Source organism: Dyella soli, from assembly GCF_054482295.1.
Genome location: NZ_JBTFFU010000001.1, coordinates 732839 through 789841, shown reverse-complemented (window position 1 = coordinate 789841; position 57003 = coordinate 732839). Strand labels below are relative to the sequence as shown.

The 57003-nt window shown below is 61.2% G+C and carries 53 protein-coding genes and 1 pseudogene (1 of these 54 running past the window's edge); 34 read left to right on the top strand and 20 right to left on the bottom strand.

Annotated elements, in window-relative coordinates; all coding sequences use genetic code 11:
- Positions 1-59: 59 nt before the first annotated feature.
- The 4 genes and pseudogenes from ACXU4B_RS03740 to ACXU4B_RS03725 form a co-directional block, all read left to right on the top strand.
- Positions 60-329: a hypothetical protein gene (locus ACXU4B_RS03740; protein WP_131407889.1), complete on the top strand. Its 270-nt coding sequence runs from the start codon at positions 60-62 to the stop codon at positions 327-329.
- Positions 330-749: 420 nt separating this feature from the next.
- Positions 750-1061, top strand: coding sequence for a hypothetical protein (locus ACXU4B_RS03735; protein WP_131407887.1), 312 nt, complete (start codon positions 750-752; stop codon positions 1059-1061).
- A gap of 512 nt (positions 1062-1573) precedes the next feature.
- A complete protein-coding gene (locus tag ACXU4B_RS03730; protein ID WP_131407885.1) occupies positions 1574-2569 on the top strand; it encodes a sigma 54-interacting transcriptional regulator in 996 nt (331 codons plus the stop codon).
- A gap of 1091 nt (positions 2570-3660) precedes the next feature.
- Positions 3661-4544 (top strand): annotated as a pseudogene (locus tag ACXU4B_RS03725) (IS3 family transposase); the annotation flags it as partial.
- A gap of 276 nt (positions 4545-4820) precedes the next feature.
- Here ACXU4B_RS03725 and ACXU4B_RS03720 read toward each other — a convergent pair.
- A complete protein-coding gene (locus tag ACXU4B_RS03720) occupies positions 4821-5771 on the bottom strand; it encodes a hypothetical protein (RefSeq protein ID WP_131407883.1) in 951 nt (316 codons plus the stop codon).
- A gap of 9 nt (positions 5772-5780) precedes the next feature.
- Positions 5781-7565, bottom strand: a complete 1785-nt coding sequence (locus ACXU4B_RS03715) for a proline-rich domain-containing protein (protein WP_131407881.1) — start codon at positions 7563-7565, stop codon at positions 5781-5783.
- A gap of 721 nt (positions 7566-8286) precedes the next feature.
- Between ACXU4B_RS03715 and ACXU4B_RS03710 the strand changes: the two genes are divergently transcribed.
- The 4 genes from ACXU4B_RS03710 to ACXU4B_RS03695 all read left to right on the top strand — a co-directional run bounded on the left by ACXU4B_RS03710 (position 8287) and on the right by ACXU4B_RS03695 (position 12770).
- Entirely contained in the window at positions 8287-8781 is a 495-nt protein-coding gene (locus tag ACXU4B_RS03710) for a hypothetical protein (RefSeq protein WP_131407879.1), read from the top strand.
- Complete coding sequence (locus tag ACXU4B_RS03705; protein ID WP_131407877.1) at positions 8751-10070, top strand: DNA recombination protein RmuC; 1320 nt, start codon at positions 8751-8753, stop codon at positions 10068-10070. Before ACXU4B_RS03710 ends, ACXU4B_RS03705 begins: the two co-directional genes overlap by 31 nt.
- Positions 10071-10245: 175 nt before the next feature.
- A complete protein-coding gene (locus tag ACXU4B_RS03700) occupies positions 10246-12018 on the top strand; it encodes an ATP-dependent nuclease (protein ID WP_131407876.1) in 1773 nt (590 codons plus the stop codon).
- A gap of 8 nt (positions 12019-12026) precedes the next feature.
- Positions 12027-12770, top strand: coding sequence for a hypothetical protein (locus ACXU4B_RS03695; protein ID WP_458910837.1), 744 nt, complete (start codon positions 12027-12029; stop codon positions 12768-12770).
- Positions 12771-12834: 64 nt separating this feature from the next.
- Here ACXU4B_RS03695 and ACXU4B_RS03690 read toward each other — a convergent pair whose 3' ends face one another.
- Entirely contained in the window at positions 12835-13863 is a 1029-nt protein-coding gene (locus ACXU4B_RS03690; RefSeq protein ID WP_131410313.1) for a site-specific integrase, read from the bottom strand.
- 157 nt (positions 13864-14020) lie between these two features.
- Here ACXU4B_RS03690 and ACXU4B_RS03685 point away from each other — a divergent pair, with 157 nt between their 5' ends.
- The gene (locus ACXU4B_RS03685; protein WP_131407872.1) at positions 14021-14947 is read left to right on the top strand and encodes a DNA-binding protein; all 927 of its coding nucleotides are present in this window, start codon (positions 14021-14023) and stop codon (positions 14945-14947) included.
- An 87-nt stretch (positions 14948-15034) separates the two neighbouring features.
- Here ACXU4B_RS03685 and ACXU4B_RS03680 read toward each other — a convergent pair whose 3' ends face one another.
- Complete coding sequence (locus tag ACXU4B_RS03680; protein WP_131407870.1) at positions 15035-15475, bottom strand: helix-turn-helix domain-containing protein; 441 nt, start codon at positions 15473-15475, stop codon at positions 15035-15037.
- Positions 15476-15850: 375 nt separating this feature from the next.
- On the opposite strand from ACXU4B_RS03680, the gene ACXU4B_RS03675 reads away from it, so the two are divergent.
- The 9 genes from ACXU4B_RS03675 (at position 15851) to ACXU4B_RS03635 (ending at position 20933) form a co-directional block, all read left to right on the top strand.
- On the top strand, positions 15851-16144 hold the full coding sequence (locus tag ACXU4B_RS03675) for a hypothetical protein (RefSeq protein WP_131407868.1): 294 nt from the start codon (positions 15851-15853) through the stop codon (positions 16142-16144).
- Positions 16134-16325, top strand: a complete 192-nt coding sequence (locus tag ACXU4B_RS03670) for a hypothetical protein (RefSeq protein ID WP_131407866.1) — start codon at positions 16134-16136, stop codon at positions 16323-16325. Before ACXU4B_RS03675 ends, ACXU4B_RS03670 begins: the two co-directional genes overlap by 11 nt.
- Positions 16312-17268, top strand: coding sequence for a rolling circle replication-associated protein (locus ACXU4B_RS03665; RefSeq protein WP_131407864.1), 957 nt, complete (start codon positions 16312-16314; stop codon positions 17266-17268). The genes ACXU4B_RS03670 and ACXU4B_RS03665 overlap by 14 nt, the downstream gene beginning before the upstream one ends.
- Positions 17265-17543, top strand: coding sequence for a single-stranded DNA-binding protein (locus ACXU4B_RS03660; protein WP_131407862.1), 279 nt, complete (start codon positions 17265-17267; stop codon positions 17541-17543). Before ACXU4B_RS03665 ends, ACXU4B_RS03660 begins: the two co-directional genes overlap by 4 nt.
- 15 nt (positions 17544-17558) lie before the next feature.
- Positions 17559-17744, top strand: coding sequence for a hypothetical protein (locus tag ACXU4B_RS03655; protein WP_131407860.1), 186 nt, complete (start codon positions 17559-17561; stop codon positions 17742-17744).
- A gap of 38 nt (positions 17745-17782) precedes the next feature.
- On the top strand, positions 17783-18004 hold the full coding sequence (locus ACXU4B_RS03650) for a major capsid protein (protein WP_131407858.1): 222 nt from the start codon (positions 17783-17785) through the stop codon (positions 18002-18004).
- 147 nt (positions 18005-18151) lie between these two features.
- The gene (locus ACXU4B_RS03645; RefSeq protein WP_131407856.1) at positions 18152-19480 is read left to right on the top strand and encodes a virulence factor TspB C-terminal domain-related protein; all 1329 of its coding nucleotides are present in this window, start codon (positions 18152-18154) and stop codon (positions 19478-19480) included.
- A 2-nt stretch (positions 19481-19482) separates the two neighbouring features.
- Entirely contained in the window at positions 19483-19770 is a 288-nt protein-coding gene (locus tag ACXU4B_RS03640) for a DUF2523 family protein (RefSeq protein ID WP_131407854.1), read from the top strand.
- Positions 19770-20933 carry a zonular occludens toxin domain-containing protein gene (locus tag ACXU4B_RS03635; protein WP_131407852.1) on the top strand — a complete coding sequence of 388 codons (1164 nt, stop codon included), beginning with the start codon at positions 19770-19772 and terminating at the stop codon, positions 20931-20933. Before ACXU4B_RS03640 ends, ACXU4B_RS03635 begins: the two co-directional genes overlap by 1 nt.
- Before the next feature lie 4 nt (positions 20934-20937).
- Here ACXU4B_RS03635 and ACXU4B_RS03630 read toward each other — a convergent pair whose 3' ends face one another.
- Together ACXU4B_RS03630 and ACXU4B_RS03625 are read right to left on the bottom strand one after the other, a co-directional pair.
- A complete protein-coding gene (locus tag ACXU4B_RS03630) occupies positions 20938-21387 on the bottom strand; it encodes a hypothetical protein (RefSeq protein WP_131407850.1) in 450 nt (149 codons plus the stop codon).
- Positions 21388-21583: 196 nt separating this feature from the next.
- Positions 21584-22303 (bottom strand): hypothetical protein, encoded by a 720-nt coding sequence (locus ACXU4B_RS03625; RefSeq protein ID WP_131407848.1) that lies wholly within the window; start codon positions 22301-22303, stop codon positions 21584-21586.
- 872 nt (positions 22304-23175) lie between these two features.
- Here ACXU4B_RS03625 and ACXU4B_RS03620 point away from each other — a divergent pair.
- Positions 23176-23502, top strand: coding sequence for a hypothetical protein (locus ACXU4B_RS03620; RefSeq protein ID WP_458910836.1), 327 nt, complete (start codon positions 23176-23178; stop codon positions 23500-23502).
- 34 nt (positions 23503-23536) lie between these two features.
- Here ACXU4B_RS03620 and ACXU4B_RS03615 read toward each other — a convergent pair whose 3' ends face one another.
- The 10 genes from ACXU4B_RS03615 to ACXU4B_RS03570 all read right to left on the bottom strand — a co-directional run bounded on the left by ACXU4B_RS03615 (position 23537) and on the right by ACXU4B_RS03570 (position 31491).
- On the bottom strand, positions 23537-23977 hold the full coding sequence (locus ACXU4B_RS03615; RefSeq protein WP_131407844.1) for a hypothetical protein: 441 nt from the start codon (positions 23975-23977) through the stop codon (positions 23537-23539).
- A 482-nt stretch (positions 23978-24459) separates the two neighbouring features.
- Positions 24460-24855, bottom strand: a complete 396-nt coding sequence (locus tag ACXU4B_RS03610) for a hypothetical protein (RefSeq protein WP_131407842.1) — start codon at positions 24853-24855, stop codon at positions 24460-24462.
- A 113-nt stretch (positions 24856-24968) separates the two neighbouring features.
- Positions 24969-25394, bottom strand: coding sequence for a hypothetical protein (locus ACXU4B_RS03605; RefSeq protein WP_131407840.1), 426 nt, complete (start codon positions 25392-25394; stop codon positions 24969-24971).
- A gap of 618 nt (positions 25395-26012) precedes the next feature.
- A complete protein-coding gene (locus ACXU4B_RS03600) occupies positions 26013-26336 on the bottom strand; it encodes a hypothetical protein (protein WP_131407838.1) in 324 nt (107 codons plus the stop codon).
- 327 nt (positions 26337-26663) lie between these two features.
- Entirely contained in the window at positions 26664-27827 is a 1164-nt protein-coding gene (locus ACXU4B_RS03595; protein WP_131407836.1) for a zonular occludens toxin domain-containing protein, read from the bottom strand.
- Position 27828: 1 nt separating this feature from the next.
- A complete protein-coding gene (locus ACXU4B_RS03590) occupies positions 27829-28080 on the bottom strand; it encodes a DUF2523 family protein (RefSeq protein WP_165583132.1) in 252 nt (83 codons plus the stop codon).
- Between the two features lie 29 nt (positions 28081-28109).
- A complete protein-coding gene (locus ACXU4B_RS03585) occupies positions 28110-29594 on the bottom strand; it encodes a virulence factor TspB C-terminal domain-related protein (protein WP_131407832.1) in 1485 nt (494 codons plus the stop codon).
- Between the two features lie 110 nt (positions 29595-29704).
- Complete coding sequence (locus ACXU4B_RS03580) at positions 29705-29911, bottom strand: major capsid protein (protein WP_165583131.1); 207 nt, start codon at positions 29909-29911, stop codon at positions 29705-29707.
- A gap of 208 nt (positions 29912-30119) precedes the next feature.
- Complete coding sequence (locus tag ACXU4B_RS03575) at positions 30120-30410, bottom strand: hypothetical protein (RefSeq protein ID WP_131407826.1); 291 nt, start codon at positions 30408-30410, stop codon at positions 30120-30122.
- 19 nt (positions 30411-30429) lie between these two features.
- Positions 30430-31491 (bottom strand): replication initiation factor domain-containing protein, encoded by a 1062-nt coding sequence (locus ACXU4B_RS03570; protein WP_131407824.1) that lies wholly within the window; start codon positions 31489-31491, stop codon positions 30430-30432.
- 202 nt (positions 31492-31693) lie between these two features.
- Between ACXU4B_RS03570 and ACXU4B_RS03565 the strand changes: the two genes are divergently transcribed.
- The 5 genes from ACXU4B_RS03565 to ACXU4B_RS03545 all read left to right on the top strand — a co-directional run bounded on the left by ACXU4B_RS03565 (position 31694) and on the right by ACXU4B_RS03545 (position 38193).
- Complete coding sequence (locus ACXU4B_RS03565; protein ID WP_131407822.1) at positions 31694-32047, top strand: helix-turn-helix domain-containing protein; 354 nt, start codon at positions 31694-31696, stop codon at positions 32045-32047.
- 775 nt (positions 32048-32822) lie between these two features.
- Positions 32823-34355, top strand: a complete 1533-nt coding sequence (locus ACXU4B_RS03560; protein WP_205746503.1) for an efflux transporter outer membrane subunit — start codon at positions 32823-32825, stop codon at positions 34353-34355.
- Positions 34352-35953: an MFS transporter gene (locus ACXU4B_RS03555; RefSeq protein ID WP_131407820.1), complete on the top strand. Its 1602-nt coding sequence runs from the start codon at positions 34352-34354 to the stop codon at positions 35951-35953. The genes ACXU4B_RS03560 and ACXU4B_RS03555 overlap by 4 nt, the downstream gene beginning before the upstream one ends.
- Before the next feature lie 28 nt (positions 35954-35981).
- The gene (locus tag ACXU4B_RS03550; RefSeq protein ID WP_131407818.1) at positions 35982-36977 is read left to right on the top strand and encodes an HlyD family secretion protein; all 996 of its coding nucleotides are present in this window, start codon (positions 35982-35984) and stop codon (positions 36975-36977) included.
- Positions 36978-37659: 682 nt separating this feature from the next.
- On the top strand, positions 37660-38193 hold the full coding sequence (locus tag ACXU4B_RS03545; protein WP_458910835.1) for a lipid A 3-O-deacylase: 534 nt from the start codon (positions 37660-37662) through the stop codon (positions 38191-38193).
- A 151-nt stretch (positions 38194-38344) separates the two neighbouring features.
- Here ACXU4B_RS03545 and ACXU4B_RS03540 read toward each other — a convergent pair whose 3' ends face one another.
- Entirely contained in the window at positions 38345-39715 is a 1371-nt protein-coding gene (locus ACXU4B_RS03540; protein ID WP_131407816.1) for a hypothetical protein, read from the bottom strand.
- A 162-nt stretch (positions 39716-39877) separates the two neighbouring features.
- Here ACXU4B_RS03540 and ACXU4B_RS03535 point away from each other — a divergent pair, with 162 nt between their 5' ends.
- On the top strand, positions 39878-40396 hold the full coding sequence (locus ACXU4B_RS03535) for an ECF-type sigma factor (protein WP_131410307.1): 519 nt from the start codon (positions 39878-39880) through the stop codon (positions 40394-40396).
- Between the two features lie 34 nt (positions 40397-40430).
- On the opposite strand, the gene ACXU4B_RS03530 is transcribed toward ACXU4B_RS03535, so the two are convergent.
- Positions 40431-43271 (bottom strand): serine/threonine-protein kinase, encoded by a 2841-nt coding sequence (locus tag ACXU4B_RS03530; RefSeq protein WP_165583130.1) that lies wholly within the window; start codon positions 43269-43271, stop codon positions 40431-40433.
- 180 nt (positions 43272-43451) lie between these two features.
- On the bottom strand, positions 43452-44327 hold the full coding sequence (locus tag ACXU4B_RS03525) for a LysR family transcriptional regulator (RefSeq protein WP_240734002.1): 876 nt from the start codon (positions 44325-44327) through the stop codon (positions 43452-43454).
- Between ACXU4B_RS03525 and ACXU4B_RS03520 the strand changes: the two genes are divergently transcribed.
- Positions 44308-45651 carry an alkene reductase gene (locus ACXU4B_RS03520; protein ID WP_240734001.1) on the top strand — a complete coding sequence of 448 codons (1344 nt, stop codon included), beginning with the start codon at positions 44308-44310 and terminating at the stop codon, positions 45649-45651. The genes ACXU4B_RS03525 and ACXU4B_RS03520 overlap by 20 nt on opposite strands.
- 270 nt (positions 45652-45921) lie before the next feature.
- On the opposite strand, the gene ACXU4B_RS03515 is transcribed toward ACXU4B_RS03520, so the two are convergent.
- Positions 45922-46212 (bottom strand): hypothetical protein, encoded by a 291-nt coding sequence (locus ACXU4B_RS03515; RefSeq protein WP_131407812.1) that lies wholly within the window; start codon positions 46210-46212, stop codon positions 45922-45924.
- A 369-nt stretch (positions 46213-46581) separates the two neighbouring features.
- Between ACXU4B_RS03515 and ACXU4B_RS03510 the strand changes: the two genes are divergently transcribed.
- From ACXU4B_RS03510 to ACXU4B_RS03475, 8 genes are all read left to right on the top strand, one after another.
- Complete coding sequence (locus ACXU4B_RS03510) at positions 46582-47490, top strand: LysR family transcriptional regulator (RefSeq protein ID WP_205746502.1); 909 nt, start codon at positions 46582-46584, stop codon at positions 47488-47490.
- 440 nt (positions 47491-47930) lie between these two features.
- Entirely contained in the window at positions 47931-51098 is a 3168-nt protein-coding gene (locus ACXU4B_RS03505; protein ID WP_131407810.1) for an efflux RND transporter permease subunit, read from the top strand.
- A 23-nt stretch (positions 51099-51121) separates the two neighbouring features.
- On the top strand, positions 51122-52336 hold the full coding sequence (locus tag ACXU4B_RS03500; protein WP_131407808.1) for an efflux RND transporter periplasmic adaptor subunit: 1215 nt from the start codon (positions 51122-51124) through the stop codon (positions 52334-52336).
- A complete protein-coding gene (locus ACXU4B_RS03495; RefSeq protein WP_131407806.1) occupies positions 52333-53775 on the top strand; it encodes an efflux transporter outer membrane subunit in 1443 nt (480 codons plus the stop codon). The genes ACXU4B_RS03500 and ACXU4B_RS03495 overlap by 4 nt, the downstream gene beginning before the upstream one ends.
- A gap of 166 nt (positions 53776-53941) precedes the next feature.
- A complete protein-coding gene (locus tag ACXU4B_RS03490) occupies positions 53942-54415 on the top strand; it encodes a MarR family winged helix-turn-helix transcriptional regulator (RefSeq protein WP_131407804.1) in 474 nt (157 codons plus the stop codon).
- Positions 54416-54468: 53 nt separating this feature from the next.
- Positions 54469-55443, top strand: a complete 975-nt coding sequence (locus ACXU4B_RS03485; RefSeq protein ID WP_131407802.1) for a carbon-nitrogen hydrolase family protein — start codon at positions 54469-54471, stop codon at positions 55441-55443.
- A gap of 18 nt (positions 55444-55461) precedes the next feature.
- The gene (locus tag ACXU4B_RS03480; protein WP_131407800.1) at positions 55462-56379 is read left to right on the top strand and encodes an NmrA family NAD(P)-binding protein; all 918 of its coding nucleotides are present in this window, start codon (positions 55462-55464) and stop codon (positions 56377-56379) included.
- A protein-coding gene (locus tag ACXU4B_RS03475; protein WP_458910834.1) for an alpha/beta fold hydrolase crosses the window boundary here: on the top strand, positions 56354-57003 show its 5' portion. 532 nt of this gene lie beyond the right edge of the window; the window shows 650 of its 1182 coding nt (coding positions 1-650); its start codon is at positions 56354-56356; its stop codon lies off the right edge, out of view. Before ACXU4B_RS03480 ends, ACXU4B_RS03475 begins: the two co-directional genes overlap by 26 nt.

Genomic DNA, 57003 nt, shown 5'->3' with positions numbered 1-57003 from the left:
GGCCATGACGGACCGAACATAAGCAGTGAAAGTCAATGTTGGTGCTGCGTGGAGGGGTTATGACGCACCAGAATTTCTGGGCTGTCCACGGCTGGCTATTCATCCTGGCCATGTGCTTCTTTCCACGGCTCACTTTGATTTTCAGCTCGGTTACGACTGGCGGCCTCCTTTGGTGGCTGGGTTGGCTCCTGACGCCGCGCCTTTTGGTTGCAATTCTGGCATCGAGTGCCTACTGGCACACCAATACCATCCTCGTCGTGTTCACATGGCTCTGGATGCTCGGAGGCGAAGGAGCCGAAAAGTCGGCGGCGAAGAGGTACCGGCGATAGCCGAGGATCTCGGTCAGGCTGAACGCCGACTCCCAGATAGGCTGGCCAATGCTCTGTGATTGACGGCTCCCCGGAGACTGTCTACGGCTAGCTGATCACCGGGCGTTTCCGGCACCATGACGAGGTCCGCTTCCGACCCATAGCGGACATTGTTCGATGGCGCCGCATGGAGGTTGCAGGTAGGGCCGGCTTTATGCGGTTAGCTAAGGAAGACAAAGTACTTCGCCCGACTATCTATGGCGGCAAGGCCCTCCTTTGCGCACTCTACGGCTTCGGCTTGGTGGCCCTGGCTCGATCCGTCGCAGCCTGTCGGAGCATTGCTGGTGATCTGCGGCATCGCGGGCGGCTGGGTGGCGCTGATCTGGGGATAGCTGTGGGCTTTTCGGCGGAAGCGAGCATAGTTGGGCCTACAATCACCCAATGGAATATCAGCTCGTCATCAAGTTCTGGCGCAAGTCTCTGGCCGACGAAGCCTTTCTCGCAGCGATTGAGGGAAAGTTGAAGGAAGCATTGGGCAATGCCGTCGAATTGGAGGGCTACGATGTCAGTTCAAAAGAGATCAATCTTTTCATGCTCGCGTCTGACCCGCGACATTCCTTTCGGCGTGCAAAAGACGTTCTGGAAAGCCTAGGCGTTCTGAATGGCGTTTCAGCCGCCTTCCGTGTGGCAGGCGGCACTCAGTTCACGTCTATCTGGCCGCTGCGCGCTACTCGCAAGTTCAGGCTGCCGTAGTGCTCGCGAAAAGGCCGGGTCTTGAAGTCTGCTTTCGACCCAAAGCGGACATTTCGCCTCAATGGTCAGGCACGCAGTCAGCTCCCCCAAGGAGTGAGATGGCATGGCCGGGTTGACTTAAGTTTCCTGTTATCTGGAATGAAGGCCCTTTCCTTCCTCTCATCCATAGTTCGGACGGGCCGCGATTAGGGCAAGTTATCGGGGGTAGGCGGGAGTTAACTTCGCCGAGTGCCGCGCGGAGGTCCAAGCAGCCCCTGCTTGCGGAAAGGAGATATTCAAACACGGCAGAGATCGGTAGGCTTGCCGGGTTTGGTCGCAGTTACCGTGGGGTGTAACGCACCCTCAAAGCGTGATGACGGTCACACTCGTATTGCCAACGGCAGATGGGATCACTCGGCCGTCGCATCTAGATTTGAGACGTTTGCCGCCGCTCATCCGTGATTTTCAGGACTTCAATTGCGTTGGATAGCGCTGGCCTGGGCATCCCCTAAAAGACCACAGGGAAAGGGAAGATGAGCGCCATGCTCGGTCAATCCGCCGTGCTCTTGTCGGTGCGCGAAGAACTGCGCCGCTTTTCTGCGTGCGATGTGCCGGTGCTTATTGAAGGCGAAACCGGCACCGGCAAAGAGTTGGCGGCGCGCGAGATCCATTACTCAAGTTCTCGCCGCGACCGCCCCTTTGTGCCGGTGAATTGCGGCGCCTTGCCGGACCACCTGATCGAGAACGAACTGTTCGGCCACGAACGAGGCGCCTATACCGATGCCACGAGTGCCCGGCCCGGTTTGGTCGATCATGCGAGAGGCGGCACCTTGTTTCTCGATGAGGTCGATACCCTCTCGGCCAAGGCGCAAGTAACGTTGCTGCGCTTTCTGGAGAGCAACGAGTTTCGCCCCATCGGTGGAGGCTTGGCACGAGTCTCCGATGCGCGAGTTATCGCTGCCACCAACAGCAGCCTCCGTCAGCGGGTGGCCGACGGTCTGTTTCGGCGCGATCTGGAGTACCGCCTAAACGCGCTCTACGTCAGGCTGCCGCCGTTGCGTGAGCGAGCGGGTGACGTCCCGCTGCTCGCCGCGCACTTCCTCGACCTGGCGGCGCGACGGTTGGATGGCCTCAGCAAGGCGTGGACGAACGAAGCCACGCAGATACTGTGCGCCCACCACTGGCCGGGCAATGTGCGGGAGCTCGAAAACCTGGCGCTACGGGCGTATATGCGCACCAATGAGCCTGTCGTGGATGTGTCCGCGATTACCGAACTAGTCGATATTGCATGCGAGGAGGTCGTCGAAGCATTCCGCGCGCATTCGACCGATCCGATGGATCTGCCTTATCTGGCGGCGAAGAGCCACGCCATGCACGCCTTCGAGCATCGCTACCTCACGCACCTGATGGCGCGGACCGGCGGAAATGTCAGCTCGGCGGCGCGCCTTTCCGGCACCGAGCGGCGGCAACTAGGCAAGCTGCTGAAGAAGCATGGCATAGACATTCGGCGGTTCCGATCTCCGCCTTAGTTGACGCGCCGCGCACCTCGCTCAATCACACCTCATGCATCGCCCGTCTGGCCCGCGCATTCTCTAGCATTCTCTGGCATTCAGTGGGCAGGGCTTGCTCATTCTTATGGGTGCGACAAGACCCACTTGCACTTGACGCCGGATCAAGGAAGACCCGGTTTCAGCGAGCCTACTGGAACACGGTCGCCTTGCGCGCATTCATCTCGCAGGACGATAACTTACAGCGCGCTCTGAACGTGATAAATGCAGCGCCGTAAAGGCGGTGCCTTGGATTCAAGATTTCGAAGGCGCGATGCACCTTGCCTGGTGCCACGGCAAAAACGACATGCACTCGCCATCGATCCAACTAAGTGTCGACATCGGAGCGATGTCTGATGCCAATCAACATTGCAGAGCATCTCTCGTGATATCGACGAGGTGGTTCATCATGCTCCTGGGTTCTGCGTGACCCACCCAGTCACAATTCCGGGTCAACTGTGACCCGGGGTCGTGGAGCCGTTTCTCAGCAAAAGCGCATTCCCATCACATTCGTGGATACTTTGAATTTGGCATGCGAATTGCCTCGTACTTTGCCGAGTGCTGATGGCCGCCCCGAGCTGACTCGGCGGAAGTGAGTGGGCGGGACACTAACCTCTCAACCCATATGATCAGCCGTTCCAACTTGGTCATATCCAACAAGTCGAGGAAGTTGCCATGAACGGCTTTCCGCACATCTGTATTTGTTTCAGAGGACCTGGCATCCAATCGGTAGAACGTTGCTTCTGCTTCTACATCCCAGAGCCATCGCCTCACTGGCATTGGCACTGGCCTTGGCCTGGCCCGGGTCCCGTCGAGATTGGCGGGCGGCCGATTGGTGATGAATTGGTGGCTCTCTCAGTGGTGACGCAATTGCTTGGACTAAAGTCCCTCACGACAGAGGCGCTATCACAGTTGAAATCGACGCAAGACCACATGCTTCGCGCACTCCAGGCAAAACTGCCTGATGATTTTGAAGTGCGACTGCATGACGCACCACACGGGTAGCCACCTGGACCGGTTAGCCTATCCCAGACATCTTCAAGCCATAATTTCTGGCAATAGAGGAGGTCGGTATGAGTGGCAGGGCATACACGGGTGATTTCAAGATCGAGGCGGTCAAGCAGGTGACCACGCGTGGCCATTCGGTGGTCGAGGCGAACGATCGGCTCGACATCACGACGCACAGCCTGTATGCGCGGAAGGCCAAGTTCGGCCAGCCGGATTGGGTTGCGTAGGACCAAGCTGGATCAGAGCGCGGAAGCGCGACGCCTGAAGGTCGAGTTCAAGCGCGTGACCGAGGAGCGCGACATCCTAAAAAGAGCCGCGGCGTACTTCGCCAGGGGGTAAAAGCGAAGTACGTGTTTTTGCAGGCACATGCCCGCGAGTTTCGCCTGCGCGCGATGTGCCGGGTACTGGGCGAGCATCGTAGCGGGTACCACGAGTGGTTGCGCCAACGGGCCAGTGCACGAGAGCGCGAAGACACGCGCCTGCCGGGACGGCTCAAGCACTTCTGGCTCGCCAGCGGCGGCGTGTACGGGCATCGCAAGATCACCTGCGATTTGCGCGCGGCTGGCGAGCGGCGCAGCCGCCATCGCGTGCGACATCTGATGAAGCGCGAAGGTCTTCGGGCACAAATCGGTTACGGCAGTAGGCCGCGCCACCGGTGTGGCCCGGTCGGCGTGGTGGCCAACGTGGTGATAGCCAACGTGCTGGATCGGGAGTTCGCGCCCGATGCCCCCGAACAAGGTCTGGGTGACGGACATCAGTTATATCCGTGCTTATAGGGGCGGTTGTTCCTGGCAGCCGTGATGGTTTTTTTTCGCGCCAGATCATTGGTTGGGCGACGCGGCACGACATGACGGCGGACCTCGTGTTCCAGGCGTTGTTGGCGGCAGTGTGGAAGCACAAGCCCAGCCCTGGCGTGCTGGTTCAATTGGACCAGGGTAGTCAGTTCACATGCCCCACGCCTCACTTAACCGCCTCCGTCCCGTTTGACGACCCTGTGACCATCGGGCCACCAGAACGATAGAGACGGCAGGATCAGTCGACTTAACTGCTCCCGCCCCCTATACCACGCCGGCTGACCATCCGATCGAAGTGCTCCCACCGACCCCAATTCGACATTCGCGCATCTTGCTGACCGGGCCAAGCGAACCCGTCGCCGACATCTTTGCCGAGCGAGAGTTACAGAAAAGCGTGGGGTCGTTCGCAGGCGGACGTCATCCCGCTGCGGTTAGTTGAACGGATCGGCTTTCCCTGTCACCACGATCCCCAAGGAGCCGACGATGCGGTCACGATCACCACCGGTAACCAGAGTCACCTCTATGGCGACCATGCGGTCTTCAATCAAAGGTGTTTCTGGTTCGAACACCAGGGAGTACCGACGTTGCTTTCCAGCACCCAGGGCAAGGTTGGTCCTCACCAAATTGCGCTCGGCCTCTGTTGCCGCCTTACCCAATCCGTCGGCTATGCGCATGCGCAGCGCAGTCTCCGTGGGTTCTAACTTCATGCGGTACGAGAGGAGTTCCAGCTCCCTTCGTTCGTACACGCGGGCCTTGAGCTCGAAGACACCTTCTGTCTGTAGCGGATTGGCCACGACGAAAGGCACTAGGACCGGCCCTTTGGCTGTGCTCACGGCGATCAAGTTCCGTTGCGCCCAGTGGCGGTCATTGATGGGGTCCATCACCAGTGTTGCTGGATCAAGCGAATGCGTGACGTAAGCGAGAAGACAAACGTGGTTCGGAGCCCAGGCCGGAATCGTCGCGCGCATCGTGACGTTCACCACGCCGGGCTGGCTGGGATCACGCATCGGAGGGGCGGCCACAGTGCCTACTGCGAAGAAGTGGGGTTTTGCAAACCCCACGGTGGGATCCGCCCAGTAAACGACCACCGTAGCAATCACCGGCGTGTTTCCATGCCCTGAGTTGCGGACATCTACGGTGACTTCCAACTCTTTGCCAGGTTCATAGGGACTGGCATGAATCCCTGGGCATTCCCAGGAAACAACGTCGTTCGGAAGCGCGCGCACAAAGCCAATGTCGACCTCGTCGCCGGGGAATCGCGGTGCCGCCCAGTATGGAATGCATAAGTAGGGCCTTGTGTCACCTGGACCGGTGTCACCACGACGACCATCTCCGGTCGTGTCATTACGTCGTTGCGCCAGACCCGCGCCTTTTGCTTTCATGGTTAACCCTCACTGCGCCGTATAAGCCAACGCCTGTACGTTCACCGGGTCGTCGTTGATGGAGCCTCCGGTTGCCCAGCATGGGTGCAGGAAGCCGCGGTCTGCGTCCAAGTCAAGGTTGGTAGAGTCGCTCTCACCGCGCACCATCTGCTCCCAGAGGGGAAGCGCGATCCGCATGGCGGCAAGCGGCAGGAACGAATCTGGCGTGGCACCAGTTGCGAAGGGAGCGGCTTGCGTCACTGGCTGCTCGAGCGGCGGGGGCGGATACAGGTGAAACCAATTCACTGGATCATTGACGGGACGTCGCGGCCATTGCACCGGTGCAGGTGCGAGCGTGAACTGCTTGTACGCGGGCTCGTCAATGAGCGAACCGGGATAGATCAGGCCGTGCAGCGCCAGGAAGTGGGATGCGCGATCCAGGGCCTCCCAGATCTGCGTATGGATGTCGAACAGACACCCGATCAACTGAGTCACCTCGTCGGCGGGAGCCATCGCGGTCAAATCGGAGCTGCTCGCGGTGACATCGGTCGTGGGCTGTGGATCCCGGGGATCTGGCGGATCCTTCTCCCACAGCTTCTTCAGGAGCATGTTGTCCCAGAAGGTGCATTTCTGCTTCTTCGCCCATTGCACGCAGCATTGGACGAACGCCTGAATCAGATCCACGATAATCAGAATCACAGCGATTATTCCGCAGATCGTCCCCGACTGGGAGTTGTCACCCTGACCGGGCTGCGGGCCGCCGGGCGTATTGTTTCCGAAGGACACGCCCCCTCCCGGGTCACCAGTAGGCCCGAGGTCCTGTGGTCGCAACGATGGTGGCGGGTTAGAGGGGTCGCCGTAAAGCCTGGCTGGCCAGCCCCCCTGTGGCGGGTTTGGAATGGGCGGAAGCCCGAAACCATCGAGAAGGCGGAGATGCTCGAGCATGCGCCGGTATCCTAGTTGCAGGTCCGGCACTGGCTGGGTCCGCGTGAGGTCGAACGTCGCGTCGAGCGCATCGTGGATCTGCTTCACAACGTCACCCGGCAGTCTTGGATGCAACTTGTTCCCAAATCGAACCCTGGCGGCCATGATTCCCGGAGTTGGCAGGCTGAATCTGCGTGCCAACCAGCTCCCGACGGAGTTCCTCGCGACACGATCGCGGAACCGATGGGCGCGGCGCGGGCCGCCCACCACTTGGCCGATGTATGCGGAGCCTGCTGCGTTTGCGCCGTAGGCCGCTAGTGAGCCAAACGCAAATGCGCGGGATGCTGAACTGTGGGCGGCAGCGTGCAGGGATCGTACAAATGCGTCAGTGCGGCGCCCGAGAAGCAGGTTGGACCAGTCCCAGCTCCCCGCCGGCTGATCCAGCTGTCGGGGGTGGGCCTTAACGTAGGTTAGAGGTATGACGCTGTCTCGCAAGGTCACCACGTCTGACAGCATGGCGTTTGCCCGCTGCGAGAACAGCTGCACATCGTTGGCAGCTGAATTGAACAGCGCAGCAGCATTCGGGTCGGCAGGATTACCGAGGGCGCTCTCCAAGCGGTCACGCACCGATCCGAGGTCCGAATAAAGGGCGAGGCCGCGATCCCACAAGTCGGCTGCTTGGCGCAGCAAAGAGAGTTCTCTTCCGTCCGACGTGGCATGGGCAAAAAGATGCTCTACCAGAACCCCGAGCTCGGCGTAGTCGCCTGCCGAGGCGAGGTCTGTCTGAATCGCGGACCTAGCCGCGGTGAGCGTAGCGTCTGCGAAAGGTGCCGTCGCTAATGCGCCGACAGTCTCAACCAAGGCGAACGAATGCGCGTAGTAGTCAACCATGTTCGAACCCCCCGCCATTTGTTCGACCATGACGTCTCAGCCTGATGGGTCTGGTCCCATCCTGCGTGCCGCCGTTCCCGGTGTTTGTGACCATTTCGCATCTCCACTTTGTTCGACACTTGCCACCGTTGGGTGCTGAAGTACGCGGCGTGAGAACCCGTCGACGTTGTAGACGTCAGTGAAACTCAGCGTGGCCGGCATTGCTTTCCTCTTAGACGGCTCCGATGCGATCGTTGATCGCCACTCGGCGTAAGAGGCAATTCGCATGCCATGATTGATTTACTCGCGAATGCGATGGGAAAGCCCTCTTTGTATTAGCCGTTGCCAAAACAATGGGTCACCGTTGACCCAGACTCGTTCAAAAGTGGGTCAAACAGAACCCAGGTGCGCGAGGGACCCTCGCTCCTCGTTGCTGGAGAGCGTCGGGAGCTCAGGCACCCAAAACGGACAGTTCATATCAGTGACGAGGAAGGTCGATGGACTTCGTTGTTCCGTGCACAGAGGTCACAGATGAAGCCGTGGTGCGCCCCCGCTTTCGTAGACGGTTAGGCGCCGACCTTTGGACTGCCCGGAAAAAAGAGCACTGCCAACCCCTGAGTTACTGGGCAGGGTGATTAGCCCGTGTTATCGGGGGTAGGGCGGGGGCGGATAACAACAAGAGTTATCCTATATTGTCCCGGCGTATCATTCCGGGGGCAGAGCCAAAACTGAGGAAGGAACCATGGAGAACATGCCTATTTGGGGATGGGCGGGCATTCTATTAGCGATGGCTGTTGCAGCCATTATCGCCGCCATGATCAAGCGACAGGCCGATTCGAAGGCTCGGGCGTTACAAGAAAGAGTTGATTCGCTGTCCGGGGAGGCTGCGCGCTTGCCGGATGCTATCGGGCGAAGCGACCGGGCTGAGAAGCAGGTCGGCGAGCTGACGGAATCGGTTCGGGCAGGGGCTGCGAGGGAAGCAGCTCTCGGCGCGCAAATCGAAGAAGCCAGGTTATCGGTGGAAAGGCTGACAGACACGGTTGCGGAGCGCGACCGAGCACTGACCCAGCTGCGCGAGAATCTGGACACGTTGCAGCGGACCACGGCAACGACAACGGCTAACCTCAACGCGAATTCGCCGAAGCTGACGAACTCAGACTTGAGCGTAACAGTGCGAGAGAGAGCCTTGAGCGGTCGCGCCAGGCCTTGGACGAGTTGCAACGGTCGGCGGCGGTAATCGACGCTAATCTTACAGGCCGAACCACTGAAGCTAACGAACTTCGCCGTGAGCGGGACGACCTCCGACAAAGTCTCGACGCCACCAACGTTGCCCTGCGAGATCTGCGCGCCGAGCACGCGACCGCTGTTGCCATTCGAGATGCTGCACTCGAATCAGTTGAGCAAACCAAGGCGTTTCTCAACACAGCCGAAGCCCAGATGCGCACTGCTTTTACCGAAGCTGCAAGCCGCGTCTTTGATGAGAAGTCTGTCGTTCTCGACCAACGCATCAAAGCAAGTGCAGATGCATCGAAGGAGGGGCTCGAGACAACCCTCAAGCCATTTGCGGAGAAAGTCGCCACTTTGCAGGCGAAGGTGGAACAACTCGGGTCGGAACAGGCTAGGGAGCATGCCACCCTCGTTGGAACCATTGGCGAGTTAAAGGGCCTGAATCAGAATATGGCGACCGCGACCGAGGCCCTGACTCGTGCACTCAAGGGCAACTCGAAAGCTCGGGGGGATTGGGGCGAACTCATTCTCGATACGGTGCTTAAGGCGTCCGGCCTGGAAGAGGGTCGTAACTATGTCTCGCAGGATCACGCCGTGGATGAGGACAGTGGTCAGCGCGTGCGACCAGACGTGGTGGTGACATTGCCAGACAAGCGCAAGATTGTTGTCGATTCCAAGGTCAATCTCATCGCCTGGAGTGATGCGCAGAATGCCGAGTCCTTTGAGGGTCAGCAAGATGCCCTAGTACGCCATGCGGCTGCTCTCCGAGCTCATGTGCGTGATCTGGCGGACAAAAACTACCCCCGCGCTATAGGCCCGGAAGCTCTGGACCTGACGGTCCTTTTTGTACCTATCGAGGGTGCGTTGTCGTCAGCCTTGTCCGTCAATCCAGACTTGCAGACCGAAGCGTTCAACAAGCGCGTGGTGTTTGCATCCCCGAACACCCTTATGGCGATGCTCCGTGTCGTTGAGCGACTGTGGACGCGCGACAGGCTACAGCAGCAGATCAGCACTATCGGCGAGGAAGCAGCAAAGTTATTGGACTCGCTCACCGGTTTTATCGAGGACTTTGAGTCTATTGATGAACGCTTGAAAAAGGCAGGAGATGCTTACAACAAGGCGAAGAATCGACTTAACGAGTCTCCCCAGTCTGTGGTCGCCCGCGCCCGCCGGTTGGTCGGAGCGGGGGCAAAGGGTAAGAAGGCACTTCATGAGTCGCTGATACCGCTCCCTGGCGAGGAGGAGTCGCCGCTTTCACTCGAAGGAGACACTAACGTGTTGTTGGGCAAGGATCCCTAAACAGCTTTGAATATGGAACGTTCAGAGGCAATCTTGAAGTTGACGTGATCAATCTCGCGCTGCCAGGGTATGACGACCGTCGACGACGAGGACGGCCCCGAAGACAAAACGCTTTAAAGTTGCGTTCGGAGAGCAGGGATTTGGATCGGAATCAAGGGCTAAAGGGGGCAAAGGAATGGCTGTTTACATCTCAGATCTCGATATCAGGAACTTTCGGTCGTGCGTGGCTACCAGCCTTCAGCTGACCCACTTTACGCCACTGGTGGGCCTGAATAATTGCGGGAAGAGCAATTGCCTCACCGCGCTACAGTGGATTGTGCGAAGAGCGAAGCTCGGTCTTGAGGACTTCCATGACCCCGCCCAGCCTGTTCAAGTCGTTGGAACTCTTCGCGGAATCGCCGATGCAGACTTGGACGTATTGGATCCCAAACATCGGAAGAAGATTGAAGGCCATATTCGCGACGGCGTTCTCACCATTCGCCGCGAGCAGCAGATGCCGGGAGGCGATACGGAGTTGACCGTGATGAACCCGGCTACTGGCGACTGGGAACCCAATCCCACGGGGATTGATAACGCCATTTCGGCCTTGTTCCCGGACCCTATCCGCATCGGGGCGATGGAGAACGCCGAAGAGGACGCAAGTAAGGCTAAGACCACCACCACCATGGGGAAGCTCTTAGCCTCGATGTTGACGGCCATCCAGGACCAACATGAGCAAGCCTTGACGCCTCACTTGGCTGCCATCTTGGGAATGATTTCAGCGGAAGGCGGTGAGCGCTTCGAAGAGCTGGGCCGCATTGATGAATCAATCAACCGCAAGATCTCGGACCTGTTTCCCGGTATTAGCATCAAACTGGACTTTCCGGTCCCAATTTTTAACGACCTGATCAAGGCCGGGACGGTTAAGGTCTACGAAAGTGATGGACGGGGTCGTGCCTTTGGCGCCTATGGGCATGGAGCTCAACGAGCCATTCAGATGGCCATGGTGCGTCACCTGGCCGATCTAAAGCGTGGAGGGACAGCTGCAGGCGGCGCTACCTTGCTCCTAGTCGATGAGCCCGAACTTTTCATGCATCCCTTTGCGGTGGAGCAGGTTCGGGAGGCCCTGCGTGCCTTGTCCAACGCCGGGTATCAGGTTGTTTTCTCGACCCACTCGGCCCAGATGATTCTGGCCAAGGACGCGAAGAACGCCCTGCTGATGACGAAGAAGCACCCGGACGGCACAAAGGCACGACCACGCATGCAGTCCGTAGTGGAGGCGTTGGTGAAGAATCCAACGCACCAACTCCACCAACTTTTCAGTCTCACTAATTCCTCCCAAGTGCTGTTCGCCGACAGGGTTTTGCTCACGGAGGGCAAGACCGAACTTCGTCTGTTGCCTACGTTGTTCCAAGTGATCACCGGCAAGACCATGGGACAGTCCTCCTTGGCCATCGTGCCAATGACCGGGGCATCGGACACCCGCAAGTCTATGGAGATCTTGTCAGCTCTTGGCCTTCCCGCGTGTGCGATTGTGGATCTGGATTTTGCATTTCGACAGGCTGTGAAGCATGGCCTGCTACAGGCGGACGATGCTGATCTCACGGCCTGCAAGGCCGTTCTTCAACAAATGTCGGACTCAGGATTATTTTCACTTAAAGACGGGTTGCCCTGTGGCGGCATCCAGGGGCCGGCTTCAATGGCATTTGAACTCTTGGCCCGCCATGACGACGCTAAAGCTCCGATAGCCGCCCTTGTCCGGAAGTTGCGGGCTCACCAGATTTGGTTGTGGAGCGGCGGAGCCATCGAGCCTCACATCGGCCTTTCCGAGAAGTCAGAACAGGCGTGGCTTTCAATTCAAGTCAGACTGGAAAGCGAGCCGCTCGAAGCCGTATGCGCGGATGTCGAGGGAGTTCGTTCTCTGATGCGCTGGCTCGGCACCGAATCCGCGGCGTCCCAACCAGCATGAGTGGTCGCGTGTGCACAGCATTCCAATTGGCGGATTTCGAGCGAGAGAGCTTGATCGCCGAGCACAGGTTTTACGTCGAACAGGCCAGGACGAGGCTCCTATCCCAGTTTGCCAACATCGAAGCAGAGGCCGAATTAGCGGAACAGGAACATTGGGATCGAAGCGGCGAGAGTTTCGACCCCGAACGGCACGACCCAGGAGACTTGGCCGAGGCTGCCCGTGACCACGGGGTGCAGTTCTATCAGCTCTTGGGCGATATGCATGATCGAACACGACTGAGTGTCGTGGCGGGCATGTATCATCACTGGGACAAGAGCTTTCGGCGCTTTCTAATCCGGGAACTTCGATGGCCGCGACTGGTTATCGGCGATCACACCCGGCGCACCCTATGGAAGTTGGATAGCATCAAGCTTGAGCTGTTCCTGCGGGCATTGGGACTGGACGTCCGGAAATTCGCCAGCTTTCCGCGGTTGGATGCGATGCGCTTGGTCGTGAATGTTTTCAAACATGGTGAAGGCCCGTCGCTAGATGACCTCCGACAGAATTACCCGGAGTTTCTGCGTAAACAAACTTATGCTTGGGGCTTTTCCGATGACACGGACATGTTGGTCTCTGATGAGCAAGTGGACACGTTTGCTGCTGCTATCGAGACATTCTGGCAGGAGCTTCCCTCGGAACTCACCTTTGAAGAAGATTCAGAGCTAGATGTTCCTAAAGACTTCGAGAAAGCATGGCACAAGGATCAAGCTTAAGTACCAGCCTAGGATGAACTCGTAGAAACAGGCAATCTCAACCACACCGCTGCTGGGAGCCCTGTTACTTCAGCAGTCGAGCCGCCGGATTGTCTTCGGCTGCTCCTGCCTGAAAGTACCCAATCACACTCGCCACCGAGCGATGCTCGGTCATCGCCATCACGGCCGGCAACGGCACACCTTGCCTGCCGGCCTCGGTAACAAAACCCGACCGCAAACTGTGCGCTCCAAAATCGCCCTCCAGTCCCGCGAATCTCGCCCGTCGCTTGACGATCGTCGCCACCGAGCCGGGCAATAGGGCAGGGCCAACCCGATCCTTCCATACCCGCCGAAAGATCGCCCCCTCGCGAATTGCTGCGGCCTCGAGCCAGGCCGAGAGGGCCTGAGCGCTGCGCCCCAGAATCGGCTTGTCGGGCGTGGAGTCAACCTTGACCCCCGACTGCTGCGTCTTCGAAAACTCCAGCCGGTAGACGTAGCTGTCGTCACCAGTCTTTCGCAGGTCACGCAATTCGGCCGCCGCAATCTCGCTGCGTCGACGCCCGCCGCTGGCAAAGCCGAAGCAGAGTAGGGCGCGATCCCGTAAGCCTTCCAGCGAGTCGTCGCAGGTGGCCAGCATGGCTTCGAGCTCCTGGCGGGTGATCGCGGTCTTCTTGGTGGGTCGTTCACCGCGTTTCACGGCCGAACGCCGGGCCCGACTGAGCAAGGTGCGGATGCTGGCCAGCTCGCAGGGATTGGGCAGTCGCTTCAGCTTGTGCGCCGTCGACAGCACGGCGACGCGCTGGGTCACGGTCGAGAGTTTGAGCGGCCCGGGCTTGGCCTTGAGACCCGCGGCCACCAGCGCCTGATCGGTCGCTGGCGGCAACTCGCTGACTAAGCCGGCCTTGTTTTTGCGCTGGATGTGATCGGCCAGGAACTGGATCACTACGGCCTCGGTCACCGGTAGTGCGAGCTCGATGCCAAAGCGGGCCTGGTGCCAGCCGGCCCAGTAACGCAGGGCGGCCGCGTAGCTGCGGGTGGTGTTGGCCGCGGCGGCTTCCGCCAGCAGTTCGCGCACGGCATCGGCCGCTTGCTGGGCCAACTGTTCCGGCAACACCAAGCTGGAGGCGGGTGCCACAAGATCTGTAGAGGTGCGTTTATGCTTCGTAATATGTAATGTACATTACGAAACAGGGCATCTACTAGCGATAATCATCACAAGTTATCGCGAGTACGAATCCAGGCGAGCAGGTGCCGATCGAGGAGACCGACACATGGCACGAGGTATCACCCAGGACCAGGTTAATCGGGCCGCAGACGCCATCCTGGGCGCCGGCGAAAATCCGACCGTGGAGAAAGTCCGCGCCGAGCTCGGCACCGGCTCACCCAACACGATTACGCGCATGCTGGATAGCTGGCGCGGCCAGCTTGGAGAGCGGCTGCGGCAGCTCGGCGCCCTGCCGGACGTGCCCGACTCGGTGGGGCAGGTGATGATCGAGTTATGGCGCCTTGCGGCTGAACAGGCTGAGCGCGCACTGGAAAGCCGTTTCGCCAGGGAGCGCTCCGCGCTGGAAGCTGCTCAGGCCCTGTTGGCGCAGGAGCGTGAAAGCTGGGCGGCCCGTTTAGAGGCCGCCCAGACCAATGTCGCCCAGGCTCAGGCAGCCCGGGATCTGGCCGAGCACGCCTGCAGCACTCTGGATGGTCAACTGCAGGACAGTCATGCTTTGCGTGCTGACCTTTTACATCAGCGAGATCGACTGCAGGACCAATGTGACCTCCAAAGCGTGCAAATCCATGCACTTCGGGCTCAGCTAGACGCGAACCAAGCTGCGATTCGGACGGAACGTGATCGCCTGGAGGCGCACATCCGCACCGTCGAAGACCGCGCTCATCTAGAGGTCGATCAGGCCCGGCAAGATGTCAGGCAATGGCAACAACGGAACGAGACCGCCGAACGGACACACCGATCTGCCGTTATCGAGTTGGAAAAGCGACATGACGCCATGGGCGGCCAGGCACGTCAGCTAGAACAGGAAATCGCCCGCCAAACAGGCCAGATTGCCGCATTGGAGAAAGCGCTCGCTGAGGTCTACTCAGCCACGCAGACGAAACAAAGAAGCAAACCGGCTACATCCAAGGCAGCAACGAAGCGTGTCCAGTCAAAGAAGCCGGCAACACGCAAGCGCAACCCGACTAGCTAGTGTTCTTGGCACGGCCCACTGAACGCCCCAGTGTCCAAACATGACCGCATAAGCGGACACGCCAGAATTAGCGGTCAGGCGACAGAATTAAGAGGACTGCGACACCAGAGCCGTGCCAAGGGCCAGAGCCAAATACAATTTCGCATAATGTATAGACGGGAACAGCGCAAAAGCGGCCACGCCGTGAGCGTCAATCCCGTGCCGCAGGCTCAGTAGGGCTACCGCGGCCGCGAGGGCTACGCACGCGGCGTGGCCATATTTTTTTGCGATATCTACCAGGCGCAGCAGGCTGACACGTGCGGCGGGCGTCTCTGCGCGCTCGGCAGCGAGTAGCGTAAGCCAGACTCCTTCATCTTCCCCTGTCGCCTTGCACATGCGCTCCAGTTCGGCCGTTTGCGGCTGAGCCTTGCCCGAGCGCCACGCAGAAATTAGGGCGCGCGTCTTCCCCAAGTTCTCGGCCAGAGCCATGTCTGTCGGGATGGAACGGGTCTGCTTGTACTTGTCGAGAAGTTCGGCTACGGCGCTCATGTTCAATCCTCGTTTGACAACGTGTTCAATGAGGACTATACATGCCTCCGTGTTCAATGTGCGTTTGACACGATAAGGGGCTCCAAATGACCGCATTAGCCGTCCTGTGCTTCTCCGCAGCCGCCTTCTGGCTCGGAACCGTCTTCACCCCATTCCGTGACCTTGTCGCCCGTCAGCGGTCGACCCTCAACGGGGTAACCCGCTGATGTTTTGCGTGGATCGCGCCGGCTGGCTCTACACGTACCTTTTTGCGGGGGCCGAAATAGGTCTGCCCGTCGGCTTCATGGTCGGGATGCTTCTTAATAGGCCTCTGCACATAGCGCGAATTCGGATGCTTCGCCTCCGCCGCCGTAGCCGTCTTGACGGTGGTCTGAAGTGACCGGCCGCGCAGCGACAGTCGTCCAGGTCGATGCGGCCACGGTGTACGCCGAGGGCATGCTCGCGGGCCTGCGCACCGCCTGCAATGTCCTTGGCGGCAAAGATTCGGCGGACATTCCCCCTCGGCTGCACGCGCTCGTTCGAGAGTGGCGCGCGCACGTCTATCAGAACGAGTGGCTAGCGCAGCAGGGCAGGGCGGCGGACCTGCCGAACCTTCCGGACCGCGCGCAGCTGATGGCGCGTCTGCACGCCTTTCTTATGACATTCCCGGACATCGACTATGCGGACTGAAAACACCGCGCCCGTGACGTTGGCTGAAGGCCAGGCCGTCCTCGATCAGTTGCGCGAGTTGTACGAACGCTCGGAGCACAACGGACAGACCATGTTCGCGTTTGTGTTTCAGCTGGCCGAGGCGTCGCTCGCGGACAACCTCGCGACCGCGGCAGACGAGGTCGACCATGCAGACGGCTGAGCGCCCCTTGCCGCCGCTGTTTGACGGCTACACCGCGACCGTGGCGGCGCAGGCTCGTCGTCGGTGGCGCGTTTATGCGGCACAGCAGACCGCGTTGGATGCGCCTTTTGCGGCTATCGCAAAGGCCAGGGCAACGGCCGGGCAGGGCGCGTGCGACGGTCCCGACCGCTCGCGTAGCGAGCGGTCGGGACTGGGGCTTGTCTCTAATGCAACAACCGTCAACGACGGTTCTGAGAACCCGACAAAGCGGCCGCTTCGCGACAAGTTGCTCATCAACCGCGACGCGCAGCGTGTGAAGCGTCTCCGTACGTCCGTCGGGCATGTGGCGCGCCTGCTGCACTTTGACGCGCACACGGAGCGCCATGCGGGCCTGTGGAACAAGAAGTTCATCACGCTGACCTACGCCGACGCTGACGCCTGGCGTCCGGATCACTTCTCGAAATTCCGCAAGGCGCTTTGGCATTGGTGCCAAAAGAACAAGGTGAAGTGCCGTTATGTGTGGGTGGCCGAGCTACAGAAGCGTGGTGCGCTGCATTACCACGTCGTGGTGTGGCTCCCGAAAGGGAAGTTCCTGCCCGAGGCCGACACGGCTGGTTGGTGGCCGCACGGCATGACGAACATCAAAACCGCGCAGTCGCCTATTTCCTACATCGCCAAGTACGCCAGCAAGACCACGGCGGCAGAAGCGGCGGTGTATCCGAAGGGTGCGCGCATGCACGGGCACGGCGGCTTGGACCCGGAAGGTCGTCGCCATGTCCGCTACTGGATGGCTCCGATTTGGGTGCGTGACGCCCTGTCGGGTCGTGCCGACATTCGCAAAGTGGTCGGCGGCTACATGGACAAGAAAACCGGCGAGTTCCTCGCATCGCCGTGGCGTGTGTTTGTCGGCCCCGGTGGCGAGGTGTGGGCCTACCGAATCGATCAAGAGGAGACGATGCAATGAAGATTCAAGTGTTGAACCGCGCAGCGGAGCAGGTGCAGACCACGTGGGAAGGCGTGACGCGTGAACGATCCAAGCAGTGGTGCCTGCTGGAAATCGACGGCCTGCCGACCTCGTTTCAGATCACGGTGGACCCGGGCAAGGAGTACGCGCCTGGTGAGTATACCCTCGCGCCGGAATCGTTCGCGGTGAGCAATGGCCGCCTGACTATGAGCCGCGCCGTGCTGGTTCCGGTCATCGCCCAGGTCAAACAGCAGCCCAAGCCGGCTGCCGCGTAAGGGGAGGGCGTCGCCATGTCGGGTTCACTGGTCTACGTCGTGTGCGACGCCTCGAACATCGATCCAAGCGGTGTCTGCACGCAGGTTCAGTACGTGCAGGCTCCCACCATGTTGCCGCCGCTTGACGCAGCGTCTGGCGCAGCAATCGCGGTCGCCATTATTGGGGTTTGGGCGCTCGCGGCCGTCTTTCGAAACCTCTGACAAGCCAATTTCGGCAAAAACCTTCAAGGGAGAAACGTATGCATAGCAAGGCTCAGAAGTTCCTGATGGCTGTTCGCAACAACCGTACCGTGGCTGCGCTGATGGTTTCGGCCGTGGCCGCTCCGGCGTTCGCACAGGCCGGCACGATCGACACTTCGTCGGTGGTGGCCACCATCACCAGTGGTCTGGCTGCCATCGCCGCCATTGGTGCCGCCTGGGTGGGTTTCAAGTACCTCAAGAAGGTCTGGAATCGCATCTAAGCAGCACGGGGGAGGGCTTCCTCCCCCTTTCTTTTGTACGGCTACCTGAGGTCCTGCCGTGACTATCAACGACTACGCCGGCTATCTCGTGATGCTGGCATTGCTGGGGGCAGCGTGGATTCTTTTTGGGCCATCCCGGGACGACTGATGCGCGCTGTCGCTGCCCTTCTGTTGGTATTGGCGCTGTCCTTGTTCGCACCGCGTAGCGAGGCAACGACGTACGTGACGCCTGCAGCGGCCCAAGCAGCCTGTATTGCGCAGTGGAATATTTTCGTCGCGCAGAATAACGGCAATGCTGGCGATTCGTCTTGCATCCTCTGGAACAATTCGGTGGTGACGCAGCCAGTCGGCTTCTATGGCATCACGGGCCACTGTTGCGGTGCTGGCTTCACTTTTCAGTGGAATACGGGATTTGTTCCACCCAACCAGTGCTCGACAGCGGCACCAGTGTCCGGCGCTTTCTCGGGTCAGTTGGCGCAAGGCGCTCCGATGTGCGGCGGCCAGCCGGACGGCTCGGGTTGCGCCATGACGTTCACGCCCGATAGCCCGTCTTTCATGAACCGAGCGGGCACCATGTGGGCCACGCATGGCACTTATCGTCCAAGCGGTTCGCAGTGCACACCGGGCGCGGTCGGCCAGGGCAATGCGCCCCCGCCGGCAGCCGCGCCGGCTCGTAGCTGTGGTGGTGGTAGCTGCTACGACTCTGCAAACAAGCAGTTCTGTGCGGTCGATGGCAGCGGTGCGCAGGTATGTGTTCCGGGGTCTGCTGCCGCCTCGTCGAATGGCGCGTGTGTAAGTTCAAGCTCGGCCACCGTGTGTGCTGGGACGCCTAATGCACCTGCGCCGCCCGCGCCGCCCGCGTCGCCGATCAGCGACCCTCCGACGCAGGTCCAGTCGTCGGACAAGTACACGACGTCCTCGCCGTCGACGGGCACGCAAACGACGACCGTCAATTCTTATTCTCCTGGGCAAGGCTTGCAGAGCGGCAAGCAATCCAGCGATGACGGCCCCGCGTCCTCGTCGACGGCTCCGTCCAAGCCGGGCACGTACGGGGGTGGCGCCGACTGCAATTCGCCTCCTATGTGCACGGGTGATGCAGTGATGTGCGGCATTGCGCGTCAGGAGTGGTACGCCATGTGCAGCGCGAAGGCTGGCACGGACCAGCTTCATAAGGACTTGGCCGGCGATGGCAGCACTCCGCCGCAGGGTGGCACTCATACGGGCACCGATTTGAACGGTGGTTCTGTGGATACGGGCGACACCAGCCAGCTTGACGCGTCGGGCTTCGGTTGGGGCACGGCTTGCCCGTTCAACGATCTGACAATCCAGATTGGTGGCACCACGCAGACCATCTCCTTCCAGCCGGTGTGCGACTACGGCGTGTATATGCGTGGTTTCGTCCTTCTACTGGCAGCGTTTACCTGTGCCGGCATCCTCGGCGGCTTTAAGGCTGGCAGCATGTTTGGAGGAGGTTAGTTATGCCTGCGATTGTCGCGTGGTTGCTCGGCGTTCTTGAGAGCCGAATCGGCAGCATTGTCATTTCTGCGCTACTGGCGCTTGGCCTGAGTTGGACCACTTACACGTTCTCTGTGGCTCCGCTTCGCGCCTACATTTTGTCGCAGACTGCCGGAATTCCGGCTATGGGCATTGGCGTGCTTGGTTTTCTCGGTGTCGATAGGGCGATCACGATGATTCTGTCGGCTGTCGCGTCGAAGGCCGCAGTTAACGGCGCCAAGTCGATCCTTACCCGTAAGGCGAGCAGCTGATGCCTATCGAATTTCGCAGCGGCTTGCCGGGGGCAGGGAAGACGCTGGGTGCCGTTGAGCACCTCATGCACTTGCGCAAGCATGCGCCCGAGCGGCCCGTTTATGCCCTGGGCATTACGGATTTGCGTGACGGCCTTGCGCTGCCCTTGGGCGAGGATCAGCTGAGGCGTTGGCAGGAACTGCCAGCCGGCGCGATTGTCGTGGTGGACGAGTGCCAGAAATGGATGCCAGCCAGGCGGGGCGCGGCGGAGTCACCACAGTGGATTAAGGACTTGAGCACGCATCGGCATCTCGGGCTCGATTTCATCCTGATTAGCCAGCACGCGAGCCTTATTGATCCGTATGTGCGTAAGCTCGTCTCGCGCCATATTCATACGGTTCGCGTGTTCGGCACGGAATGGGTCGAACGCTGGGAGTGGCCCGAGTGCCAATCGGACCCGACGTCGTCCGGCGCGAAGAAGTTGTGCGAGAACAAGTCGCGTCACAAGTACAGCCGCGACGCGATGGCCTCTTATAAGTCGGCGGAGCTTCACACGGTTAAGCCCCGGGTGCCGAAGTTCTTGAAGATTGCTGCGGCCTTGCTGGTGATTATTCCGATTCTTGGGGCAGCCGGTTATTACGCCATGCACCACGCAGCCAACACAGCGGGTTCCTCTGATGGCCCATCAGGGTCTACGGTTTCGCTGCCGCATGGACCCTCGGCACCTAAGGACGCCGATGAGGAGCTGCGCCGCACGAGCTTTGCTACGTGGATGAAGCCTCGCGTTGACGGCCTGCCCTGGTCGGCTCCGATGTTTGACCACCTCGAGGTGAAGGCCACGCCGCAGCTTTTCTGTGTGGCCGTCGACGATGGCCGCTGCACGTGCCATACGGAGCAGGGCACACGCTACGCCGTTCCTGCGGACCGTTGCCGTCAGATTGTTGCTGACGGCTTATATAACCCGTTCGTGGACGGGTCGAGCACGGCGGGTCGCCGGGGGGACGGGGATTTTTCGAGGCAGTCTAGGTCGAGGGGCGATGCAGGTCAGCAGGTGGCTCGGGAGGGAGGCTATCCCGATACGGACGGCGGCGGCATGCACGAGCGGGCTACCGCAAAGGCTTATACGCCGCCTGAGTTCCATGTCTGGAATTCCGATCCATTTGGGTCGGTCAAGGGAAAATAGTTCTCTATTTCCAAACGTGAAAATCGAGGTATGGCGCAAATTTCCTTCTTAAGCCTTCTTTCGCCTCGTTCTCAAACCACGACATTAACTCTATGACGCTGGCATTTTCCTCTGGTGTGGCGGTCTGCCTTTTTTGTTTGTCTTCCAAAAACCACTTGTCAACCGTTTTCTTCTGGGCGAGCCGCATGTATTCGGCGATTTCGTCACCCATGAGGAATTCGGCCTGGGGAATGATGTTCGAAAATTTGCCTTCCCGCGGGTCTTTCGTGCTGTCGGTCGCTTGCTTGGAAAGGTATTGCCATGCGATCTCGAAGATTGCGTATCGCCTTTCGAATAGGTCGAGTTTCAGCTTAGCCTTTGTTGCTCGGTGCTGGACTATGGTGACGATCAGCGCGGACAGCGCGATCAACACCGATGTCCCCGAGATCCAGATTGATATTGCCCCCATGTCCATCGCCGCTCCTGTTTGTTTGGAAACATGCTCTTACAGGGGGTGTAGGGGTGCAACCCCTACGGTGACGCCACTGACGTCGGTGCACGTACAGAACCCGGGCCATTGCAGGCCAGCTGTCTCTATTTGTGCGGCCAGTTTTCATTGCCCGCCCGCCAAGCCCGCTTTTGATTGCGGATTCCGGCAGACGCGCCCACTATTAAATTGGCTTGGGCGCCACGTGCATGGCAACTTCAAGGGAGGCGCGTACGAGTTCCTTGAAGGGCTTCGGAACCACGCTAAAGCCGTCCTCATGCAACGCAGACGGTGAGAGCCCCATGCTAATGGCACGAGGAGCACAGGTTACTTCCTCAATCATCCGCGCACATGTGAGCGTTGCCCGTAGATGGTAAAGCTGGCGTCGCGAAACACCCTCGTAAGGAAGAAGCCTATCGTCCATGAAGCTCCATAGAGCCTTTTCCAATGGCTCAAACTGGCCCAAGAAGTCCCGAACAGGCGCTTCGTCGAAACTGTTCAAGAATGGGCTATGCGCAAACTCATTTCGAATCTTGCGCAACACCTCAAGGTGGCGATAGGTCGAAGGGCGGAGCCATCGAAGGGACGCAGCGATTTTGATCCTGCCACTTGCTGTGCTCAAAGGGCCGAAGCTTTTGAACAGACTGTCCAGCCCACCCGAAATATCCGGATTCATATGCTGTCGCATAAGGGTGGCAAGCTTTTCGTCGATGTAGGAGAACGCCACAACCGCCAGGGCTCTAGGTGACTCGGCAGTAAGACTCTTAAAGAACTCCAGTAGCTCGCCCTCATAGAGTTGCGACTCGCTGATCAATTCTCGAAAGTAGTCGCGCACGGCCCGGAGAGCCCGCTCGACATCCGCGTCCGAAATAGGGCGCACATCTGGCATCGCTTTAATCTCCATTGCTGGGGAAGTCCAGAATAGCGCGGCGAGTTCTATGCGGTGCAACAACAGGCCCCAGCCGCATGGGAAAAGCTGTCGCCGGAATCTGCATTTGATAGGCTTTCCGGTACAGGGAGGGTCTATGACCGGGAAAGATGCGTTCTACTACGCTTTGGCCGCCGCATTGTTCTTGGCTACGGTGCCTATGTATCGCTACATCATCGAGCGCGCAAACGCGCCTTATTCCGAAAGTCAGCCAGTACCAGCACCTCAGCCCGTCGCCGCGGCTCGTACGGACCCGGTGGCACTCCGGCACGGCCCGCATCCAACGGTTGTTGGCCGGGTGGAGTGTCGCAATGGGTTGTTGTACTGGCATGCGGACACGGGTGCGAAGCCGGTGGAGTCGACGCAGCATTTCCCAGAAGCGGCTCGTTGTGAAATTCGAGCTGAGCCTGCTCGCCCTGATAGCTCGCAAGCCACCGAGTGAACGCCCGCAAGGTTTGCGGCGTAATGCTGCTGGATTTGAACGTGGCGCCAGGCGCAATCATTCGATTCTGACGCATTCGCCAGCCGGTCCAGGCGCCTTCGAAATCGTGCGTGTTGGTTAGCTTGTCTTGGAGTAAGGCCGCGATCTCATGTAGTGAGATGACGCGGCCCGTAGGTGTGGTGAACTGCTGGCGATCTTCGTTATAGACCCAGTTCAAGCGGTTGCGGCGACGGGGCATTGACGCTTTCCATGCGCGTGGGACCTCATTGAAGCCAGAGCCATGCCAAGGGCCAGAGCCAAATACAATTGCGCATAATGTATATTATGTCAAATTTGCTAAGGCGCCTTATCAGCCTTGGCAAGCGCCTTGCATCCTGTGGGACCCCGTTCCTGCAGGATGCAGCTCGTGCCGTTTAACTGGACGTTCGATCACCACGCGCAACGATTGCGCGCCCCCTCTGGCCTGACCATCACTGTCCGCGAAATCGCTCAGATGCTCGCGGACGTTCGAGACTGCCGCTACAACTTCCACGGCCCGTGGGCCGGCTGGAAGATGCGTGGCAACAAGCTGATCCCGCCATTCAGTGGCCGCGAAGGCCCCAAGCTCACGCCGCAAAACGCAAAGTTGTTCCTGGCGTGGGTCAACGAGCCGGAGCACGTCTATAGCCCGCTGCCGGCCCGCAAAGGACCGCCGAAGCTCCGGCTCGTGCATTCCCGCGTCAACGACCCCTGACCTTACGTGCAGCCACTCCATGAGCACACGCTTCCTAATCCGTCCACGCGTGTTCGACAACCACGTTGGCAGCCGCCTGCGGCGCAAACATCTGCTCGTATTTGGTCAGCACGGCGTCAAAAGAGTCGTAATTTGGGTTGTTCAACCTGGTGACGTAAACCAGCACGTCAGGCTTGCGCCCAATGGCCTGAAGCGTCTTCAAGACCGTAATTCCCTCGATAAAGACTGAGCGGCCCCTCTTTAGGCGCCCATTAATAATTCGCCGAATTTCGCCCAAGCGATAGTCCACCTCTCCGTTCCCTTTCAAGAAAAGGTCGGACTCAATGAGGCTGGAATTGAAGTGCCATGCCAAGAAACGGCCCATGGACGTTTTGCCTGAAAGGCAGCGACCATCAATAGCGACAAGCTGGCCGGGTGAGCCGAGAATGTTGTACGGAGCCAACTGCCTTGCAGTTGCCGAGAAGTCATGCGCCATGAGGCCTCCACGTGGACGGTTCGTGTAGTCGCATACGACCCTCGCAAGCCTCCGGGCGACCGTCCGAACCTAAAACTTGTACGTACGTCGAACCGTTGACCTCGACAACGGTGCCGCCGATGCACTGCTCACTTGCGCGCAAGGCAAGCCGATCACGTTGACGCGCAGCACGTTCATAAGCCAAACGCGCATTGGCAGACGCTTGACGCTCGTTGTCCGCTTGCTTGGCGCGAGCCTGAGCCTGCCATCCGAGAGGATCAGGGTCCGACGCCGCCTTTTCCACCAGATGCAACGCATACCACTGAGGAAGCACCTCAGCCGCAACAACAAAAACAATCAAGAGTACGAACCCCCCAACCACCTTCATCGCGCCAGTCATAGACCCTCCATGTCCGAGTCAACCTATCAAGAGTGGATTCCGGCGCGCGATTCCCCTGTCTAGGCCGTCCCGAAATGTCCGCTTTGGGTCGGAAGCGGACACGTCACGACGTGCCTTCATCGCCCGACGACTGCCGCTCTTGAATGACGAATACGCCGTAGGTTGCGAAGGCTATCGCTGCCAGCGATAGCCAGTAATGCAACATGGTGGATTGCTGCCATACCGCGAATGACGCGGGCGCGTAGCCGGCTGCAAGAATCACTAGGGAAATGTAGCCGTACACGGGGCGAAAACTGAGCAGCACGACTGTCAGGACGGCCAGCAGTCCACAGACCAACCAAGCTTCGTGAGCGAATGCCCCGCTATTTCGCATCAACTGTATTGCGGGCGTGTCCGGGAAGACATGCCAGGCAAGATCGGCAGCCACAGCTAGTGGCCCAATCGCCATATATCCAACAATCCATTGCGCAAGTCGTTTCGCCTGGTCAGCGCGGGCCATATCAGTCCTTTGCTCCTCAAAAAAGTGAGTACCCCGAGAGTCCGCTATGGGTCGGAAGCGGACATTCAATCTAACCGCGAATGTAGCCTGCCGAAAGCGGACACTCGAATCGACTAGTGCGCCTGCTCGTGGTCGTTAGTCACGCCACCCAGAGCATTCGACGTAAGCTTGTCCAGCTCCTGGTTCCCGCTGGTCCACGGGTTCGCTTGCCTGTACTCCCTGATTGCGGTAATGGCCTTGGCCGTAGAACCAGCCGAATCACGGCCAGCCTTCTTCATACCCGCCAGTTCGGGAATCTCGCCATTCAATCGCCACTCGAGAACACTTCGAGCCCCGTCAATGTTGCCGACGCGCAGCTGATTTAGCGCTGCTACTGTGCCGAGTGCATCGCTTGCCTTTCGTTCGTCGTATTGCGACGAGGCCCACTGATTCCAAGCAATGCCGAACCGCACCGTGTACTCAAACACGACGTAACCGGATAGCAAGCCACCGACTACGGCCCCGGAAACTAACAGACCGATGATCTTCACCCAGCGCATAAGTCCCCTGTCGCCAGTATTCCAAGATTTGTAAGGTCCGCTGTGGGTCGAAAGCGGACCTTGGGTTACGCCCCGCTCGAAGCCAAATATACAAAGTCACCCACCATAAGAAGAAGGGCAACGATTAGCCCGGTTCCCGCCAGTCTGGCCGACCAGAGCAGGACTCTGAGCAACTTCGACTGCCCGTCCATTTCGCCGGCGACGACCCAGGGGAAGAACAACTTCACTCGCATCTGATACGACTTATGGAGGATCAGCCAAGGAGCCGAGTCAGAAGCAAAGAGGGCGCTTACCACGCGACGATCATTGCGCACAGCAAGACGAACCGTGAGGGCGAAAACTATGTGCGCCCAAAAGAACACCGTGGTCGCCATGCCTAGTACGAAAATGGACGCCGGGATCTGATGCATCGGCGTCAGTGCTGCCTGAGCATGCTAATACCCAGTAGCACGAAGCCCACGATCGCCATCATGACGTAAAGAATCGAGCGGATCTGAGCGAGTCGACGCAAATTCTTGGATTGCAATGGAAACAAGTCCCCCCCTCTGAGGAAAGTTCCTCAATTTAGATGATGTCCGCTATGGGTCGGAAGCGGACATAAGAAGTGCATGAATCGATCTACCGAAGTTCATCGGTAACCCTTATCGCTCCGCTCTCCGTAATGACCACAAATTTCCGGCCCGCTGTTCCCGATGTGAACCCCTTGGAGAAGACGATGTATAGGGTACGACCACCCAGTTCTTTGTATCCGGCCTCGTAGGACAGTTGGAAGCCGTTGATGGGAAGGCCCTGGACCTTAGCTAGCTGTGCCGCATCGAGTTCGAACCTCTTCCCAAAAGCCCTAATGCTGAGCGCCAAGATCCCTTTGTCGCCTTGCTTTCCCGTGATCGTCACAGGGCCGGACTCGCCTATTCCATCGGAGGTTAGCTCGAATGAGCTCATTCGAAGGATGCCTTCCTTCGAGGCGTACGCCGAAGTAGACCCAAAAATAAGAGCAAAGATTGAGATAAGGAGGCACAGACTTCTCATGTTTGTCCTCTCACTTGGTTATCCCGGAGTGTCCGCTTTGGGTCGAAAGCGGACATTTGCAGTCTGCCAAGCAACCGCCCTACCCGCAACGACCGCTTAACCGGCAGATACCAAAAGCGGGTTCGCCGGGGTGGCAGTGAGATTCGTCGGATTTGTGCCCGGGCGGGCCATCGAGAGCGCCGCCCTGCGCCCGCGCCGAGGTCAAAGGCGCATCCGTAGGGGTTGCACCCCTACACCCCATCACCGTGCCGACTTAGCGCTGCCCCACGGGTCCGCGTTCCACTGGTGATACTCCGGGGGCGTGTAAGCGGTGGCCGTGCCCCGCTCTTTGTGGGCGGGCGCGCTCGACTCGTCGATGGTGCCCAGATCGTGCCCGGTCGGCGCCTGCGGCTCTCCCGACCGGCCACGATTCCGGGAAGCCTGCTCTTGCGCTGTTTGCAGCCCTTCCACAAAGGGGTTGTACAGGCCGTCCGCAACGATCCTGCGGCAGCGATCCGCCGGAACCGCGTAGCGGGTGCCTTGCTCAGTGTGGCAGGTGCAGCGCCCATCATCGACGGCCACGCAGAAGAGGTTAGGCACGGCCTTCACTTGCAAATGGTCAAACATCGGCGCCGACCACGGCAGGCCATCGACACGCGGGCGCATCCACTTCGCGAAGTCCTCCCGACGCAACTGCTCGCCCGGGTCGGGCTGCTCGCGAGTCACGGGGGCCTTGCCGGGCTCAGCTATGGCCGTCTTGCCCTGAATCGACTCCATGTTGCGGGCCTGCGCGCGCTTGATAAGCGCCGGCACGGCGACGACCGACGCAATGCCTGTGACCACCAGCGCCGCGAGGTAGTAAACCTTGCGAGGAATGCGCGGCTTGCGGGTGTGTAGTTGGCTGGACTTGTAGAGCTCGAACACCTCTTTCGGCAGCGTGCCGATGTCCTCAACGGACGCCTTCTGTGCGCTGCCCTTTTCCGGGTCGTCCATGCAACGCCCCCAGGTATATCGTGAGATGACCGACGTGCCGAACTTGCAGACCGTGTGCACATGCTGATCGACCAGACGGCGCACAAAGGCACTCATGTTGGCCGGATGCTGGGTCGTGAGCAGAAACGTCATACCGTAGTGGCGCACCTTCGCAATGCGCTGGACCCACGCCGAGGGGTTACCCCGGTCCTTGGGCATCAAGTGCTCTTCTTGGCACTCGTCGATGGCGATGATCGACCCGGGCGGGAACTCTTCCCACCACCGCTCTAGCTGCGCCTGCGTCGCAGGAATTGCGACGCCATCGGCCAGCCCGTTGATCCCCATGTAGTAGCGCGGGCGATGGGCCTCGTCGCGAGACAGGCGCACCAGCTCGTTGACAAGCTGCGCGGTTTTGCCCGCGCCCGGCAGACCGGTGAAGAGTTTGACGAACATCTCAGCTAGCCCTCTTCACGAAGAACGCCTTAGACGCGCTCACGGCGTTGCGCCCGATCCATGCCGACAGAACAATCGTCACGGCCACGTCGATACCCAGAAAGCCGATGTACTGCGCCAGATCCCCGGCCGCACCGAAGCGCGCCTGTATCTGCGCCTTCACTGGCGCGACGACAGCCGCGTATGTGGCAATGCCCACCCCTGCCCCTACCAGCGCACGAATTAGCATCTCCCCGCCCACCGTCAGGAGCATGCGACCGATCCAAGCGACAACGACTGGCATTAGCCCACGCCTCCCGCGGTGATTTTGGCCGCAGCGAACAGCGCGAACGCAATGATGATTGCGCGCAGCCACCCACCTAATTCGCAGCCGTTAGAGAACTTGATATCGAACGCGCGCCCGCCGGGAAGCGGGACGCTCATGTCATGCAGCGGGCACGCCGAACTAAAACCGAGGCCCGCCATGTCGTAGTTGCCCTGATTCGCTGCGTCGGCGGACGAGTTGCCGGTGGACGTCCCGCTCTGCCATGCCATGCTGCTGTTCGGGCTTTGCGTTGGCGTGGGGTCAGCTCCCTGAGGGCCCGTGCCGTCGCCCGCCAGACTCTTGTACAAGTCATCCGCGCTTTTCTTGGCGCTGCACATCGTGTTCCATTGCTCTTGAGCAATGCCGCACATCACTGCATCGCCCTGGCAAGCCGGCGGCGCGTTGCAGTCACTACCACCGTTGAACGAGTCACCGTTACCCGTGCTCGAAGAACTGGCTGGCCCACTCTGTCCGTTCAACGTAGACGACGAGCCGCCCTTGGTGGCTGAAACGGAGCCGGGCTTCGCACCATTCGTGGTCGGCGCGCCGCTGCTGAATACGTTGACGATGGTCGAACCCACGGCACCCGTCTGCACGTTGCCGGTTGTGTATTTGTCGGAACTCTTGATCTGGGTCGCCGGGTCCGTGATGGTTGAATTCGGCTGACCCACGGGCGAGGGCGCCGTAGGCGTGCCCGCGCAGACCGTCGCACCGCCACCCGAGGAGCACCCGCCCGCCGGCGTTGTAGCCGTCGACAGCGGAACGCATACCTGCGCACCCCCAGCCACCGCGCACGCCTGGTTCGTCCCCTTGTCGACGCAACTACCGCCGCCGCAAATCTGCGGTGCGTCGGACTGCGAAGACGGCTGCGGATTCATCGCGCCGCCCGTCGAATCGTTGTAGTTACTGCTACCTGCAACCGGCGTCGTTGACTGCGCGCCAGTCGGGTTACCGGTGTAGGTCTCCGACGCCTTCACCCAAAAGTTGCCGTTCGCGTCGCCCAACTCTTGCGCGTCCGAGTACGAGATGTTGAACGGGCATTGCACCTTCGCGCCCGTGATCGGGTCCAGCGTCCACGTCGCGCCCGCCGCTGGACGTGCCTGTCCCTGCTTGAAGCTCACATAGACTGGCACGAGAGGGGCCAGCGATGAGCAGGGATTGCTCGGCGGTGTGCTCGTGTCCCACTTGTACGTCCTGCCGGCGCCGCAGCAATGCCCCGTGATGCCATAGAAACCAACCGGCTGCGTCACAACGGAGTTGTTCCACAGAATGCACGAGGAATCGCCAGCGTTGCCCGAGTTCTGCGCAACAAACGCATTCCACTCAGCAATGCATCCCGCCTGCGCCGCCGCAGGCGTCGCATACGTTGTGGCCTCACTGCGTGGGGCAAACAACGAGAGCGCCAAAACGACGAGCAATGACGCAACGACGCGCATCACTCGTCCCGGGAAAAGAGAATCCATCCTGCCCCCAGTAGAGCCAGCATCACGTAATAGCCTGAAACGTCCATAGCGGTTCCTCCGTAGTGGGAAAGGGGCGGTGTGCACCCCGCCCTCCCCTCAAGAGCGGAGGATCAGCCCGCCGCCTTGATCCACTTGTAGAGCTTGATGCCGAAATGCATCGACAGCACCGCCACACCGATGGCAGCAGCAGCCGTACCGGCGTCGGTCACGACCTGGACGATTGCGGACGTATCCGGAGCGGCGGCGTTCGCGGCCAGCGGAGCCAGAGCAGCGGTGAGCAGAGCGACAGTGGCCTTCAGCTTGTTTGCAACGTTCATGGTTTCAGTCTCCGGCCCGCCGCATCGTTTTGAAACCATAAGCCACCGCCCAGCAGGCCAGAATTGCGATGGATATGGCGATGCCGGAAGTGGCATCTAATTCAGGGAAAAAGGACTGTTGCTGTACCCAGTACGGGTGCGCGCACACGCCAGTCGTCGCGTCAACGTCTGCGGAGTCACAGCCTTGGACGACTGGCGTGCCCATGCGTTACGCCGCAGCGCGCGCGGCGGGCTTGATCAGGACGAACTCGCGCCCGATCTGCAAACGCCCGTCGCGGTCCAGATAAAGGCCCGTGGCCTTCACCTCGTAGTCGCCAGGCGGCAGGAAGTTGCCGGCCTTGTCCGGGTCGAAGTACTGGTCAAACTCCTCCACCCTGCCCTCGCCCTTGACGATGCCGCAGGTCTGAAAGCCGACCCGCGTGCCGGGCTTCTTCTTGCTGTCGGACACGCGAGTTTCGTTGTACGCGCGCAAGACGGTGTGGTTGCTGTTGCTGGACATGTGCGTCTCCTGTGGACGTCTAAGCGGGAATGCGCAAAGGGTGCGCGTCGGGTGCAACGGCCATGCCGAATGGGTTATCCGTCAGCCACGCCGGCACGGTCGGGCGCGTGAGCTGACTTGCAACGAGGTCACCGAGGTCGGCGGCATCGTCAGCAATCTGGGTAAGGAAGTTCAGCAAACCGCCGTACTGGCGTTTGCAATGGCGCATCGCGGAAACGAGGTTGGCTTTCGTGCGAATCACGGCTGTCTGGATGCGCGACATAACAGCACTGACCCACGAGAGAGGGGGGTACTTGCCGACGAGGTACTCGGCCGGCGACGTGAGCACGTCCAAGGGGATCGTGTGACCTTTGCGGTGATAGAACCGCCCTTCCCAGCGGACCCACTCCGCGAACTCTTCGCCATCGCGGTAGCCCTGCTCCCTGCCCTTCTCGTAGACGACCAACTGGCTGCGCCCGGTGGGCTTGCCGATGTACAGCGTGCGTCCGCTTCCATCGTTCCAGCCCTGCTCATTGGCGGCCGGTGGGCGCCCCTGAGTGACGAACTCGCCGGCGTCGTACAACTCGCGAGCCAGCGCGAGCCCGCGCTCGCCCTTGTAGTCGTCGTGGGCAATATCGACGCGGGTGATCTTGGCCTCCACCGTCTCCAGAAGCAGGCGGACGTTTGACCACGCCGCGTCGTGGTCAAAGTTCGCCTCAACGCGGGCGCAGCCTGCGCCCGTCAATTCGATGGAGACGGTTCCGCGCTGGTTTTCGCCACCCCAGCAAATGTCGCCGCAGGCCGCCCCGTCCGGCGTGATCAGCTGGAAGTGGTGTGCGTAGCCACGGCGGCCGCCCTTCATGTCCTGCTCAACGGCGATGCCGGAGCCAGGTGCAAGCGTGTGCGCGAACTGCACCGCCCGGTGGTGCATTTCCTCGGGCTCGAAGGCATCGCCAAAGACCGGGGTACCCGGTACGGTCACCCGCAGAAAGTCGATATTGGCCGAGCACAGAGCCCGCTTTGTTGGATGGCGAGGTTTTCGGGCGTTCAGGGACTTTGATCCCCTGTTAGCCGACGGGATCAGCCCGGCGTCGCGGGTCATGCGCGGACGCCCTCAAGCGTTGCCGCCGTGCGGCGGCCGAGTTCCCGAAACCCGCGAACGAGGTAGCCGAGCCAGAACACGGCTACGGCGAAGCAGGAAGCACCCAGAACGGTCATTTGCGGCCCCTTGTCGATGTCCCGTATCACGGGACAGTGGGCGCATGTATAGTGGTCCGGGACACCACTGTCAATAGGTACGGGACATGACCGCCACACTAACGCTGCTGGACAAGTACAAGGTCGCTAGCTCGATCACGTCCGACAACGCCTGCGCGGTATCGCTAGGCGTCTCGCGACAGGCTGTCAGTAAGTGGCGGAACGGGGAAAATCACCCTGACGCGGACATCATCGAGATCATGTGCACCGCCACGGGCGAGTCGCTGGCCCACTGGTTGCCGTTGATCGAAGCAGACCGTGCCAGGAGCCCTGCTGTGCGCAAGGTGTGGCTTCGACTTGCGCAGGCGGCTGCTGTGATTGCGCTGACGGTCGGCCTAGTGCCGGCACATGCCGAGGCCCTTTCTTCGGGCCATAAAACTGGCCATGTGTATATTATGTAAAATACGCTAAGTCACTTCTTCAGCCTTGGCAGGCCTGGCGTCGGTCGTCCACCCGCGCTGTCGCGTTCCGGCAACCGGCTCGGGATCACGACTCTTGGCCTTCGACTGCCCGGACGCAACCGGCTGAGGCTTGGCTGGTGCTTTTCCAGCCCCGCGATCAGGCCCATGTGACGCGTTACTTCGTTCTCGCCGCAGACGCTGCAATGGCGCATGCCGGCGGCTCGAGTAGAGACATTGTTGTGCAGGGATCAACGTTGTGATGCATCCAGCGGTGGTACCGCAACGCATGAACGCTGACTAGCATCGCTCTTGACACGTCATTCGTGGGCATCGGGCCAATCGCTGGATCCCTCAAGCATCCAGCGATGCAACCACAGAACCCATGGATCTCGCTGACAGCCCCTTATTGATGTCATTCCTCGCGGGCGAACGTGAGAACCCACACCGTGATCTCTATTGGTCAGGAGATAGCCATCATGTCGTCGAACTCCTCTCCCGGCTTCCAGCGCATCATTTCATTTTTGATTGCCGCAAGCATCTTTGCCCTCGTGCTATTCGTGACCCGGGCGTACGCGGAGGAAAGCGTCGTCGCCAGTGATCGAACGAAAATGGTCTTGCATTCTGATCGCATACTCCTTTGTTCTGGCGTGGCTACTTTTCGAAATCCACACCAAACGCGCCGCCGCCTTCGATACCCGGCTTCGCACTGAACCATGTCCGTGATGGTGGTGCCGAGCCCGCGCGACAGGCACAGCGACGTCGCCGGATTCAATTTTTGGACGACTTCCTGGCCATGCGCATCACCGTGCAAGGACTTCTCATGAATCTTGCCATTCGACGCCGAAACCTTGTGCCTGCCATTTGCCTGACGCCCGCGTTTGCCCTGGCTCTCGCCGGCTGCATGAGATCGTCAGACTTTCGTCCACCAACGCTCGCAGCGCCGGTCGCGGCCGAGCAGGTGCGCAGAGCCATGGTGGCGAGGTCGCCTGCGTTGACTGAGGAGGCCCTGCCCTCCGCATGGTGGCAACTGTTCGGCGATGCAGCGCTGACAAATCTGGAAGCTGAAGCTTCCGCGTCCAATCTGGATCTCCAGGCCGCCGCCGCGCGCGTTGACGAGAGCCGTGCGCAGCTTGGGCTGGCCAACGCGTCACGGCAGCCGCAGGTTGCCGCAGACGCCAGCTATATGCGCGCCGGAATCAGTCAACATTCGCCAATGGCTGTGGTCGGCGCCCCCACCAGCGCCTCCAATACGTGGGCGCTTGGCTTGGAGGCAAGTTGGGAGCTGGATCTGTGGGGCCACCTGCGTCACCTGAGCGAATCGGCAGATGCCAACCTGCAAGCCAGTGCTTTCGGTATGGCGTCGGTCAAGGTCTCCGTTGCGGGCGACGTGGCGCGTACCTACCTGTTACTCCGTGGTACGCAAACGCAGATCACCATTACTGAGGAGAATCGCCAAATCGCCGAACACCTGGTGCAGTTGGCCGATAGCCGACTGCAGAACGGCGTGGCGACTCGCTTCGATGTAGCATCGTCGCGCGCCGATGTCGCCAGCATCGAGGCACGCCTGTCGCAACTCCACCAGCAGCGCGACGCTTTGATGAACGCGCTGGCGCTACTTCTGGGCCGACCGCCACGGGAATTGGATGCGCAGCTGAGCAGCGCCTCCCTGCCCTCCATGCCGCAGCATTTGCCCATTGGCGTGCCTTCTGAACTGGCCCACGATCGCCCGGATATCCTTCAAGCCGAAGCTCGCTTGCGCGCGGCGGTCGCCGACATCGGCGCGGCCAAAGCGGATTTCTATCCCCGTATCAGCCTGACGGGAAATCTCGGCGTGCAGGCGTTCGACCGGACCGACCTGGGGAGCTGGAGCTCGCGGCAGTTTGCCTTCGGTCCGATACTCTATCTACCGATCTTTCAGGGCGGGCGACTCGAGCGCAATCTGGAGTTGAGCGAGGCTCGGCATCGCCTCGCAGGCATCGCCTATCAGCAGACAGTGCTGAAGGCGTGGCACGAGGTTGACGATGCACTCAATGCTTATTCCACTGAGCTCAAGCGGCACGAGCAACTTCAAGAGGCACTGACGCAGAACCAGACCGCGCTCGATGTCGCGCAGCGCGGATACCAGCAAGGCACAGCGGACTTCACTTCGGTCCTGGTGGCAAGGCGCTCACTGCTTGCCAGCCAGGGCGAGCTGGTCGATTGCGCTACCGCGTCCGCGTTGTCGGTCGTGTCACTTTATCGAGCATTGGGTGGCGGCTGGTCGCCTGAGTTGCTTGGAGCGTCGACGGTTGAACGGAGTCGCTCGTGACCGACTCCGCGTTCGCTGAAGCCGCGGCACAAGGCAGCCTTCCGTCAGCCGCGCCATCCGGTCCCGTGCTTGGTTTCCGCCTGGCCAGCGGCCTGCTTGGCGTGTTGTTGGCAGCCATGGTGGCTGGACTGAACAGTCGCGTCCCCGGGTTAGTCCTGGCTGACTTGCAAGGCGCCCTGGGGTTTGCTCACGACGATGGCTCCTGGCTAAGTACCGCCTACGCTGTCGGCGAACTCGTGGCCATGCCCTTTGCGTCCTGGTTCGCCGCCACCTTTTCGCTGCGGCGCTTCCACCTGGCCATGTTGTCAGGGGCACTGGCGCTGGCGGCGCTCATGCCATACGTGCGCGAACTACATCTGCTGCTGCTTCTGCGTGCGCTCCAGGGCCTGTTCTCCGGCGCGCTGATTCCATTGCTGATGATGTGCGCGCTGCGCTTCCTTCCTATGTCGCTCCGATTGCACGGCTTGGCGCTGTACGCGTTGACCTCGACCTTCTCGCCAAATGTCGCGCTGTGGCTGGCGACGCTGGCCATGGATCGGTTGGCCGATTGGCGCTGGGCCTACTGGCACGTGATTCCCATCGGCATAGTGGCGATGGCACTGGTGGCCTGGGGCCTGCCGAAGATGCCCGCGGCGTTACCACGCTTGAAGGAGGCTGATTGGGTTGGTCTGGTGCTCGGCGTTCCTGGCTTGGCGTTGCTCGTCGTGGGACTGGACCAGGGCGTGCGCCTGGACTGGTTCCATTCACCGACTATCACCGCGGCGTTGCTCGTGGGAACCATCCTCACCGCGTTGTTCATGGCATGCGAATGGCGACACCCTGCACCATTCATCAAGCTGCAAATGCTTCAGCGCCGCAATCTGGGGCTGGGTCTCAGCGTGTTCGTCCTGCTGCTGCTCATCGGCGCCACCGCTGTCACCTTGCCCGCCAACGTACTGGGGCAGTTGCAGGGCTTTCGCATGGAGCAAAGCGCGACCATCGGCCTGATTGTCGGGCTGCCACAGCTGGTGCTGGGCTCGTGCGTGGCGGCGCTGCTCTATCAGCGATGGATCGACGCCCGCCACATCTTTGCTGCGGGCCTCGCCTTCCTCGCGACTGCTTGCTGGTCGGGAAGCCTGATCACCAGCGAATGGATGGTGGCGCAATTCGTTGGCCCGGAGGTCCTGTACATGCTCGGATTGCCGATGACGATCGTTCCCCTGCTCTTCCTGATCACCAGCGTCGTGCAACCGCCGGAAGGCCCGTATGTGTCCGGCATCGTCAACCTGTTCCGCGCGCTCAGCGCCACGCTTGGCGCCGCCATGGTCGGTCAACTTTCGGCCGTGCGTAACCGCTTTCACGCCGAAATGCTACTTGACCAGGCAGGCCGTTTGGCCGCCCGACTGCCTTGGGACGACCCGCGCTGGGCGTCCGTGGGGGCCACCATCGCGCAGCAAGCCGGCGTGCTGGCCACAGCCGATGTCTATCGCGCTTTCGGGCTACTGGCCGCGTTGTTGATTCCCGTCGTTCTGAACCTCCAGTACATCCCGGCACCCATGACGGCCACCACTCCAACCACTGCGCCTTCCGCCGCTCCTTCGGCAAGCGCAGCCTCCTGAACGCCTGTTTCCCAGGATGCGGTATCCCATGCCTACGAACACTCGCTTTCGCATCATGGTCGGCGTTATCGCCGCACTCGCGCTCATAGGCGCTTTCATGATTTTGAACCACTCCGAATCGACCGCATCCGAGCAAGGCACCGATGACGCTTACGTGCAGGCCGACTTCACCGTCATCGCCCCCCAAGTGGCCGGCGTCATCAGCCGTCTGGCGGTGGAAGATAACCAGGAAGTCCAGGCCGGCGCGCCTCTGGTGAACATCGACGAACGCGATCTACGTATTGCTACCGATAATGCGAAGGCAACCGCAGACAGCCTGCAGGGTCAGCTCGATCAACAGCAAAGCCTGATTGCGGAAGCTCGCGCAACCGTCGCAGCCTCCGGTGCCAACCTGAAGCTCGCGGAGGCGAATCGGAACCGCTTCGCCAACCTCGCTCGTGACGGCTCCGGCACCATCCAGGCCCGCCAACAGGCGGATGCCGCATGGGACATCCAGCAGGCCACGCTGGAACGCGACCGTGCAGGACTGCGGGCGGCCGAGCAGCAAGTAGCTATTCTGCAGGCCAACCTGGACAAGGCCAGGGCCGCCAAAGCTGATGCAGATCTGAAGTTGTCCTATGCAACGATCGTTGCGCCGGTCAGCGGCTTCGTGGCCCAGCGCAAGGCTCGTGTCGGTGCATACACTCGTGTAGGCGAGCCACTACTGACCCTGGTGCCGCTCGATGCTGTCTATGTCGAGGCGAATTTCCGTGAAACGCAGCTTGCCCGCATGCGGGTCGGCCAGCCCGTGGACATCACCGTCGATGCCTTGCCAGATGCGCACCTCAAGGGATCGGTGGAAAGCCTGGGTCCGGCCAGCGGCGTCAGCTTCTCTGCCGTGCCGGCCCATAACGCCACCGGGAACTTCACCAAGATTGTGCAGCGCCTACCCGTGCGTATTCGTCTGGACCCGAACCAGGATGACATCCGCCGGCTGCGCGTAGGCATGTCGGTCCGTCCACGGATCAGCATTGACCCGAGCTGATGCGCGGTCCCCCTGAGCCACCTCGGTGTAGCCAGGATCCCTGTGCCTGTTGAAAAGCGGGATAGTCGACCTTTAAGTCGCGCGAGTCGCCGACTACCAGGTGACGCCGAGCTTGCGCCATGGCCAGTCAGTGACATGCCTTGATCCGCGCGCAAGCAACGATCGTTGGCAGTGCCTGCGCGGTCAGGACAGGCAGCATCTACCGACGCGCATCCGCTTCTTCATTGACCATCTCACCGAAATCCTCGGCCCGAATCAGGGCCATGACGAGCATGCAGAGCCGCCGCGTTCGCTCGATTGATGTCCTACAGGCAACACGCTGCGCACGCTTCGACGCCTACCGCCCGACTCTTGCCGCCCCTAGCATGGTGACGGACTCAGAAGCACACATCGACCAACTTGCAGAGATAGAAGACCTCAGCGTCGCGCATGCGTCCCACCGGCGGTCCGCCATATCGGGGCTTTCATCCTACGTTTCGGTATTGCGTTGTCCACGACATCGTGGCCGGGCCATCTCCGTGATCTCCCATCGGTTGCTCCAGGGATTGATCGAATTCAAGGGTGCTTCCGGGCGAAACCTGCCCCACCTGCTCAGGTCAGGCAAGCCTTCGACGCGTCCGCGACGAGCGCCGGGCGCGATACCGCGAACCTGGCGTCACTTCCTACAACATGTGGTTTCACGATGCGTATATATCCCTTTGCCAGTTGTATGGCTTCTGCACTCATTTCGTTCGTTCCGGCTCTTCCCGTCATGGCGGCCCGCTTCGAGTTGCAGGGCGGCATCAGTTACATGGGCAATCCTTCCAACGGCTACGACACGCCCGCTGCGTTCGGGGAACTCATCTTCGACCCACATCCGATCGGTAGCAGCAAGTTCACCTGGTCGGCAGATGTAACAGCCGGATGGATCGGTAGTCGCAACAACCGGGAGTTCACTACCGGCCGCTACACTACGCAGGACGACATCTGGCTGGTCGGCGGTGGCGCGCGCATTCACTACGGCTTTGCCAACGCATGGTGCCGACAACTCTTCCTGAGCTTCCAGCCGGCTGTGCAGAGTGGGCGCACGCAAGCGCTGAGCAGCCCCTATGAGTTCATTACGACGGTGGGTTACGAAGGCAGCCACTGGAGCCTTGGCATTCGCCATATTTCCGACGGTGGCATGCATAAGCCGAATCGTGGCGAGACAATGATCCTGGCAGGTGTCGCATTCTGATTTGTCGCCAACCAGTTGAATGACAGAGAGTGTCGCTACCTGTGTTGATCCGCTGCGTATTGGCAGAGCAGCCTTCCTCTGCACCGATGTCTGGTACGCCACCGATTCCGTAGACATCGGATGATGTCTACAGAGGATGGGGATGATCCATCTACTTGGCTGGAATCAGCACAATCGCATGCAAGTCACCATTCGGAAGCTGTGCCAAGCCTCCAATTTCTCCGCGATCATTGATGTATGCAACTCCGATCACCGTCAGTGCTTGTCCAGGAAGAATGAGATCGTTGAGGTCAACCATCGGCCGGCCATTTTCGGAGATGAAGGAGTGACCATCGCCGCCACCCGGGCATGCACCTGTGTCCCCGATGACCTGATTGAGCTCATTGATGCCGAATGCCGTACTGTTTTGGCACGGAGGCAATGAGCCGAGATCGATCATGGCGCCGCGCTTCCAGTAAAAGGCATGGTGGTGTGTATTCGTTGGCGAAAAGTCCGCTCGACCCACCACGTTACCTTGCCTGTTCATGGCAAACGCCTCGGAGTTTGCTCCGCCCAGCGTGCCAAGATCCTTCATGATTCCGTGACTCCAGCGAAAGGCGTGCCAACTGGTATCGCCCACCATCATCGAGGTTCCGGCAACATCGCCATCGCCATTAAGCACCACGCCACCGGAAGTGTCCGAGCCACCAGGGATGTACAGCGGCCCAGGATACGCCTGCGTTCCGCCCAGACTTCCAAGGTCCTGCATCTTCCCGTGATCCCAGAGAAACGGGTGAATCGTGGGTACACCGGTTACCGGGTTTGGAGTCGCATCGGTATATGAAAATCCGGTCACCTGACCACGCTGGTTGATCGTGACTGCAGCGGCGTCGTTTCCACCCAGGGTACCCAGATCAAACATGACGCCGTTTTGCCACAGGAACGCACGTGCCTGCGTCGCTGCGGGCAGGAAAGTCATGGTCTGGGCGAAATCGTCCGGTTTGGCATTGAGGGCCACGCCGACGACCTGACCGAGACCATTGACCGAAAACGCCTGACTGGCATTGCCACCCAGGGTGCCAAGATCCACGCTCTTTTGCCCGGCCCAGAGCACAGCCCTCACCTGCGCAAATCCTGTCAGCGGATCAATCGATCCATTTTCAGCCAGGCCCGCAATGAGGCCGCTGTCGTCGATCCAGGTCGGGATGCTGGCGCTGCGCTTTGCATCGATGCCGGCCGGTACTCCCAGATCAGTGACCTTGCCATCCCTCCAGCGCACGGCATGCACGACCGGCCCACCGTTGGTAACCCCGTTCTGCCCGAACGGGGTGGGGTAAGTTGTTTCGGCTTGTGCAATGGCATCCCCCCGAATACTCACCATTTCGGAAGGGCCGGTCTGTATGCTGTTCGCACCACCCAGCGTGCCTATGTCCACCAGCCGATACCTTGTAGACTGCCCTAGCGCTTGCATGGGCAATATCGTTGCCAGCAACAAGATGCCTGCAACGGTGTGCGCCAGTGGGTTGGGCTTGATCAAAAGCATGGTGGTTCTCCGTCTGTGCCTGCAGACAATGGGAGAAGTAACTTGGCCCTCATTCCAGATAACAGGAAAACCCCCACGAGCCCGGCCACGCCCCGCGAGGGCGATGGGAAGCGTGGCGGACCCAGCCCGGCGACGCGGAAACCTTCAGGCGGCGCGCTCAACTTGATCTCCGTACAGAGCCTGGCCGATGAGCTCGTCCCGTTGTTCTATGACGAGCTGAAGCGTCTTGCCCATCACGCTCGACAACGTTCCGGTAGCGGCGCCACATTGCAGACCACGGCGCTGGTGCACGAGGCCTATCTGAAGCTTCGCCACGCCCGTCCATGGAATGACGATGCACACTTCCTGCGGGCAGCTTCATTGGCCATGCGCCATGCCCTTGTCAATCACGCTGAAGCCAACCGGGCGGGCAAGCGAGGCGCTGGTGCGAAACATGTCGACCTGGACGCAGCGCTGGACATAGCTGCCGAGAGTGACGAGCGCATCCTGGCAGTACACGAGGCATTGAATCGCCTGGAGCAGGAGGCCCCTCGACTTGTGCGCGTCGTTGAATGCCGCTATTTCGGTGGCTGCAGCGAGCCGGAGACGGCGCGTGCGCTGGGCATGTCGGAGCGCACGGTGCGTCGCGACTGGACACTGGCACGGGCGTGGCTGTATCGCGAGCTTGAAGGTGCTGCGTAGCGGGCAATCAGGAATTCACCAGCTCCACGCCTGCTCAACGCGCCTGCGATAAAGACCTGGTAAGCACCCCCACCAATGATGCAGTGTCGACAATGTCGGGGCTCGCCGGATCGTCATAGCGCTGATATGCATCCAGCGCCTTGTGCGCGAACGTCATGGCAGCGCCTGTATCGCCCGATTGCGCCAATGCCTGTGCATAGATGCGCCACAGGTAGGGTTCCATGCGTGCATCACGCGGGCCGGTGACATTGCTGAAAACGCCCATCGCAGTGCGAATGGATGCCAGCGCTGCAGCCGCATCGTGCCGTTCGAGTGCCAGGCGTGCGAGGCCTCCATGGGCCAATGCCGTGAATGCGAGGTTGCGCCCATGGTCCTGGGCGATCACTTCGCGAAATTCGGCCTCCGCGCCCGCGGCATCGCCCTGCGTCAGCAGGAATCGCCCCCACCTCTCGCGAATCTCCAGCACCAGGCCACTGTCCCGCGGATTCTGAGCCACGCGAACATCCAGTCCCGCCTTGAAGCTTTGACGTGCATCGTCGTAGCGCCCTACACCATCATAGGCGTTCGGAAGCGCGGTCCGATTCCAACTGATCGCGCTTGGAGTCCAATGCGTACCCTCGCGCAGCCGTGCCGCAGACTCCAGCATCACGATGGCCTCCTGGTTCCGACCAAGCAGGCTCAAACAAGTGCCATACATCGAGCGCACCCCGGCTACGCTTCTTCGAAGCTCTCGATTGGCGTCGTCGGGCAGGAGATGGAGCACTTCGTCGAAAAGCCGGAGCGCTTCGACGCGATCACCGTGTTCGCACATGAGAAGCGCCCTGCTCGACACGGCCAGCCAGTAGCCGTAATGGTGTTCACCCCTGGTTCGCCGGAATATGTCGATCCCGCGCACCAATGAAGCATCGGCAGCGGCAAAATCACCGCGCGCCCATTCCGCGTTCGCGAAACTGCTCTCGATCAGTGCACCATTGGTATCGTCCGGATTGCGCGCCTTGGCCTGGGCCTCACGCGCGCGCAGAAGCAGTGAATACTCGCGATCTTCGCCTTCATCACGCCCTGCCGCAATGCTGGCCAGCTCCATGAGCGCCCGGGGGTAATGCGGGTCGCGCGGATCGGTGCGTCGGTACAGCTCGGCCGCCTGAGTCCATGCAGCCTCGTCTTCGGCAATGCGCGTCGGGTCCCATTTCAGCACCCTGCCCCGCGTTTCCCACCATAAGGCCCGAGTAGGCGACTCGTCGAGGCCTGCGCGATGAATGAGTGGATCAACGGCGTTGAGCGCTCGGAGTGCTTCCACGCTATCCAGGTTCGGCCATCTTCCGTAGTAATCCGCATCCTGGAGATATGCGTCGATGACTATGGGATGCAAATCGCCATAGAACTGGCGCGCAAGCTCGATGTAGCGCCGATGTTGGGTGAGGTAGCGATCCTTTTCGTTGAGCTCGCCGTAGATTTGTGCGGTGACGCCAAGAAGCTCAATTTGCAGCTCTGGCCTGCCAGCAAATTCCCTGTCGATGCGCACTGAACTTGCATCGAGAAGTTCTTTCGCCGTGATCTGTCCACGCGGCCTGTCGGCCGCCTTGGTGGGATTGCTCGCGTTGAATACGCTGACAAGAAACTGCTTGGTTGCCTCCGCTCGATCGGCCTGCTCCCGAGCTCGCCCTGCCTGCCACGCGAAACCAGCGAGGCCCGCGGCCAGGCTCAGCATCAGCATGGCCGCTGCGGCCACACCCCAACGGTAGCGACGCAAGAACCGCCCCAGCACATAAAGCCGCGCCCCCTCGCGTGCTTCGACCGGCTCACCACTCAGGTGGCATACGATGTCGTCCCTCAAGGCCTCCACCGTCGGATAACGACGCATCGGCTCCTTTCGAAGGCATCGCGCCACGATGGCATCGAGATCACCCTGCAACGCCCGTGAAGACACCACGGCCCCTGCTTCCGAGGCAGCCACCTCGCTAGGTTTGGGTGGCGCAACGTCGAGCAGGGCACGCAATGCATGCGCAATAGGCATGCCGCGCATTTTCCATGGCTGCCTGTGGGTAAGGATCTCGAACAGGAGCAACCCCAACTGATAGATATCGGTGGCAGTCGTAATGACCTCACCAGAGAGCTGCTCGGGTGCGCAGTAGTCCGGCGTCAGCGGGATCTGCGTGACCGTCGCCATGCCGTGGCCCCAGACTTTCGGCGCGAGCAGTTTTGCAATACCGAAGTCCAGCAGGCGGACGCGTTGATCTTTGTCGACCAGGATATTCGACGGCTTCAAGTCGCGATGAACGATCAGGTTGCGATGGGCATACGCCACGGCGTCACAAACCTGCAGAAACAGGCTAAGGCGCTGTCGCAAACTGGCGTTTTGCAACTGACACCATGCCGTGATCGGCTGGCCGTCGACAAACTCCAGCACGGCCCATGGCCGCCCATCTTCGCCTACGCCACCGTCAAGCAGCTTCGCTATGCCCGCGTGATCAAGTCGGCCCAGGATTTCCCGCTCCGCTTGGAAGCGCTCCGACTGAGCGTCCGCATCATGCCTCAATAGCTTGAGCGCGGCTCGCTGTGCGAAATCGCCAGTGGCGCGTTCGACTTCGTACACCTCCCCCATGCCACCGCAACTGAGCAAGCGCCTGACGCGCCAATTGCCCAGTTGCACGCCATCGGCGAGAGATGCTTCGACAGGAGCTTCGCCACGGGCGCGCGGCGCCGGTTCGAGAAAATCATTGGCGCGCTCATGCGCCTGCAACAGGGACTGGAGTTCGTGGCGCGTCGCCGGATCGCCTGCGCAAGTGCGATCCAAAAAAGCTGCGCGCCTGGCACGGGGCAACTCGCAAGCCCTCGCAAACAATGCTGCGATGCGATCCCAGTCCGAGGCTGACATAGATGCCCCCAACGCCATTGCGCTTCCCAATGATACGCCAAGGGGCCTACATCCCTTCTTCTGCAACGAGAGACCGCCTTCCGGCCAGCAGACCACCGATGACGCATTTTTGAGGCGGTGGCTCGCCTACTCGGCCCTCGATGATCAGCTGCAGTGAAGCACCCCTTCACACCGGCGCCTTCATGCGTTTGCCAGCCGCTCTTTCAGGAATTCAATGAAACGCTGCGTCTTGGCCGGCAGTAAACGCGTTTCGGTCAAGGCATAGACGGGAATCGGTTTGCCGTGCCACTGCGGCAGCACGCGGACCAGCCGCCCCGCGGCCAGGTCGTCCACGACCAGTTCTTCCGTCAGCAGGACGACGCCCATCCCGAGGGTCGCCAGGCGACATATCAGGCCAACGTTGTTGATCGTGAAGCGACTACGGGTCGCGACTTCGACGGCTTCCTTTTCACGATGCAATACCCATGGCCGGTCTTTCAGGATGTTCAGGCATTCATGCTGCTCAAGGTCGGCTGGCGTCGCGGGCTGCCCTGCGCGCGCCAGATAGTCCGGCGAGGCGTAAAGGTGCGGCACAAAGGAAGCCAGGGGGCGCGCGATGAGATGCGAACTTTCCGGCTCGCCAATACGGATCGCCACATCAAAAGGCTCGCTGACGAGATCGACCTGCCGCGGCGTCAGGTCCAAGTCGAAGCTGATGCCCGGATAGCGCGCCGCAAACTCGGCCAGCAGCGGCGCCACATAGATCGTGGCGAAATCGACGGGAAGCGAGGCGCGCAACAGGCCGCTGGGCTGGGCGAGCATGTCACCCAGTTCCTGATGGGCGAGCTTCGCTTCGTCGACGATGCGCTTGCACCGCTCGAAGTAGATCTGGCCCGCCTCGGTCAATTCGACCTTGCGCGTCGTGCGGTGGAGCAAGCGCAGTCCAATCGCCTTCTCCAGCGCACTGATGCGGCGCGAGAGCGTGGAATTCGGAACCCCGGTCGCCTCGGACGCCCCGCGAAAACCCCTGGCTTTGACCACTTCCACGAACAACGCCATGTCGTTGAGGATTTCCACCCTATTGCTCCATGAATGGATCAATGTAATCCAATATACCTCCTTTATCCCGCCAATGGGTTGGCTGCATGATCTCCCTGCCCCGAATTCCAGGAGACCGCCGCAAGGCCAGACAACCCTGCGAGCAAGCCACTACCGGCACCGACAAACGCATTGCCCCGCCCTTGCCCTACCCCTTTCGGAGCGCTGCCTGCTCGCCCGACGCGCCAAGCGCGGTCGCTCCACACACGTCACTATTGAGGACTTCATGATGACTCGCCTGTTCCAGCCCGTTCGCCTCGGCGACTACACCCTGCAAAACCGCCTGGCCATGGCGCCCATGACGCGCAGCCGTGCCGAGTTCGACGGCACACCGGGCGCATTGGCCGCGGAGTACTACGCGCAGCGCGCCGATCTCGGCCTGATCGTTACCGAGGGTACGCAGCCATCGGACGATGGCCAGGGCTACCTTACGACGCCGGGCATCTACACCGCCGCACACGTCGAGGGATGGCGAAGGATCACCTCCGCCGTGCATGCCAGGGGCTCGCATATCTTTATCCAGCTCATGCATGCCGGGCGCATGTCGCATCTCGACAACACACCGCATCACCGCCAGGCCGTGGCCCCGTCTGCGATTGCCCCCGGCGCACCGATGTTCACCGTCAAAGGCATGCAGGACATCCCCGTGCCGCGCGCGCTCGGCTTGAACGAAATCCGCCAGACCATCGCGGATTTCCGCCACGCGGCACGGCGTGCGATCGAAGCCGGTGCTGACGGCGTCGAGATCCACGGCGCCAACGCCTATCTCGTGCACCAGTTTCTCGCCCCGAGCGCCAACGAGCGGACGGACGAATACGGCGGCTCCATCGAAAACCGCGCACGCTTCGCCATCGAAGTGGCTGCCGCCATCGCCGATGAAATCGGCGCCGACCGGACAGCCATCCGCCTGTCGCCTGGCACAACCATGTCGGGCATCGACGAAGGTGCAGACGGCCCGGATCTCTATCGCTACCTGGTGGCCGAACTCGACCGGCTGGGACTCGCCTATCTGCACATCATGCATTTGGGTAACGAGGCCTTGCTTGCGGATCTGCGCAATCTCTGGACACGCACGCTGGTCCTCAGCCGCCCCGGGCGCCCACGCGAGCAGATTGGCTCGGATATCGTCTCGGGCCTGGCTGACCTGGAAGCCTACGGTCAGCTGGTGCTCGCCAATCCGGATTTCCTCACCCGACTGCGGACCGACGCGCCCATGAACGATGCCGACCCCAGGACGTTTTTTGGTGGCGGCGCGGAAGGCTACGTCGACTACCCTTTGCTGAGCGAAGCCACGGCAGCCTGAGCGCGATGGATGTGCCCGGGATCGCCGCAAAACGCCGCGAATCCCGGGCCTTCGTTTCGACCCGTATCGAATGCTGCAAGCTGATGGGCTTCGGCGCAGACTTGGAATTCACCTCGTGGAACCACGTTGGTCAATCGGACACGACCGAGCTTGATCCTGTGGATTCGCGGTCAGCCCGGACGGTCACATCCAGCTATTTGCAAGCGTGGCCGCCTGCGACAGCTTCATATGAACTCTCCAGACTCGGGGCAGAAGGGTTTCCGTCGGGCGTCACTTGCCCTGGATAAGACGTCCGAGCGGCGCCAGCGGGGCGACGGTCATAAGCTCATACGTGTGCAGGCCCTCCGACACCAACGGCAGCGCATCCAGCGTAGCCCTGGCATCGTCAAGGGACTCAACGTTCATCAGAAAGATCGGGCCCACGTTTTCGCGAAACCAGAACTGCTCAAGCTTGCCGTCGAGGTACAGCTGCAGCGTGTGCGGTGCTTCACGGGTTATGAGCTTTCCGAACAGCTCCAGTGTCCAGGCAGCGGTCTTGGTGGCGATAGCCATGACTTTCATGTGGTGCTCTCCAGATAGTTTGTTTGCAGAATCAAGCCGTGAAGTCCGTGGCGCACTTGACGTCGCGTTGACATCGCGGCCTTGGCAACCATCGGCTTGGTGGTGACGGGATGTATGGTGGCGCGCTGGCGTGCACCGGCGATAGCCATCCATTTCTGCTAACACTTATCCTGGGGATGCATGGGTAGCGCTGCACTTTCGAACCTCGGATTCGCAAATCCATGCGACTGCCATGGCGATCCGGCCGCCCATCCCGATCACAGCTACGCCCTCCGGGCCGAGCGCTTTCGAGTGCGTTAAAATCACGTGCAGGCCGGCGTGGGAGCGTGCGCACGGCGGGCTCCACGGCCAGGCAGAGGTATCACCGGGATGGCGCTGAAGGACATTCTGACCCTCAGGCTCTACACGCGCGTGGCGCACCTCGGGAGTTTCTCCGCAGCCGCCAGGGAATGCGGCATGTCGCAGTCGCAGGTCTCCCGCGTGGTCGCAGACCTTGAAGCAGGTCTCGGAGCGCGACTCCTGTCTCGCACGACTCGCGCGCTAGCACTGACCGAAGCGGGCGCCGAGTTCCTTGCCCGGATCGAACCTATCCTTGCGGCGATCGATGATGCCGAGAACAGCGTGCGCGAGACGGGCGAGCTACGTGGGCTGCTCCTCGTCAGCATGCCATCGACCATGGCCGCCCGCGTGGTCCTGCCACGCCTCTGGAAGTTCAGCGAGCAGCACCCTCAATTGCGGGTTGAAATCATTCTTGAGGACAGATTTAACGACATGGTGCGCGAAGCCATCGACGTAGGGATGCGCGTAGGCAATATGCCTGACATAACGGGTACCGCACGACTCGTTGGCCATATGAGTCGAGTGATCGTCGCGTCGCCCGCCTACCTCTCCCGCCACGGCACGCCGCAGTCTCCTGACGACATTCTCACGCACCGGGTAGTCGCCGGCCCGGCCAGCCCGGTCTCCTGGCAGTTCGAACGCGATGGTTTCACCAGCAGCATTGCACCCCGCGCGACCATTACCACCAACGACACGGCAGGCGCGATTGCCGCGGCAGTCGGCGGCCTGGGAGTTACATCAACGACGTCCTGGGCCTGCCGAGATGAGCTGGCACGCGGCGAACTCGTGCAACTGCTTGGTGAGTGGCACATGGCAAAGCTGCCCGTTCACGCGTACTTCCCTCTTGGCCGCGCGACACGCATGCCGGCCCGTGCGTTTGTAGAGTTCATCGCAAGCGAGCTCAGCCCGTTGGATGAAGGCAGCACCAAGGGAAGCTGAAGCGTCTCACGTCGATGGCCCCTGCCCCGTCGACCTCAAAGGCGTCATGACCATGGCCGCCGCCGGTCATGTCGTGACCAGCGCCACGCTCTGTAAATTCGGCAGCTGCTTCACCGTATAGCGATGAATTGCCGCAGGCGCCGACTATTCGGTGCGCGCCGTTGCGCTGCCTCGGAAGCGGCCTTCAGCCGCGCCTTCAAAGCCAGCTTTGCCCCCTCAAAGCAGGCATGCAAAGGCTGGATTCGCTCGACATGAGACGTGCTTCCCGCGCGAGCCACCACCGCGCCCGGGACAAGTAGCTCTTGGTAAACGCACGCGTCGCGTGCCTCGTCACCTCCGCAAATGCAACCTGGGCGCCGTCCAGCACTGATGGTTGCATTATAAAACTGCCAAGTGTATAAATAGGTTTCTTTATTAAACCTTAGTCGGAGCGCTGTCCCATGTGGATCGTGCAGCTGGCCCTGCGCCGGCCCTATACCTTCATCGTGCTGGCACTGCTGCTGCTGATCCTTGGCGTACTGACGATTGTCCGCACTCCCAAGGACATCTTCCCCAGCATCAACATCCCTGTCGTCAGCGTGATCTGGAACTACAACGGCTTGCCGCCCGACGAGATGAGCGGCCGCATCACCGGCGGCTTCGAGCGTGTCTCCCTGGTGACCGTGAACAACATCGAGCACATCGAATCGCAGTCGCTGAACGGCATCGCGGTCGTCAAGTACTTTTTCCACAAGGGGGCGAACGTCGACCTGGCGATGAGCCAGCTCACGGCGGTCTCGCAGTCATGGCTCAAGCAATTGCCGCCCGGAACGACGCCGCCGCAGATCCTCGCCTATAACGCCTCCAGCGTCCCCATCATCCAGCTGGCACTGTCCAGCCCGACGATCAACGAGCAAGGCCTGTTCGACCAGGCGAACAACTTCGTGCGCACGCAGCTGGCTGGCGTTGCCGGCGCTTCCATTCCCTACCCTTATGGCGGCCGGCAGCGTCAGATCCAGTTCGACCTGGACCAGCGCCTGCTGAGGGAGCATGGCGTCTCGGCCAACGATGTGGTCAGCGCGGTCGCCGGCCAGAACCTGATCATTCCCGCGGGCACGGAAAAAGTCGGGCAGTTCGAATACAACATCAAGTTGAACGGAAGTCCGCGGGCGGTCGACGAGTACAACAACCTGCCGATCAAGACGAGCAACGGCTCGATCGTCTACTTCCGCGACGTCGGGCACGTGCGCGATGGCTCGTCCCCGCAGACCAACATCGTCCGCGTCAACGGCACGCCGGCCACGCTGATGACCATCCAGAAGACGGGTGACACCTCGACGCTGGACATCATCGAGCAGATCAAGCAACACCTGCCTCTGGTGCGGGAAGCCTCACCGCCTGCGTTGAACATCAATCCGATCGGCGACCAGTCGCTGTTCGTCAAGGGCGCCATCGACGGCGTCGTGCGGGAGGCCATTATCGCCGCCGCGCTGACCGGCCTGATGATCCTGTTGTTCCTTGGAAGCTGGCGGTCGACGCTGATCATCACCATTTCGATTCCGCTTTCCATCCTGGCGTCGATCATCTGCCTGTCGCTGCTCGGGCAAACGATCAACATCATGACGCTGGGCGGCCTGGCGCTTGCGGTGGGCATCCTGGTGGATGACGCGACGGTTGCCATAGAAAGCATCAACACGCACCTGGAGCATGGCGAAGGGGTCGAGGAGTCCATCCTCAATGGTGCGCGCGAAATTGCCGTGCCCGCCTTCGTGGCGACGCTTTGCATCTGTATTGTCTTCGTGCCCATGTTCTTCCTGGAAGGCGTGGCCCGCTACCTCTTCGTGCCGCTGGCCGAAGCCATCTGCTTCGCCATGCTCGCCTCGTACGTGCTTTCGCGCACCCTGGTGCCAACGCTGGCCAAGTACTGGCTGCGCATGCACCAGCATGGCGAGAACGACGCTCCGCGCCACGCGATGGCCCGGTTCCAGCACAACTTCCAGCACCGCTTCGAGGCGATCCGGGTTCGTTACCAGGACCTGCTCAAGGCCGTCATCCATCGGCGCCGTGTGTTCATCCCGCTGTTCCTGGCTGGCGTGTTTGCATCGCTCCTGCTTACCCCGTGGCTCGGGCAGAACTTTTTCCCGTCGGTGGACACCGGCCAGATCAAGCTGCATGTCCGGGCGCATGCGGGCGTACGGGTGGAGGAAACCGCCAAGCTTTCCGAGCAGATCGATACGCAGATCCGCAAGATGATCCCCGGCCAGGAAATCCAGAGCCTGGTGGACAACGTCGGCCTGCCGGTGAGCGGCATCAACCTTGCCTACAGCAACTCGGCGCCCACGACGGCTTCGGATGCCGACATCCTGATTACCCTGAATGAAAAGCACGGATCGACGGAAACTTACGTGCGCCGCCTGCGCCAGACGCTGCCGCAGGCGTTTCCGGGCGTCACCTTCTCGTTCCTGCCGGCTGACATCGTGACGCAGATCCTCAACTTCGGCTCACCGGCACCGGTCGACGTGCAGGTGAGCGGCTTCAAGGTTGCCGCCAACAACGTCTTTGCCCAGAAGTTGCTGGAACGCCTGCGCCACGTGCCCGGCGTAGCGGATGCCCGCATCCAGCAGGCGCTCGACTATCCCGAGTTCGACGTCAAGGTCGATCGCAGCCGCGCCCTGGAACTGGGCTTTGCCCAGCGTGACGTGGCCAACAACCTGCTGGTGTCCCTGACGGGCAGCTTCCAGACCAACCCCACGTTCTGGATGGACGAGAAATCCGGCGTCTCCTATCCGCTGGTCACGCAGACGCCACAGCCTCAGCTCAATTCGCTGGATGCGTTGCGCAACATCCCCGTGACGGGTTCGGCAGGCACGCAGCCACAGATTCTCGGTGCGATCAGCTCCATCAGTCGCGGCGTGGGTCCTGCCGTCGTCTCGCACTACAACGTCGCGCCGCTGATCGACATCTATCTGGCGCCGCAGGATCGCGACCTTGGCGCCGTCGCCGCCGACGTGGGCAAGGTCGTCGATGACATGAAGAAGGATCTTCCCAAGGGCTCGACTGTCACCATCCGCGGCCAGGTGCAGACCATGCAGTCGTCGTTTGGCGGCCTGTTCGCGGGACTGGCCTTCGCCGTTCTGCTGGTCTACCTGCTGATCGTGATCAATTTCCAGTCGTGGACCGACGCCTTCGTCATCGTGACCGCCCTTCCTGCGGCGCTGGCAGGCATCGTGTGGATGCTGTTCCTGACGCACACATCGCTGAGCGTGCCGGCACTTACCGGCGCCATCATGAGCGTCGGCGTCGCCACGGCCAACAGCATCCTGGTGGTGAGCCACGCGAGAGAGCGACTGGCCGAAACCGGCGACGCGCTGGCAGCGGCGCTCGATGCAGGCTTCATGCGCTTCCGCCCCGTGCTGATGACGGCACTGGCCATGGTCATCGGCATGCTTCCCATGGCGCTGGGCCTGGGCGATGGCGGCGAACAGAACGCCCCGCTCGGTCGCGCAGTGATCGGCGGCCTCATCCTGGCCACGATCGCGACACTGATCTTTGTGCCGGCGGTGTTCTCGCTCGTCCACGAACGCCGGCAGCGCGCCGGCGCACTGCGCCTTTCCGCCGAACCGATCTAAGACTACCCACGGGTTCAAGCAACATGACTACTGAACGCAATTCCCCGGCGCGGCTGCGCGTGGCCCCGGCGCTCTACGCAGGCACCGCCGTCCTTCTGGCGCTGGCCATCGGCGGCATATGGTCCAGGCACACGGCGGAAGCCGCGGTGATCAAGGCCACCGAGGAAGCCGCCGTACCGACCGTTTCCGTGGCACCCGCCAAGCCGACGCCAGACCAGGAAGACGTCGTGCTTCCCGGTACGGTCCAGGCCAAGTTCGACACGCCCATCTATGCCCGCACCAGCGGCTACATCAAGCACTGGTACGTGGACATCGGGAGCAAGGTGAAGGCGGGTGACCTGCTGGCCGACATCGACTCACCCGAAGTCGATCGCCAGCTTCGCCAGGCCGAGGCCGATCTGATGACCGCGCGCGCGAATGATCGCGTCGCGCAGGCCACGGCCAGGCGCGTTCACGCCTTGCTGCCCACCGAGTCCGTTTCACAGCAGGACGAGGACCAGGCGTCGAGCGATGCCGCCGCCAAGGCGGCACTGGTGGCGGCAAGCGAGGCCAACGTCGATCGACTGAAGCAGTTGGTGGGCTTCGAGCGCGTGGTGGCGCCCTACGATGGCGTGGTGACCGCGCGCAAGACCGACATCGGCGCACTCATCGATGCCGGCAGCGGCAATGGTCCCGAGCTCTTCCGTGTAGCCGACCTGCGCAAGCTGCGCATCTACGTGCAGGTGCCGCAGAGCTACGCTGCGCGCATCCAGCCGGGCGTGCCGGTCGCGCTGCAGTTTCCGGAGCAGCCCGGCCGGGTGTTCGATGCCCAGCTGGTGCGCACCGCCAATGCCATCGAGCCGGTCAGCCGCACGCTGCTGGTTGAGCTGGAAACGGATAACGCCAAGGGCGAGCTGTTCCCGGGCGGCTATACCGACGTCCATTTCACGCTGCCAAACACCAGCCACGCCGTACGGGTCGCGGCCAATGCCCTGCTGTTCCAGTCGGAAGGCCTGCGCGTGGCGACGGCAGCCCCAGGCGGCCGCGTGGAACTCCATGCCGTCACGCTGGGCCGCGACTTCGGCGCCGAGGTGGAGATCACCACCGGCCTGCAGCCTGGCGACGCCGTGATCCTCAACCCGCCCGCCTCGCTCGCGAGTGGCTCCACCGTGCACGTTCGCCAGGCGCCGGTCGCCGGAGCGGACCGCCGCGTGGCCGCGGGCGACGCCTCGGCTACTTCGAAGGCGGGCAAATCATGAGCACCTCATCGCTCCGCTTGCGCGCGATCGGCGTGGCACTTGCCGTTTCGCTGCTCGGTGCCTGTGACCTGGCGCCGAAGGATGCCCGGCCAACCCTCCCGCCGGTCGAGGCATACAAGGAGATTGGCGACTGGGCCATGGCCCAGCCGGGCGGCGGACTGCCGCAGGATCACTGGTGGCACGTCTTCCATGACGCGTCGCTGGACAAACTCGAGGAGCAGGCCACCCAGGCCAATCAGGACATCCAGGTCGCGATGGCCCGTTTTGACGAGGCACGCGCAGACGCCCGCGTGGCGCAGGCGGACTACTATCCCACGGTGAATGCGACCGGTTCGGCTACGCGCAACCATCTCTCCGCTTCCGTGGCCGATCCGGCGCGCAACCGTACGTTCAAGCAATACGAAACAGGCTTCGATCTCAATTACGAGATCGACCTGTGGGGCCGCGTCCGCAACGAGGTGCGCGCGGGCAAGTTCCGGGCAGATGCATCGGGCGACGATCTCGCCGCAGTCGAACTGCGCATCCAGGCTGAACTGGCCATTGATTACTTCGTGCTCGGGGGCTACGACCTCGAGCAGAACATCCTCGATGACACCGTCCGCAACTATCAAAAGTTCCTGGACCTGACGCAGGCGCGCGTGCAGGTGGGGTACGCCCGCAAGGCCGACGTTTCCACGGCCCAGGCGCAACTGGAGGGCGCCCGCACGCAAGCCACCGAGATGCGGCTCAAGCGGGCGAACCTGGAGCACGCCATCGCCATTCTCACCGGTGCACCGCCGTCCAACCTGTCCCTGCCCGCGCGTCCGCTCGACATCGAGCCGCCGCCCATCGCCGTCAATATCCCTTCAGCGTTGCTGGAACGCCGGCCCGACATCGCGGCGGCGGAAGATCGCGTGGCCGCGGCCAACGCCGATATTGGCGTCGCGCGCGCTGCCTATTTCCCCACGCTCAATCTCACGGCCCTTTTCGGCGTGGAATCCGCGGCGGCAGGCCAGCTGTTCAATGCTCCCTCGGAAGCATGGTCGTTCGGCCCCACCGCACTCCTGAACATCTTCGACGGCGGTCGTCGCAAGGCCGGCACCGCCAAGGCCCGCGCCGGCCACGCCGAGGCGGTGGCAGCCTACCGGCAGACCGTGCTCAACGCCTTCGGTGAGGTGGAAGACAACCTGTCGTCCTTGAATCGCCTGCGCGAGGAGGCCCAAACGCAGCACGCGGCAGTCGTTGCAGCCGCCGAATCCACGCGCCACGCGACGGACCTCTATGCGGGTGGCCTGCAAAGCAATTTCAACGTCGTTGAGGCGCAGAACATAGAGCTTGCCGCCCGCCTGACGGATGCCGACATCAAGACCCGGCGAATGACGTCGAGCGTTCTGCTGATCAAGGCGCTTGGTGGCGGATGGCAGCGCGATGGCCAGGGCCTGGGTTCGGTGGATCGCTAGCACGCATCACGCCCTTACCGGGCAGTCGCTGTCCCGCCCGCCACCAGACCAAAGCATGGAGCGCCACGGGCCCGACGCCGAAGTCCGGGAGACCCGCCCGGTTTCCGCCGCATCCGTGCGACCCTGGCGCTTGACATGATGGTGTATCTGCACTATAGTTGCTCCCATGAAGACCACCGCCACCCAAAAAACGGAAGCTGTCGCCAGCCTCGTCAATGAGGTGATGCAGCACTGCCTGATGACGCGCAGTCGCCGCATCTCGCGCGTGGTCACCAACATCTTTGACCAGGAATTGCGTCCGTTCGGCCTCAGTTCCTCGCAATTCTCACTGCTGGTGCTCATCGCCGGCATGGATGGCGCAAGCCGCGCCGAGATCGGCCGCGCCAACCACCAGGAGCGCTCCACGTCCACCCGCAACCTGCAACTGGTCATCGACCAGGGCTGGGCGGACGAAATTGTCCCGGAGAAAGGCCGCAGTCGTCCCATCGTGATCTCCAAGGCAGGTCGCGCCCTGCTCGCCCAGGCGATGCCTGCGTGGCGCGCCGCCCAGGTCAAGGCCAGGCAACTACTTGGTGTTGACGGCGCTTCTGCCATTGTCCAGCTGTCCTCCGTCCTGCCCGTCGAGGAGCTGGCCGGCTAATCCTTTTTTTTGTTCATTATGTTGTATCTACACCATTAACCCAGGATCCCAACGTGACCATTGTCAAAGCCGCTGCAGTCCAGATCAGCCCCGTGCTCTACAGCCGGGAGGCGACCATCGAAAAAGTTGTACGCAAGATTCACGAGCTCGGGCAGAAAGGAGTCCAGTTCGCCACCTTCCCCGAAACGGTCGTTCCGTACTACCCGTATTTCTCTGCCGTCCAGACTCCCATGGCCCAGCTCTTCGGCGATGAATACCTGCGCCTGCTGGACCAGTCGGTAACGGTGCCGTCCCCGGCAACGGATGCCATCGGCGAAGCGGCACGCAAGGCCGGCATGGTGGTGTCCATCGGGGTGAATGAGCGAGACGGCGGCACCATCTACAACACCCAGTTGCTGTTTGACGCCGACGGCGCGCTGATCCAGCGTCGCCGCAAGATCACGCCGACCCATTTCGAACGCATGATCTGGGGCCAGGGCGATGGATCGGGCTTGCGCGCCGTGGACAGCAAGGTCGGCCGCATCGGCCAGCTGGCGTGTTTCGAACACAACAATCCCCTCGCGCGTTACGCGCTGATGGCCGATGGCGAGCAGATCCATGCGGCGATGTATCCGGGCTCCGCCTTTGGCGACGGCTTCGCCATGCGCATGGAGATCAACATTCGCCAGCATGCGCTGGAGTCCGGTGCGTTCGTCGTCAATTCGACCGCCTGGCTCGATGCTGACCAGCAGGCGCAGATCATGAAGGACACTGGCTGCCAGATCGGCCCGATTTCCGGCGGTTGCTTCACCGCGATCATTGCCCCGGATGGCACGATCCTGGGCGAACCGCTGCGCGAGGGCGAAGGTGAAGTCATCGCCGACCTCAATTTCGACCTGATCTATCGGCGCAAGCAGCAGATGGATTCGCGTGGCCACTATGCCCGCCCGGAGCTGCTCAGCCTGCTGATCGACCGCACGCCGACGGCCCACCTCCACGACCGCGCCGCGCGCTCCGCCATCGATCTGGCGCACGCCGAAATCATCTGACAACGACAGACCCGTCCCATGAATACTTCAAACGAAAGCCCCATCCTCGTCACCGGCGCTGCCGGCGACATCGGCGCCATTGGTCGCAACGTGGCGTCCATGCTGATTGCCAAGGGCCACAAGGTTCGTGCACTGGTCCGCCGTGAAGACGAGCGCGCGGAGAGCCTGCGCAAGATGGGTGCCGAAGTGGTGGTGGGTGACCTCACCGACCTTGAGTCGGTGCACCGCGCCATCGAAGGCTGCAAGCGCATCTACTTCGGCATGTCGATCTCGGCGTCCTACCTGGAAGCGACCGCCACCGTGGCCGCAGTCGCCCGCCACCACGGCGTGGAAGTGATCGTCAACATGTCGCAGATGACGGTGTCGCAGATGGGCATCAATGACACCACCGACAGTCCGCAGCACAAGCTGCACTGGCTGGCGGAACAGGTGCTGGCCTGGTCGGGTCTCCCGGTGGTCAACGTGCGCCCGACCGTGTTCCTGGAAGGATTCTTCCTGCGCCTGGGCGCCATGGGCGTGCGCGACAACGACGAACTCGCACTGCCGCTGGGAAATGCCAGGACGTCCCCCATTGCTGCGTACGACGTGGCACGTGTCGTGGCCACGATCCTGGACAACCCGGCCCCGCATATTGGCCAGGTCTACAACCTGACAGGCCCCGAGTCGGTCGATGTGGAACAGCACGCGCGCGCCTTCTCCGAAGCGCTTGGCCGCACCATTCGCTACCGCGACGTGCCGGTGGAGCCGTGGTCGGAAAAGCTCCGCGAGTTCGGCGTGCCGCAGCACCTGATCAGTCATCTCGCCGTAATGGCCAGCCTGCACACGCAAGGTCGCTACGACCGGATCACCGATGACGTGTTCAAGCTGACTGGCGAGAAGCCCATGGGCACGGCGGAATTCGTCAAGCGTCATGCAGCCGAGTTCACGCGGCGATGAAGCCCCCCGCGCGATGTTGGATACGCAAGACGCGTCGCGTGAACCATCACCATCGAATCACCATGGATCAGAAGAGCAGGAAGAGCCTTCATTGCTGATCCAACGCCCGCCAGATCCAGGTACTACCAATATGAAATTCCTTTCACTGTTCAGCTCCATCGCGATGGCCATGGCCGTCACGCTGTCCGCTGCGCAAGCCGCCGACGCCCGCTATTCGGGTACCTCCACCCACGAGGTCGCCAACGTCTCTGACGCTGCCCTGGTCAAATCCCTGCCCGGCTTCAGCAACGGCTACGCCGACGTTGATGGCGTGCACCTGCACTACGTCGTTGGCGGCAAGGGCGAACCGTTGGTCCTTCTCCCCGGATGGCCGGAGACGTGGTGGACCTTCCACAAGATCATGCCCGCACTGGCAGAACATTACACCGTCATTGCGGTGGACCTGCGCGGCATGGGTGGGTCCTCGAAGCCCGCCGACGGCTACGACAAGAAGACGATGGCAAAGGACATCCACGCGCTGGTCCAGTCATTGGGCTACTACAAGGTCAACATCGCCGGCCACGACATTGGCTCCGCCGTGGGATACGCCTATGCGCAGAACTATCCGCAGGCGACCGGCAAGCT

Excerpts from the sequence above, each read along its gene's own strand:
- ACXU4B_RS03740 (WP_131407889.1), top strand. The coding sequence starts at position 60 with ATGACGCACCAGAATTTCTGGGCTGTCCACGGCTGGCTATTCATCCTG.
- ACXU4B_RS03735 (WP_131407887.1), top strand. The coding sequence starts at position 750 with ATGGAATATCAGCTCGTCATCAAGTTCTGGCGCAAGTCTCTGGCCGAC.
- ACXU4B_RS03730 (WP_131407885.1), top strand. The coding sequence starts at position 1,574 with ATGAGCGCCATGCTCGGTCAATCCGCCGTGCTCTTGTCGGTGCGCGAA.
- ACXU4B_RS03720 (WP_131407883.1), bottom strand. The coding sequence starts at position 5,771 with ATGAAAGCAAAAGGCGCGGGTCTGGCGCAACGACGTAATGACACGACC.
- ACXU4B_RS03715 (WP_131407881.1), bottom strand. The coding sequence starts at position 7,565 with ATGGTTGACTACTACGCGCATTCGTTCGCCTTGGTTGAGACTGTCGGC.
- ACXU4B_RS03710 (WP_131407879.1), top strand. The coding sequence starts at position 8,287 with ATGGAGAACATGCCTATTTGGGGATGGGCGGGCATTCTATTAGCGATG.
- ACXU4B_RS03700 (WP_131407876.1), top strand. The coding sequence starts at position 10,246 with ATGGCTGTTTACATCTCAGATCTCGATATCAGGAACTTTCGGTCGTGC.
- ACXU4B_RS03685 (WP_131407872.1), top strand. The coding sequence starts at position 14,021 with ATGGCACGAGGTATCACCCAGGACCAGGTTAATCGGGCCGCAGACGCC.
- ACXU4B_RS03680 (WP_131407870.1), bottom strand. The coding sequence starts at position 15,475 with ATGAGCGCCGTAGCCGAACTTCTCGACAAGTACAAGCAGACCCGTTCC.
- ACXU4B_RS03670 (WP_131407866.1), top strand. The coding sequence starts at position 16,134 with ATGCGGACTGAAAACACCGCGCCCGTGACGTTGGCTGAAGGCCAGGCC.
- ACXU4B_RS03665 (WP_131407864.1), top strand. The coding sequence starts at position 16,312 with ATGCAGACGGCTGAGCGCCCCTTGCCGCCGCTGTTTGACGGCTACACC.
- ACXU4B_RS03660 (WP_131407862.1), top strand. The coding sequence starts at position 17,265 with ATGAAGATTCAAGTGTTGAACCGCGCAGCGGAGCAGGTGCAGACCACG.
- ACXU4B_RS03655 (WP_131407860.1), top strand. The coding sequence starts at position 17,559 with ATGTCGGGTTCACTGGTCTACGTCGTGTGCGACGCCTCGAACATCGAT.
- ACXU4B_RS03650 (WP_131407858.1), top strand. The coding sequence starts at position 17,783 with ATGCATAGCAAGGCTCAGAAGTTCCTGATGGCTGTTCGCAACAACCGT.
- ACXU4B_RS03645 (WP_131407856.1), top strand. The coding sequence starts at position 18,152 with ATGCGCGCTGTCGCTGCCCTTCTGTTGGTATTGGCGCTGTCCTTGTTC.
- ACXU4B_RS03640 (WP_131407854.1), top strand. The coding sequence starts at position 19,483 with ATGCCTGCGATTGTCGCGTGGTTGCTCGGCGTTCTTGAGAGCCGAATC.
- ACXU4B_RS03635 (WP_131407852.1), top strand. The coding sequence starts at position 19,770 with ATGCCTATCGAATTTCGCAGCGGCTTGCCGGGGGCAGGGAAGACGCTG.
- ACXU4B_RS03630 (WP_131407850.1), bottom strand. The coding sequence starts at position 21,387 with ATGGACATGGGGGCAATATCAATCTGGATCTCGGGGACATCGGTGTTG.
- ACXU4B_RS03625 (WP_131407848.1), bottom strand. The coding sequence starts at position 22,303 with ATGGAGATTAAAGCGATGCCAGATGTGCGCCCTATTTCGGACGCGGAT.
- ACXU4B_RS03615 (WP_131407844.1), bottom strand. The coding sequence starts at position 23,977 with ATGGCGCATGACTTCTCGGCAACTGCAAGGCAGTTGGCTCCGTACAAC.
- ACXU4B_RS03610 (WP_131407842.1), bottom strand. The coding sequence starts at position 24,855 with ATGGCCCGCGCTGACCAGGCGAAACGACTTGCGCAATGGATTGTTGGA.
- ACXU4B_RS03605 (WP_131407840.1), bottom strand. The coding sequence starts at position 25,394 with ATGCGCTGGGTGAAGATCATCGGTCTGTTAGTTTCCGGGGCCGTAGTC.
- ACXU4B_RS03600 (WP_131407838.1), bottom strand. The coding sequence starts at position 26,336 with ATGAGCTCATTCGAGCTAACCTCCGATGGAATAGGCGAGTCCGGCCCT.
- ACXU4B_RS03595 (WP_131407836.1), bottom strand. The coding sequence starts at position 27,827 with ATGTTCGTCAAACTCTTCACCGGTCTGCCGGGCGCGGGCAAAACCGCG.
- ACXU4B_RS03590 (WP_165583132.1), bottom strand. The coding sequence starts at position 28,080 with ATGCTCCTGACGGTGGGCGGGGAGATGCTAATTCGTGCGCTGGTAGGG.
- ACXU4B_RS03585 (WP_131407832.1), bottom strand. The coding sequence starts at position 29,594 with ATGGATTCTCTTTTCCCGGGACGAGTGATGCGCGTCGTTGCGTCATTG.
- ACXU4B_RS03580 (WP_165583131.1), bottom strand. The coding sequence starts at position 29,911 with ATGAACGTTGCAAACAAGCTGAAGGCCACTGTCGCTCTGCTCACCGCT.
- ACXU4B_RS03575 (WP_131407826.1), bottom strand. The coding sequence starts at position 30,410 with ATGTCCAGCAACAGCAACCACACCGTCTTGCGCGCGTACAACGAAACT.
- ACXU4B_RS03570 (WP_131407824.1), bottom strand. The coding sequence starts at position 31,491 with ATGACCCGCGACGCCGGGCTGATCCCGTCGGCTAACAGGGGATCAAAG.
- ACXU4B_RS03565 (WP_131407822.1), top strand. The coding sequence starts at position 31,694 with ATGACCGCCACACTAACGCTGCTGGACAAGTACAAGGTCGCTAGCTCG.
- ACXU4B_RS03550 (WP_131407818.1), top strand. The coding sequence starts at position 35,982 with ATGCCTACGAACACTCGCTTTCGCATCATGGTCGGCGTTATCGCCGCA.
- ACXU4B_RS03545 (WP_458910835.1), top strand. The coding sequence starts at position 37,660 with ATGCGTATATATCCCTTTGCCAGTTGTATGGCTTCTGCACTCATTTCG.
- ACXU4B_RS03540 (WP_131407816.1), bottom strand. The coding sequence starts at position 39,715 with ATGCTTTTGATCAAGCCCAACCCACTGGCGCACACCGTTGCAGGCATC.
- ACXU4B_RS03530 (WP_165583130.1), bottom strand. The coding sequence starts at position 43,271 with ATGTCAGCCTCGGACTGGGATCGCATCGCAGCATTGTTTGCGAGGGCT.
- ACXU4B_RS03520 (WP_240734001.1), top strand. The coding sequence starts at position 44,308 with ATGTCGTTGAGGATTTCCACCCTATTGCTCCATGAATGGATCAATGTA.
- ACXU4B_RS03515 (WP_131407812.1), bottom strand. The coding sequence starts at position 46,212 with ATGAAAGTCATGGCTATCGCCACCAAGACCGCTGCCTGGACACTGGAG.
- ACXU4B_RS03510 (WP_205746502.1), top strand. The coding sequence starts at position 46,582 with ATGGCGCTGAAGGACATTCTGACCCTCAGGCTCTACACGCGCGTGGCG.
- ACXU4B_RS03505 (WP_131407810.1), top strand. The coding sequence starts at position 47,931 with ATGTGGATCGTGCAGCTGGCCCTGCGCCGGCCCTATACCTTCATCGTG.
- ACXU4B_RS03500 (WP_131407808.1), top strand. The coding sequence starts at position 51,122 with ATGACTACTGAACGCAATTCCCCGGCGCGGCTGCGCGTGGCCCCGGCG.
- ACXU4B_RS03495 (WP_131407806.1), top strand. The coding sequence starts at position 52,333 with ATGAGCACCTCATCGCTCCGCTTGCGCGCGATCGGCGTGGCACTTGCC.
- ACXU4B_RS03490 (WP_131407804.1), top strand. The coding sequence starts at position 53,942 with ATGAAGACCACCGCCACCCAAAAAACGGAAGCTGTCGCCAGCCTCGTC.
- ACXU4B_RS03480 (WP_131407800.1), top strand. The coding sequence starts at position 55,462 with ATGAATACTTCAAACGAAAGCCCCATCCTCGTCACCGGCGCTGCCGGC.